The 57671-nt window shown below is 62.3% G+C and carries 40 protein-coding genes and 2 tRNA genes (2 of these 42 cut by a window edge); 21 read left to right on the top strand and 21 right to left on the bottom strand.

The window, feature by feature from the left end; all coding sequences use genetic code 11:
• From HAHE_RS14040 to HAHE_RS14000, 9 genes are all read right to left on the bottom strand, one after another.
• Positions 1–203, bottom strand: the 5' portion of a protein-coding gene (locus HAHE_RS14040) for a DUF971 domain-containing protein (protein ID WP_338685292.1). It extends 109 nt beyond the left edge of the window; the window shows 203 of its 312 coding nt (coding positions 1–203); it begins with the start codon at positions 201–203; its stop codon lies beyond the left edge, outside the window.
• Positions 200–895 (bottom strand): YggS family pyridoxal phosphate-dependent enzyme, encoded by a 696-nt coding sequence (locus tag HAHE_RS14035; protein ID WP_338685290.1) that lies wholly within the window; start codon positions 893–895, stop codon positions 200–202. Before HAHE_RS14035 ends, HAHE_RS14040 begins: the two co-directional genes overlap by 4 nt.
• A complete protein-coding gene (locus tag HAHE_RS14030; RefSeq protein WP_338685289.1) occupies positions 892–3045 on the bottom strand; it encodes a carboxy terminal-processing peptidase in 2154 nt (717 codons plus the stop codon). Before HAHE_RS14030 ends, HAHE_RS14035 begins: the two co-directional genes overlap by 4 nt.
• A 230-nt stretch (positions 3046–3275) precedes the next feature.
• On the bottom strand, positions 3276–4007 hold the full coding sequence (locus tag HAHE_RS14025) for a S1C family serine protease (protein ID WP_338685287.1): 732 nt from the start codon (positions 4005–4007) through the stop codon (positions 3276–3278).
• Between the two features lie 18 nt (positions 4008–4025).
• Positions 4026–4589, bottom strand: coding sequence for a polysaccharide biosynthesis/export family protein (locus HAHE_RS14020; RefSeq protein WP_338685285.1), 564 nt, complete (start codon positions 4587–4589; stop codon positions 4026–4028).
• Positions 4590–4621: 32 nt separating this feature from the next.
• Positions 4622–6781, bottom strand: a complete 2160-nt coding sequence (locus HAHE_RS14015) for a GumC family protein (protein WP_338685283.1) — start codon at positions 6779–6781, stop codon at positions 4622–4624.
• A gap of 155 nt (positions 6782–6936) precedes the next feature.
• Positions 6937–8199, bottom strand: coding sequence for an outer membrane beta-barrel protein (locus tag HAHE_RS14010; RefSeq protein ID WP_338685282.1), 1263 nt, complete (start codon positions 8197–8199; stop codon positions 6937–6939).
• A 71-nt stretch (positions 8200–8270) separates the two neighbouring features.
• On the bottom strand, positions 8271–8885 hold the full coding sequence (locus tag HAHE_RS14005) for a hypothetical protein (RefSeq protein ID WP_338685280.1): 615 nt from the start codon (positions 8883–8885) through the stop codon (positions 8271–8273).
• Positions 8886–8919: 34 nt separating this feature from the next.
• A tRNA-Gly gene (locus HAHE_RS14000) sits at positions 8920–8993 on the bottom strand.
• A 139-nt stretch (positions 8994–9132) separates the two neighbouring features.
• On the opposite strand from HAHE_RS14000, the gene HAHE_RS13995 reads away from it, so the two are divergent.
• Positions 9133–9206: transfer RNA gene (locus HAHE_RS13995), tRNA-Gly, on the top strand.
• A 19-nt stretch (positions 9207–9225) separates the two neighbouring features.
• On the opposite strand, the gene HAHE_RS21685 is transcribed toward HAHE_RS13995, so the two are convergent.
• The 3 genes from HAHE_RS21685 to HAHE_RS13985 are packed head-to-tail and all read right to left on the bottom strand — an operon-like array spanning position 9226 to position 11318.
• On the bottom strand, positions 9226–9795 hold the full coding sequence (locus HAHE_RS21685; protein ID WP_343218187.1) for a DNA-3-methyladenine glycosylase: 570 nt from the start codon (positions 9793–9795) through the stop codon (positions 9226–9228).
• Between the two features lie 4 nt (positions 9796–9799).
• Positions 9800–10555: a Nif3-like dinuclear metal center hexameric protein gene (locus HAHE_RS13990; protein ID WP_338685277.1), complete on the bottom strand. Its 756-nt coding sequence runs from the start codon at positions 10553–10555 to the stop codon at positions 9800–9802.
• Positions 10533–11318, bottom strand: coding sequence for an RNA pseudouridine synthase (locus HAHE_RS13985; RefSeq protein WP_338685276.1), 786 nt, complete (start codon positions 11316–11318; stop codon positions 10533–10535). Before HAHE_RS13985 ends, HAHE_RS13990 begins: the two co-directional genes overlap by 23 nt.
• A 110-nt stretch (positions 11319–11428) precedes the next feature.
• Here HAHE_RS13985 and HAHE_RS13980 point away from each other — a divergent pair, with 110 nt between their 5' ends.
• From HAHE_RS13980 to HAHE_RS13950, 7 genes are all read left to right on the top strand, one after another.
• Positions 11429–12742 (top strand): bifunctional UDP-3-O-[3-hydroxymyristoyl] N-acetylglucosamine deacetylase/3-hydroxyacyl-ACP dehydratase, encoded by a 1314-nt coding sequence (locus HAHE_RS13980; RefSeq protein WP_338685274.1) that lies wholly within the window; start codon positions 11429–11431, stop codon positions 12740–12742.
• Between the two features lie 163 nt (positions 12743–12905).
• Positions 12906–13664 carry an NYN domain-containing protein gene (locus tag HAHE_RS13975; RefSeq protein ID WP_338685272.1) on the top strand — a complete coding sequence of 253 codons (759 nt, stop codon included), beginning with the start codon at positions 12906–12908 and terminating at the stop codon, positions 13662–13664.
• 621 nt (positions 13665–14285) lie between these two features.
• A complete protein-coding gene (locus HAHE_RS13970) occupies positions 14286–15482 on the top strand; it encodes a glycosyltransferase family 4 protein (protein WP_338685271.1) in 1197 nt (398 codons plus the stop codon).
• The gene (locus tag HAHE_RS13965; protein WP_338685269.1) at positions 15482–16648 is read left to right on the top strand and encodes a glycosyltransferase; all 1167 of its coding nucleotides are present in this window, start codon (positions 15482–15484) and stop codon (positions 16646–16648) included. Before HAHE_RS13970 ends, HAHE_RS13965 begins: the two co-directional genes overlap by 1 nt.
• On the top strand, positions 16645–18018 hold the full coding sequence (locus tag HAHE_RS13960; RefSeq protein WP_338685267.1) for a hypothetical protein: 1374 nt from the start codon (positions 16645–16647) through the stop codon (positions 18016–18018). Before HAHE_RS13965 ends, HAHE_RS13960 begins: the two co-directional genes overlap by 4 nt.
• A complete protein-coding gene (locus HAHE_RS13955; protein WP_338685265.1) occupies positions 18011–19264 on the top strand; it encodes a glycosyltransferase in 1254 nt (417 codons plus the stop codon). Before HAHE_RS13960 ends, HAHE_RS13955 begins: the two co-directional genes overlap by 8 nt.
• Before the next feature lie 21 nt (positions 19265–19285).
• Positions 19286–23194 (top strand): amino acid adenylation domain-containing protein, encoded by a 3909-nt coding sequence (locus tag HAHE_RS13950; RefSeq protein WP_338685263.1) that lies wholly within the window; start codon positions 19286–19288, stop codon positions 23192–23194.
• A 27-nt stretch (positions 23195–23221) separates the two neighbouring features.
• On the opposite strand, the gene HAHE_RS13945 is transcribed toward HAHE_RS13950, so the two are convergent.
• Positions 23222–23785, bottom strand: a complete 564-nt coding sequence (locus tag HAHE_RS13945) for an aminodeoxychorismate/anthranilate synthase component II (protein ID WP_338685261.1) — start codon at positions 23783–23785, stop codon at positions 23222–23224.
• 5 nt (positions 23786–23790) lie between these two features.
• On the bottom strand, positions 23791–25290 hold the full coding sequence (trpE, locus tag HAHE_RS13940) for an anthranilate synthase component I (protein ID WP_338685259.1): 1500 nt from the start codon (positions 25288–25290) through the stop codon (positions 23791–23793).
• Between the two features lie 113 nt (positions 25291–25403).
• Here trpE and fabV point away from each other — a divergent pair, with 113 nt between their 5' ends.
• The 3 genes from fabV (at position 25404) to HAHE_RS13925 (ending at position 30695) form a co-directional block, all read left to right on the top strand.
• Positions 25404–26606, top strand: a complete 1203-nt coding sequence (gene fabV, locus HAHE_RS13935; protein ID WP_338685257.1) for an enoyl-ACP reductase FabV — start codon at positions 25404–25406, stop codon at positions 26604–26606.
• 68 nt (positions 26607–26674) lie between these two features.
• Positions 26675–27196, top strand: a complete 522-nt coding sequence (locus HAHE_RS13930; protein ID WP_338685255.1) for a hypothetical protein — start codon at positions 26675–26677, stop codon at positions 27194–27196.
• 376 nt (positions 27197–27572) lie between these two features.
• Positions 27573–30695 (top strand): PVC-type heme-binding CxxCH protein, encoded by a 3123-nt coding sequence (locus HAHE_RS13925; RefSeq protein ID WP_425511002.1) that lies wholly within the window; start codon positions 27573–27575, stop codon positions 30693–30695.
• A 60-nt stretch (positions 30696–30755) separates the two neighbouring features.
• Here the strand turns inward: HAHE_RS13925 and HAHE_RS13920 are convergent, their stop codons facing one another.
• From HAHE_RS13920 to HAHE_RS13910, 3 genes are read right to left on the bottom strand one after another with little or no spacing between them, the layout of a single operon-like run.
• Positions 30756–31496 (bottom strand): DUF2459 domain-containing protein, encoded by a 741-nt coding sequence (locus HAHE_RS13920; RefSeq protein WP_338685253.1) that lies wholly within the window; start codon positions 31494–31496, stop codon positions 30756–30758.
• A gap of 25 nt (positions 31497–31521) precedes the next feature.
• The gene (locus HAHE_RS13915) at positions 31522–32742 is read right to left on the bottom strand and encodes an FKBP-type peptidyl-prolyl cis-trans isomerase (RefSeq protein ID WP_338685252.1); all 1221 of its coding nucleotides are present in this window, start codon (positions 32740–32742) and stop codon (positions 31522–31524) included.
• Positions 32743–32776: 34 nt separating this feature from the next.
• Positions 32777–33088 carry a DUF3817 domain-containing protein gene (locus HAHE_RS13910; protein WP_338685251.1) on the bottom strand — a complete coding sequence of 104 codons (312 nt, stop codon included), beginning with the start codon at positions 33086–33088 and terminating at the stop codon, positions 32777–32779.
• 142 nt (positions 33089–33230) lie between these two features.
• Between HAHE_RS13910 and HAHE_RS13905 the strand changes: the two genes are divergently transcribed.
• The 5 genes from HAHE_RS13905 to HAHE_RS13885 all read left to right on the top strand — a co-directional run bounded on the left by HAHE_RS13905 (position 33231) and on the right by HAHE_RS13885 (position 38380).
• The gene (locus tag HAHE_RS13905; protein WP_338685249.1) at positions 33231–34436 is read left to right on the top strand and encodes an OmpP1/FadL family transporter; all 1206 of its coding nucleotides are present in this window, start codon (positions 33231–33233) and stop codon (positions 34434–34436) included.
• A gap of 107 nt (positions 34437–34543) precedes the next feature.
• A complete protein-coding gene (gene hprK / locus HAHE_RS13900) occupies positions 34544–35479 on the top strand; it encodes an HPr(Ser) kinase/phosphatase (RefSeq protein WP_338685247.1) in 936 nt (311 codons plus the stop codon).
• Between the two features lie 88 nt (positions 35480–35567).
• The gene (locus HAHE_RS13895; protein ID WP_338685245.1) at positions 35568–35834 is read left to right on the top strand and encodes an HPr family phosphocarrier protein; all 267 of its coding nucleotides are present in this window, start codon (positions 35568–35570) and stop codon (positions 35832–35834) included.
• A gap of 107 nt (positions 35835–35941) precedes the next feature.
• A complete protein-coding gene (gene ptsP, locus HAHE_RS13890) occupies positions 35942–37705 on the top strand; it encodes a phosphoenolpyruvate--protein phosphotransferase (RefSeq protein ID WP_338685243.1) in 1764 nt (587 codons plus the stop codon).
• 111 nt (positions 37706–37816) lie between these two features.
• The gene (locus HAHE_RS13885) at positions 37817–38380 is read left to right on the top strand and encodes a hypothetical protein (RefSeq protein ID WP_338685242.1); all 564 of its coding nucleotides are present in this window, start codon (positions 37817–37819) and stop codon (positions 38378–38380) included.
• Between the two features lie 489 nt (positions 38381–38869).
• Here HAHE_RS13885 and HAHE_RS13880 read toward each other — a convergent pair whose 3' ends face one another.
• Both HAHE_RS13880 and HAHE_RS13875 read right to left on the bottom strand, forming a co-directional pair.
• Positions 38870–42463 carry a hypothetical protein gene (locus tag HAHE_RS13880; RefSeq protein ID WP_338685240.1) on the bottom strand — a complete coding sequence of 1198 codons (3594 nt, stop codon included), beginning with the start codon at positions 42461–42463 and terminating at the stop codon, positions 38870–38872.
• Between the two features lie 62 nt (positions 42464–42525).
• On the bottom strand, positions 42526–43407 hold the full coding sequence (locus HAHE_RS13875) for a LysR family transcriptional regulator (protein WP_338685238.1): 882 nt from the start codon (positions 43405–43407) through the stop codon (positions 42526–42528).
• Positions 43408–43527: 120 nt separating this feature from the next.
• Between HAHE_RS13875 and HAHE_RS13870 the strand changes: the two genes are divergently transcribed.
• From HAHE_RS13870 to HAHE_RS13855, 4 genes are all read left to right on the top strand, one after another.
• Positions 43528–44244, top strand: a complete 717-nt coding sequence (locus tag HAHE_RS13870) for a pirin family protein (RefSeq protein WP_338685236.1) — start codon at positions 43528–43530, stop codon at positions 44242–44244.
• A gap of 46 nt (positions 44245–44290) precedes the next feature.
• On the top strand, positions 44291–44908 hold the full coding sequence (locus tag HAHE_RS13865) for a YceI family protein (RefSeq protein WP_338685234.1): 618 nt from the start codon (positions 44291–44293) through the stop codon (positions 44906–44908).
• A gap of 46 nt (positions 44909–44954) precedes the next feature.
• Positions 44955–46034, top strand: coding sequence for an alkene reductase (locus tag HAHE_RS13860; protein WP_338685232.1), 1080 nt, complete (start codon positions 44955–44957; stop codon positions 46032–46034).
• Between the two features lie 72 nt (positions 46035–46106).
• On the top strand, positions 46107–48149 hold the full coding sequence (locus tag HAHE_RS13855) for an alpha-galactosidase (RefSeq protein WP_338685231.1): 2043 nt from the start codon (positions 46107–46109) through the stop codon (positions 48147–48149).
• A 6-nt stretch (positions 48150–48155) separates the two neighbouring features.
• Here HAHE_RS13855 and HAHE_RS13850 read toward each other — a convergent pair whose 3' ends face one another.
• Positions 48156–51764, bottom strand: coding sequence for a DUF6288 domain-containing protein (locus HAHE_RS13850; RefSeq protein ID WP_338685230.1), 3609 nt, complete (start codon positions 51762–51764; stop codon positions 48156–48158).
• Positions 51765–51975: 211 nt separating this feature from the next.
• Positions 51976–53349, bottom strand: a complete 1374-nt coding sequence (locus HAHE_RS13845; protein WP_338685228.1) for a basic secretory protein-like protein — start codon at positions 53347–53349, stop codon at positions 51976–51978.
• A gap of 309 nt (positions 53350–53658) precedes the next feature.
• Between HAHE_RS13845 and HAHE_RS13840 the strand changes: the two genes are divergently transcribed.
• On the top strand, positions 53659–57671 hold the 5' portion of the coding sequence (locus HAHE_RS13840; RefSeq protein WP_338685227.1) for a LamG-like jellyroll fold domain-containing protein. It continues 1561 nt past the right edge of the window; 4013 of the gene's 5574 nt are visible here — the first part of the coding sequence; its start codon is at positions 53659–53661; its stop codon lies off the right edge, out of view.

The raw sequence follows: 57671 nt of genomic DNA, 5'->3' as shown, positions 1-57671 counted from the left end.
TAGCGCAGCAAACGAAAGCCTCCACTGCCGATCTGGACCTCCGGGCGCAAAACGCGCCCGAGCGCATCGGGTTCGCCCTGACACGCCGCGCAGGGACAGGCACGTCGCAACAAGGTCAGGGAAAGGTAGCACTCCGTGCCGTCGCTGAACGCGAGAGCCAGTTCGTCCCCGACGATCGCACTCTGTAACAGTTGGATGCTCATGCCGACACCTCCCGATCTCCGAAAATCGATGAGCCAACCCTCACGATGGTCGCTCCTTCCTCGATCGCGACTTCGAAATCTCCGCTCATGCCCATGCTGAGACCCGGCAGACTCACCCCTTGCCCGTCCTCGAGGCGGTCTCGAAGCTCGCGAGCAAGACGGAACCAAGGTCTCGCATCCTCAGCTTGGCCGACTGCCGGGGGAATGGCCATCAACCCGTTGACACTGAGGTTCTCCATCTCAACGAGCTGCTGGAGGACGCCGGACAATTCTTCCGGCCCAAATCCTCCCTTGCTCGCCTCTCCCGCAAGATTCACTTCCAGATACACCTCCGGCTTCAGCTGAAGTTCTCCAGCGATCCGGTCAATGTGAGAAGCGAGCTTCAATGAGTCGACACTGTGAAGGACATCAAAGTCCTGCAGCACCTTCCTGACTTTATTGCGCTGGAGCCCCCCGATGAAGTGCCACCGGATCCCCTCGGGAAGCTCCGCGACTTTGGCGGAGCCTTCCTGTTGGCGACTTTCTCCGAAATCGACTTGGCCGGCCTGCCAAGCCTCAAGGACCGCATCAGCCGGAAAGGTCTTCGACACTGCAAGCAGCCTCACTTCATCCGGGCTTCTCGAAGCTGTCGTGCACGCCTCATCCATTCGCGATCGAATGGACACGAGGCGCTCGGCAATCGTGGAACTCAACGGATATCGGTGGATTTCAACATGCCGGCCATCCGGGCGTCTCGCGTCACGTCAACGAGGTCACCAAGGATCCCGAGAGCTTCGCGCTTGAAGGGATCAAGACGGCTCGGCCACTCGGGAGTGGTATCAAGCTCTTCGGTCTTATTCTTGGCCCTGCGCATGTAGTCATCCGCATCCTGCGTCGGATCGACGGCCTTCAGCTCGACGTCGTCATCCACATCATCGAGCGAAAGTCGGTAGAACTTCGTGCTCTCCTTGTCCTGCTTCGCAACCTCGGCGAAGCGCTTCCTACGTTCGGCATTCCGCTCATGCTGGAGTTTGTCGGCTTGCCTGAGCTCCTCACGACGCTCTTCGATGTTCAGGGAGACGGCATTCTCGCGGCGCCGATTGCGCTCCTTGGCCACGTCTTCAATGATGTAGGAGAAGTCCTTCGAGGAACTCACTCTCTCGCTGCTGAGCTCCTTAAGACGGGCAAGAAACAGATTCTTGCGCTGCAGCGGATCGAAGCCAGGAGCAGGTCGGATGATATCATGGTCGAGCGCATGATCGAGGTAGCTCTCCCCGATCTCGAGAGCGTCGGTAAGGCTCGGCAAAATGATGTCAGGAACGACTCCCAAATTCTGCGTCGAGGATCCCGACGGTCGGTAGAATTTCTGAATCGTAACTTTGAGCGTTCCGGCACGGTTGCGTGCCGCAAAGAATGGCATCTGACGGCCGATATCCATTGGCTGCTGGACCGTGCCCTTTCCAAAGCTTGAGGACTCTCCCACGATCACCGCACGATTCCCATCTTGGAGAGCACCTGCGAGAATCTCGCTCGCCGAGGCGCTGCTCTTGTCGGTCAGCACCACCATCGGTCCGTCATAAATCGGTCGCTTGTATTCCGACTCTTTCACTTGAACCTGACCCAAGGTATTCTTCACCTGCACCACCGGCTGTCGCTTGGTGAAGAAGCCGGTCATTCGCCGAACCTCTTCGAGTGCCCCTCCACCGTTGTTGCGGAGGTCAAGAATCAGACCGTCGATCTTGTCCCGCATGAGGCGTTCCAGCAGCTTCTCGACGTCCACCGAGCAACGGGTCTCGCCTCCTTCGAAATCGGCATAGAACGAAGGCAACGTGATCACCCCCAGGCGTTGGACCTCTCCGTCGGATCCCTTGCGCTCGATGATCTCCGCAGCAGCCTGTTCATCCTTGAGTTCCACCTTGGCCCTCTTGATCACGATCATCTTCGTTTCTCCGGGAAGTCCGCCCGCCGGTTCCACCTTGAGCCGGACTTCGTCGCCCTCCTTGCCCCGGATCAGATCCACGACCTTGTCGATCTTCATGAACATGATGTCGACCATGTCCTCCGGGCGCCCGGAATTCAACGGGTCGACCGCGACAATGCGATCGTTCAGCTGAAGCTCTCCGGCTTTGTCCGCGGGACCGTTGAGCACGATCCCCATGATCTTCGTCGCTCCGTCCTCCTCTGCCTGGAGCAGTGCGCCGATGCCGACAAGCTGGTTACGCATTCCGTCCCGGAAGCGCTCCATCTGCTTGAAGCTCAGGTAGTCGGTGTGGGGGTCAAAAGTCTTGGCGACGGCACTGAGGAAGTAGGACGCGATATCCTCCTCATCCACATCCTTCACGCTCCGGAGGAAGCGCTCGTACCGAAGCTTGATCTTTTCCTTCGGATCCCTCTCGTCGGCAAAAAGCTCCTCCTTGTGCTGCTCTTTCGCGAGTTTCGCGACCATCTCCCGCCGCAGAGTTTCTGACAGCAGAACCTCCTTGATCTGCTTTCTCCAGATCGACATTGCCTCCGCCTCATCCTTCGGCCATGCGGCCTCCTTACGAGTCCTCATCACGGTCTCGTCCTTCGAAAAATCGAACTCACCACTGTCAAGAACCCGATTCGCCTCGGCAACCCTGGCTTCGACCCGTTCGACAAATGTTTGGTAGATGTCGGTCGCTGCCCGCATGCAGTCCTTCTTCAGGAGCATATCCGACAGTTTGTCACCGTACAACTCCTCGAAACGATCAACATCCTGGCGCGTGAAGTAGACGCGGCCGTAGTCGAGATCCCTGAGATAGCTGGCAAGGAACTCGTCGCTCAGATCCCGAAATGGCTGCTTCGAACGATCAAAGTGACTGTTTTGCAGCATGATCGCCATCTGGCACCCAACTTGGTTGAAATCTGCCTGCTGGGCACAAGCAACCTGACTACCCGCGAGAAGGGCGACTCCGGCAACGGTCGAACGAAAACGGATGCGTCTCATACACATATTATCGACTTTCAAGGACGAGAGCGTCGCACACCGGTCACGAAAGTCGAACGCTAATCTCTTCGGCGGTACGAGCAGAATTCTCCAAAGAATCCGCCGATTTTTCAACACCAACTCGCCTAGCGCCCCAAGCGCTCATCCAGCCATTCCCGGAATACCCGTTCCCTCGCCTGGCGCTCGGTGGGCATCAGGCCCCCGGGGGCAAACGGATCGAAATTTCGTCTCTGAAGGTCGCCATACTCACCCGCGGACCACGGTCGGGCCGCTAGCGTGAGGTCGATATCCAACCTCTCGCCACCGCGCAAAATACCGAGATTCACCTCGGTGCCGGGTTTCAAAGCACCAACCCGCCCTGCGAACTCATCCTGTGCATTCTCGGTCTTCCACGTCTTGCCTTCCAAGCTTACGACCACATCACCGGCTTTGAGCCCAGCCTTATCGGCAGGGGAATTCTTGCTGACCGCCAAAACCTGCACTCCGATCCCATCGTCGGCCTCACCACCGACTTTGACGGAAGACATCGTGATTCCGACAAATCCCGGTCTCGACTGCTCGAGTTCGCCCAGAACAAGAGCTTTCAGCACCACCAGCACCCTGTCTCTGACCTCCGGGTTATCGCCCTCAGTGGCCACTCGGGTGAGCCAATCCCAGCTCTCTTTCCCGTTCTCCTTCGACCACTCCGCCAACTTGCCCTGTGCGGCAACCCGGTCCGGATAACGCTCCGATGCGAGCTGCTGGACGAGGTTCTCGGGAGGCTCTTCCCCACCTCTTGCGGTCAACGGGAGCCATAAGACCCCCGCACCCAAAAGACCGACCCAGAAGAGAAGCCGGACTTGATATCGCGATCGCATTGCTCCCGGAGTGCGAACTCAGCGCCCGAAGAGATTCTTCTGAGGCACTTCGATCGTGTCATTGGGTTTGACTTCGACGGTCTTCGACTTGGTCTCGGTCAGGTCATACTGAACCAACTTTCCATTCCGAATCAGCTTCACTCGATACATGCTACCGAACTCGGTCGCGCCGCCTGCCGCTTGGACTGCATCGTAAAGCTTGAGACCCCGAGTATAGTTCACGGGGCCCGGTCGGCGCACCTGCCCACCGACGGTAACGATGTATTGTGCCATCGTTTCGTCACTCGAGGCGAAGACCTGAACCGTGGGATTCGTATAGATTTGTGCTGACTTGTAGCGTGACTCGATGCTTGTCGCCAGAGTGTTCGGGCTCATTCCCGCGGCCCGGACGTTCCCAATGAAAGGCATTCGGATGTAGCCACCCTCCGACACGGGATAGGTGTTGTTGACCCGCTGCATCTCCTCGCTGGGCACACCTTGGATCCGGATCTCGATCGCGCGGCCGGCCTCAATGGTCGATTGTGCGCGGAGCACCGGCAGCACCGAAGCCACCAGCATCGCAAGAACAATGATCGTCTTCATAAAATTCAAATTCGTCCTGTAAGTCCTGTATGTCAATAGAGGTCCTCTCCTGACGGTGACGATGGTGCAGACTCCGGAGCTCTTGCAGCATCCTGCTTCTTCGGAGCCGAAGCTGCCGGCGCATGGCTGTCGGTCGGCGCGTAGTAGGTGTAGTAGCTCGTGTAATACTGGTACTGGCTGTCACTCCGGACATCCACATTATTGAGGACCACCCCGATGACGTGCCCTCCGACGTTCTCCACAGCCGCTTTCACCCGCATCAACATGTTTCGCGGAAGCTTGCGGTGCTGCACAACAACCATGGTCAGGTCAACTTCACTAGCGAGAACCGAAGCATCACTCACGCCGAGAATCGGCGGGGAGTCGATCAGCACCAGGTCAAAGCGCTGCTTCACATCCTGGATCAACTCGGACATCCGCCGAGAGTTGAGGATGCCCGCCGCATCGGCCGGAAGAATGCCCGAAGGCATGAAATAGAGGTTGTCCACAGGAGTCTGAAGAATCACGTCCTCCAGCATCAGGTCGGTTGTCAGGTAGTTGGTAAGCCCGACCGAGTTGTTGATGTCGAAGAATGTATGGAGTCTTGGCCGACGAAGGTCGGCGTCGATCATCAGAGTCGTGTAGCCACCCTGCGCACAAATGTAGGCAAGATTGACCAAAGTCGTCGACTTGCCCTCACCTGCCCCACCCGAAACAACCGTGATCGCGTTGTCCTCCGGATTCTTCCGGTTGAACTCGATGTTCGTCCGTAGGATCCGGTAGGCTTCAGCGTCGGGACTCATGCCACTCTGCTTGTAGAGAATCCCGACGTCTTTCGGAATCACCGCCAGCACCGGCACTTGGAGGTAGCGCTCAACATCCTCAAGGGTCTTCACGGAGGTGTCGAGATACTCGAGGAAGAAGGCGATCCCCACCCCGAAGACCAAACCGACCACCGCGCCGAGGGCGAGATTGAGTTTCACGTTCGGGCTCACGGGAGCCTGGGATTCAACTGGATCTGCGTGAACGATCACCGGATCCTCGGAGATGCGGCGCTGCATTTCTTCGCTGATCAACTTCACCTTCAGCTTCTCAAGCAAATCTTGGGCGGTCTCAAAGTCGGCCTTCGCATCATCGAAGCTGTGCCTCGCAATACCGTCAGTAATAGCCTCCTCTTCCTCCTCATCCTTCTTCACTTTCAGCCGCTCCGCCTGTTCCTTGGTGAGCTCAAGCTGTGCCCGAAGGGTTTCACGCAGCGCAACGACTCCTTTGTCGAGATCGCTGTCGAGACCTTCGATCATCTTCTTCTGCTGAAGAACCGTCGGATGGCGTTCACCAAGACCGCTCGACTGAAGTGCTGCCAGTTGCCGCTTCGCATCAAGCCATTGCGGGTGGAGCGTACGGATGATGTTCTCGGGAAGCTGAAGCCCTGCGGCGTAAGTGATCAGCTGGTCTCCGTCATAGCGGAGCAGCGTATCAATCTGACTCTCAAGCTTGATCCGCTCAGACTCCAGCTTGGCATATTGCATCGCTGCATCCCTCGCCTCATCCGTCTCGGTGTAGCCCTCGTTCCCATTGCCGCCACGCGTGTAAATCACCTTCTCATTTCGAATCAGCTGGGTGAGCACCTTTCGCTTCTCTTCCACAAGATCCTCTTGGGAGCGCACCGCCTCCCGGAGCTCCGACATCGCTTGATCGGAGCGGGCATTTTCCAGTTCGGTCCGACGTTCCCGGTAGGCGTCGGAGACGGCATCCGCAATCATCCGCGCGTCCGCCGAATTCGAAGTTCTCACACGGATCTCAATCAGATCGGTGCCCCGAATATTCTGCGCCCCGATAATTCCCTGGAGCGTTCCTCGGACGCTCTCCCGATCCCTGCCCCAGTGATTGATGAGATCGAGTTTATCAATGACGATATCCAAGGTCTTCTGCGACTTGATGACCTCAAACTCCGTGGGAAAGAACGTCGCGCTGCCTGCGGTCGGATCCCGTGAGACCATTCCAGGAATCACTTGGACTGAAGCGATGTTCGGCCGCACCTGAATTGTGGCGGAAGACTCATACTTCTTCGGCATCACGTAGGTGATCACCAGAGCCGTCATGAAGACCAACAGGAAGGTGAGGAGAATGATGCCGTAGCGGTTCTTGACCACCTGCCAGTAGTCGACGGCATGAAGGCTGACTTCAGAAGCGTTGGAATTCTCGGAGTTCATCGAACGGAAACGTAGGGGTTATCGGCTGGAGTTGGTGGGTATTCAAACGAAAACCTCCCGCAATGGAGAGCCACTGCGGGAGGTCTTTAGGAAAGCTTAGGTAAGCTTGAGTCTTTGGAGCGATATTAGACCACTGCGGGGATCCAGACCTGAGATCAGAACTCGGCGTGGAGGCCGAAGTTAATCCTGTTGCGATCGTAGGAGTAACCAGCGAAGTCGGAACTGTTGTCCGTGTAGTTGTAGGACAACGAACCGTAAAGCCGCTCGGTGAAGCGGACCGTGAGCCCAATGTATAGATTCAGGAGGTCTTCATCGATTCCGGAAGCGACTGGGGCAGGGGCACCGAAGTTCACGAAGGTCAATCGCCCGTCATCAAAGGCAGACGGGATGTAGTCGACTCCGCCAAAAATGCTCACCTTGGGGGAAAGGTCGTAAGAAGCCTTGATTCCAACCCGAAGAGTCTGGCGGTCGTCGAAATCATAGAGACCGCTCGCGCCTGGAACTGTCACCACCCGGACTGTATCATAAACCTCAGAACTGTAGCGGACAAAGGCTCGGATCGAGAACTGCTCGTTGACTTGGGAGCGCATTGCAAGTTCAACAAATGGGCTGGTTCCATCCGACCCGCCGATTGCATCGGACCGCTTGATCTGCGCCCCGGCCTTGGCCACCAAAATCGTGTTCGGGCTGAATCGGTGCTCTAGACCAAGCAACAAGTAGTGCGAACTTGAGTCACTCGCAAGGCCGCCTGCACTCGTATCCGCGTAGCGATAATCGAAGGTCAGGACAGACTGCGGGGTAAGTTGGTAGCGGAACTGATGGTAGAGCTCCCAAGTAAACCGGTCCGCACTCGTGACATTGCTGTCGTAGTCGACACCTTCCAGAGCGAAGCCAGTGTAGGTGGCCAAGCGCTCCGTCCACCGATAACCAATCGCATTATCGGTGCCCCAGAAGATGTAGGCATCTACCTGACGGGAAGTTGCGAAACCATAAGCGTAGTCGGGCTCAAGCTCGTATGCCACGAAATTACGGCTGCTAAAACGCAAACGCTCCGTGAAGCGACGGGTCCAGTTCACTCCGGCACGGATCTGAGGATACAAATCGTCGGTTCCCGGGGCAGAAGGACCATCAATGTAGTAGATGGCACCGAGGCGGGCATACACATCGAGCGTCGACTGCGGGGTCATGTTGACGAACGAGAGGCCGACGTAGGGATTGAGACTGAAGGCGGACTCGTTTGCGCCGATACCAACGGCGGTCGGGCTGACATTGTCGTCGTAGGTGGCATTGACGCCAACCATCCACTTCAGCGGGAGACTCTCTTGAGCTTCGGAGCCCAAATAGTACAGACCCTCCTGCGCGTGAAGCGCGGAGGTTGTCGCTGCGGCAGCAAGGAGGGTGAGGAGCTTGCGTTTCATAGGTGATCTTGGGAGGAGAAGGATCGAAAAAGGTCGGGGCAGAACCAATCTGGGTTTCCGGCGCGCCAAACTCAGCGCAGCACGCTGTTATTCATGAAGATGGGAGGCGGATTGAAGTCGGTCGGCGTAGCCGGCCCCGGACCCGCATCCGGGTCGAACGGTCTCACGGGCGGAACCCACGGGAATTCAGGGAAGCCGCCAGGACCGCCTGGATTGGGACCGATTCCCTCACCTGGGAAGTCGAGAGGATTCCAAGCTGGCTTCACATCGATCGGAGCCTTCGGATTCTTAGCGCTCTTCGCGTCGGTGTAAGTCACTTCTCCCTTGCCGGGGTCGAGACGGATAAGGACCGCTTGAACTTCGGAGAGAGAGTCTGGAGCGACCGCCACCGCACACTGGGAAATGAGCCTCATGTGCTCGGGCGCGACGGACACCGCCGTTTCGACGATCGATGCGACAAGCGATGCATCAGCCTTGGTTCCCTCAATGGCGGCTTTCACGACCTCACAAGCGCAGCCCTCATGAGCGGCAACCTGCTTCTCTACAATCTCAAGCACCATATCCTGCTTGGCCTCTACGGCGTGGCGGACGGATACGGCGAGCTTCGAGCAATCCTCGGCGAACGCACTGGATCCACCGAAGGATGCAGCGGTCGCCACGATGGCGATAAAGGGGACTTTCTTCATGACACTCTGAAAAACTGGGGATCGCGAGGGGCTTTGGAGCGGGTAGCGGGAATCGAACCCGCATAGCTAGCTTGGAAGGCTAGAGCTTTACCACTAAGCTATACCCGCGCGTTCGTTGACGATTACTAACAACCCGGTGACAGCCCCGGCAAGGCTTTTTTCCCTAATTCACAAGCGATTGAGAGCGGCTTTTGCGCGAGAATTTCGGTTGCCTTGTGAGCGCAGGCCAACTAGCCAGCGGGCGGCTGCGGGTGTAGTTCAATGGTAGAACGCGAGCTTCCCAAGCTCGATACGGGGGTTCGATTCCCCTCACCCGCTCCAATTTGTCGCTTTTCCGCCGTTATTGACCGAATTTTCGGCTGAGGCAGGGATGTCCTCGCTCCCCGAAGCGCCACTGGAGCTCCAGACCCCGTGAAATCCCGATTCTGGAACCCGTGACAACAGTTTTTGCGGGAGCGAGAGAGATTAGGCGTCGCTCCGAGCCCAAGAAGTTTGCGCCGTGAGCGCCGCCATCGATTCCGAGTGCGCGCGTGAGGCACCCAGGCCCAGCGCACAACTGTGTCCTGGGCATCTGCCCCCTGCGTTGCTCCATGTGATCCACTCCGCGAAGGGGCTCAAGCGCCCGAAACAGCACGAATCCGGCCCCATCCGGCCCTTTCACCAGCACGTTGAACAACCAATGAACCCCGTAGTTTAGATACACGTAGGCGGTTCCCGGTGCCTTTTCCTCAACAAACCGACGAGCGCTTGGGCGGAAAAACGTGTGACAGGCAGGGTCATCCTCGGAGAAGTATGCCTCTGTTTCGACGATCCTTCCTGAGCTCTCGTCCCATTGGAAAGTGGCGCCGATCAGTTCCCGGGCACACGTCGCCGGGTCCCTTTCGAAAAACGAGCAGTCGATCCTCGACACCGTCCTACAACCCGGTCGGGTGATCAATGAACTCGGCAGCGACCCCAAATCTGCTCCGGAGCACTTCCGAGAGAGCCCTTACTCCGAAGGTCTCCGTCGCGTAATGCCCGCCGTAGAACAGATTGATCCCCAACTCTTCGGCGAGGGGGTAGCTCCAGTGCGGGCCTTCGCCCGTGATGAACGTATCCACTCCGCACTTTGCGGCCTCCCCGACTTCGGAACCCGCACCACCGGAGCAAATACCGATACGACGGACGGCTTCGCTGCCACCCGGACAAACGTGCACCGCACCCCCCACGACCGCTTCCAACTTTCGGGCCAGAGCTTCCCGGGTCGTGTCCACCGTCCCGACAATTCCGATGTCCACTCCCTTCGAGCCCAAGAATGTGCCGGTCGGCTCAATCCCCAGATCGCGGACCAGGCAGGCGTTGTTTCCCCACTCGGGATGGACATCCAGGGGGAGGTGAGCCGAGTAGATCGCCATTCCAGCATCCATCGCACACTTGATTTTGCGGAAGAACGGTCCGACCAGCGGCTGCGTGCCCTGCCAGAACATCCCATGATGGACGATCAAAAGGTCACCGCCCGCCGCCACGGCCTTCTCGACGACCGGTAGCGAAGCATCGACCGCGGCGATGACCTTGCGAACGTCCCCCGCACCATCAAGTTGCAGGCCATTGACCGCCCCGGAGTAATCCGGGATCTCAGCGATCCTCAGTTGCTCGTTCAGAAACGCCTCAATTTCCCGCAGATTCGCCATGCCCTTGGATTAGCGATCCGGTATCGATGAACCGAGCCAAATCGGGCGGAAGTGGCGAGTCCCAGACGAGATCATCGCCGTTCCACTCGACACTCAAACGCGACGCATGGAGGGCGTGGCGGGGAAGCATGAGCAACTCGACCGATTCCTTAGAAAGACCGGGGCCAATCTGCTCAAGGTAGGGCCTGCCGTCCGTGCCGTATATCTTGTCGCCGACGATCGGGTGCCCTGCAGCCTCCAGATGCACACGGATCTGATGCGTTCTCCCGGTTTTCGGGAAGCACCGGACCATCGCAAAGTGGCGGCCGTCGATCGCCACACGTCCCTCAACCTCAAACACCGTAGAGCACGGCCGCCCCGAAGGATCGACCTTTTGGCGGAGCCAAACCGCACTTTCCTCGACCTCGCCGGCCCTCAGAATCGGCCCTTCTTCCCGCCACCGGTCCAGATCCGGCCATCCGTGGACCAAGGCCAAATACTGCTTAAGCACCCTCCGTGCCTCAAACTGCCGACTGAAGTGCCTTGCGGCGTCCCGGTTCTTCGCCACCAGAACCAACCCGCTCGTTTCCCGGTCGAGCCTCGTCAGAATCGAGAGTTTGGAGCCGTCCGCGAGATCGCAGGCCAGCAGCGCCTGCAGCCCCCCGAGGAGCGTCGGCTCGTCCGTCCGGCCATTCGCCGGATGAACCGCCAAAGGGGCAGGCTTGTCGACCACGATCCAGTCGTCGCACTCGTCCAGCACCCCGAAGCTGCACTCGGCTCTCACGGCGATGACTCTCCGCCTCCGGATGGCGGGCCTCCAAGTTCGAATTTCCCTTCGATCCATTCCGCACTTGGAACTTCTCAGCCCGAACATCGTGACCCTAGGCTCCGCGCATGCCTGCCGACGCGCAACAGACCCTTGCCGGACCCGCCAGCCTTGAAGGCACCTCCCTCCACACCGGGGAAAAGGTCACACTTACCCTGAAACCCGCTCCCGAGGACCATGGATTCAAGTTCCGGCGGGTCGACATCCCCGATCAGCCGTTCATCGACGCCGACGTCGACAAGGTCCAAACCGTAGAGCGGGCGACAACTCTCGCGGAGGGTTCGGTGAAGGTCCACACGGTCGAGCACGTGATTTCGGCACTCACCGGCTTGGGGGTCGACAACGCCATCATTGAGATGGACGCCAACGAGCCTCCGATCGGCGACGGGTCCTCACAGCCTTTTGTCGAACTGATCAAGAAAGCGGGCATCGCTCCTCAGGAAGCGCCACGCAAGACCTGGGAGATCCGCGAGCCGATCCATATGGAAACGGGCGACGGATCGCTGATCACGATCGTTCCGAGCAAGACCTTCCGGGTATCGGTGACGAACGTCGGACCCGGTGGGCGCTTCGCCCAGTATTTCTCCACCGAGGTCACACCGGAGATCTATGAGGCCGAAATCGCGCGGGCCCGGACCTTTGTTTACTACGAAGACGTCAAGCCGCTGCTCGACAAGGGCCTGATCAAGGGCGGCTCTCTGGAGAACGCGGTGGTCGTCCGTGGAGATCAGGTGATGTCGAAGGAAGCGGTTCGCTTCGACAACGAATTCGCCCGGCACAAGGCTCTCGACCTGATCGGCGACCTGATGCTTTGCGGAAAGCGGATTCTCGGGCACGTCATCGCCGTGAAACCGGGCCACGGACCGAACACCAAGATGGCCGCCAAGCTCAAGGACGAGTACTCCCGCATGCGGGCGCTGGCAGCCCCCTTCGAGATTCCACGGGGCGAGGCCGTTCTCGACATCAACGACGTCCTCAAGATCCTCCCGCACCGCTATCCCTTCCTGCTGGTCGACCGAATCGTCGATTTCGAAGGCGACAACAAGTGCACCGGCGTCAAGAACGTCACCGTCAACGAACCCTTCTTCCCCGGCCACTTCCCGGGTCATCCGATCATGCCCGGAGTGCTTCAGCTCGAGGCGATGGCCCAGGTTTCGTCCATCCTCATGCTGCGGAAGCCGGAGAATGCCGGCAAAATCGGCTACTTCATGAGCGCCGACAGCGTCAAATGGCGCCGTCCCGTGCTGCCGGGCGACACGCTCTACATCCAAGCCGAAATGACCAAGGCTCGTGGCTCGATCGGCCAGACGACCTGCCGCTGCCTCGTCAATGGCGAGGTCGCTTCGGAAGCCAACCTGAAATTCGCACTCGTCGACAGCTGACCCAAGGTTCGGGCGCCGTTTCCCACCCCGTGAGCCCATCTGACTAAACCCCCTGCTTCCGCTGCGGCAAACTGACCGGCATCTGGTTTGGTGACCGGCCGGTCTGCGAAGCGTGCTACACTGCCCTTGCCTCCTGCTGCTCGGGTGAGTTCGAATCCCTGCCATGCCCGACTCCACCGCCAACCTCGCCGTCCTGATTGATGCCGACAATTCGCGTCCGGCAGCGATTGACGCGCTCCTCGACGAAGCCGCGAAGTACGGGACTGCCAGCGTCAAGCGCGTCTATGGCGACTGGACCACCGACCAGCTCAAGGGCTGGAAGAAGGTGCTTCCCGAGCATGCCATCCAGCCGATCCAGCAATTCGCCAATACCAAGGGCAAGAACGCCACGGACAGCGCGATGATCATCGACGCCATGGACCTGCTCTACACCGGACGATTCGATGGCTTCTGTCTGGTCACCAGCGACAGCGACTTCACGCGTCTTGCCTCGCGGATCCGCGAAAACGGCGTAATGGTCTACGGTTTCGGCGAGCGCAAGACCCCCTCGCCATTCGTCAAAAGCTGCGACCGCTTTGTTTACGTCGATGCACTGATCGCCAACGTGCCGTCTGGCAAGGCGGCAAAGTCGAAGGCCCCCACCGCTGCAAAGCCCAGCCCCGAAGGAGATGAAGGCATCAAGCGCTTCAAGGGCAACTCCGGGCTCATCAAGGCGCTCCGAAAAGCGATCGCAGACCTTTCCGATGAGGACGGCTGGGCGAGCCTCGGTCCCGTCGGCTCGCAGGTCCAAGCCGCGCACTCCGACTTCGATCCCCGCAACTACGGCTTCGCGAAGCTGAGCGACCTGCTTCACGCCGTCGATCTGTTCGAAGTGAAGAAGCGGGACAAGTCGGTCCAGATCCGGGATTCGAAGGCCAAATAAGCCGCGCAGCCTTCACCATGTTCCGCCCGTGGTACCGCAGCCGGCTCTTCTGGTTGGGGCTCCTTCCGGTGGCTTTGCTCTTCTGGGGGTGGCTGGACTCGTTTCGAGTGCGAAGGGAACTTGGAATCCCGGTGAGCCCCGCCACAATTAACGGGTTTCCTGTAGGATTTGAGTATGTCGGCATCCGACAGGTCCGGGGCGTCTTTTCGTTCGTGAGTCACTCGAGGGACAGCGCAGGAGAATGGCTAGTCGTGAACACCCCCGTTACTGACTGGGACTTCAATCCCCGGAGCGGCCCAATCACTACCGTGGGAATCCGGCGTGAGACCGATCTATTCTGGGAAACTCGGGAAATCTACTTCTCACACTGGTTTCTCACCCTCGTTTACCTGACCGTCTGGCTCACTTCGCTGGTCTTTTGGCAGCAGCGGAAACATCGAGCGGCCCGCGGGCTTCAGTTCACCCCCTAAGATACCCTTGTAGCAGTGTGGACTCGCCGATTCCACACTACCGCCTACGCGATCACGTGCCGTCGTGCCGTTGACCGGATCGATCCGGATTCCTAAGATATTCGGCAAGCGGAATGCTTTTCCGCCGTCCGTTCACCCCCACCCCCCAGCCATGAAAATCGTCGTCCACGATTACGCGGGCCATGCGTTCCCCACGTCGTTGAGCCGCGCTCTTGCAGCCCGCGGACACCAGGTGGTTCACGCCTTTGCCAGCACCTTGCAGACGCCCCGAGGCGATCTCCGCCACCGCGATGGGGACCCCGCCACGCTCGAGTTCCGTGAGATCCCGATGGATCCGAACTATCCTCGCTACAAATACTCCTTCGTGCGCCGCCGCAACATGGAGGTCCGCTACGGCAAGGCGGCCGCCGATTTCATCCGCGAGTGGCAACCGGACGCGGTCCTATCCGGCAACACGCCGACCGAAACCCAGGACCCGATCGCCCGGGCCACCAACGAGGCCGGTGGCCGATTCTACTACTGGGTTCAGGACTTCTACAGTCTCGCCGTCGACCGCCTTTTGAAGAGGAAAATCCCGGTCGCGGGCTCGCTCGTCGGAAAGTGGTACCGTCATCTCGATGCCCGCCAGTTCCGCAACAGCGAGCGGATCATCACCATCACCGAGGACTTCACACCGATCCTCTCGGAGGAATTCGATGTCGACCCGCAGCGTGTCGAGGTCGTGCCCAATTGGGCGGTGATCGAGGAGCTTCCTGCCCGCGAGAAGTCGAACGAGTGGGCACTCCGACACGGCCTCCACAACCGCTTTGTCTTCCTCTACTCAGGCACGATCGGCATGAAGCACAACCCCGCCATGCTGCTGGAGCTGGCCCGCCGCCACCGCGACGATCCGGAGACCCGGGTGGTGGTGGTTTCCGAAGGCATCGGTGCCGAGTGGCTGAAGGCGGAGTCGGCCAAGGCCGGCCTCGATAATCTCATGGTGCTTCCTTACCAGCCGTTCGCCGAACTGCCATCCGTCCTGGCGACGGGCGATGTGCTGGTGGGACTGCTCGAGGAGGAAGCCGGAACCTTCTCCGTGCCGTCCAAGACCCTGAGCTACCTGTGTGCGGAGCGGCCGCTGCTGCTGGCGGTGCCCCCCGCCAACCTCGCAGCGAGGATCACTCTCGACAACGGAGCCGGACTGACGGTGGCACCGGGCGATCTCGACGGATTTCTGGCCGCCGCGGGCAACCTCCGTGGTTCGTCGGCCCTGCGTGAAAGCCTGGCCGCCAACGCCCGGCGCTACGCGGAGCAAACCTTCCCGATCGAAGACAAGGCGGACGTTTTCGAGCGTATCCTCGCGGGCTGATGCGAACCCTGTGGATCACCCGTCAGGATCCGCGTCCGGCCGACAGCGGTGACCTGATCTACTCCCTTGGCCTGCTCCGCGCTCTGGCGGACACCGGCACGACAGAGATCACCGTGCTTGCTCACCAGGGAGGGGCGGCCAACGAGGCTTTGCCCGGCGTCGAGTGGGTGTTCCCCGGTCCCGTCCCGCCAAAGTCACCGCTGAGTCTTCTCTCCAGTTTTCCAAGCGACGCCTACCGACTCGGCAACCGGTCGATGAGGGATGCACTCCAAAAGCTGCCCTCAGACCGTCAATTCGACAGAGTTGTCATCGATCAGGCCGCAAACGCCTGGGCACTCGACGAATTGCCGGACGGCATTCCGCTGCTCTACGTTTCGCACAATCACGAGGCCATCGTCCGGACCGAAGTGGCAGCCTCCAATGAAGGCTCGCTACCGTTCCGGCTGGCGCTCCGTCGGGATGCTTCAAACTACGCCCGGCTCGAGTGCCGCCTCTGCAACGCCGCCGCCGGCATCTCGGCCATCACACCCCGTGACGCCGACGCTTATCGGAAAGAGTTCCCACAAAAGCACTACCAAGTACTTTCACCCGGCTACGACCACCCTGCCCCGGATGCCCCCCCGGAGCTCACCGCCGAAACGCCCCGCCGGGTCGTTCTTGCAGGGACCTTCGAGTGGCTCGCCAAGCGCCGGAACCTCGAGGCGTTCCTACGTGCCGCCAGCGAGCCCTTCCAAACCGCCAAAATCGAGTTTCACGTCGTTGGCAAGGCCGACCCGGACTACTTTGCCAGCCTCTCCGCACGCTTTCCGTGGGCGACATTCGAAGCCAATGTGCCATCGATGGAGCCCTACCTGAAGAACGTCCGGATCGGCCTGATCCCCGAAGCCCTCGGAGGCGGGTTCAAACTGAAGGCGCTCGACTACATTTTCCGCGGGCTGCCGTTGGCATCGATTGAAGCGGCTCTCAGCGGATTGCCCCTCACGGCCGAATCCGACTGCCTCGCCGCCGATTCGGTCGACAGCCTGGCCCGTCGGGTCACCGAGAAAATCGACGATCTAGGATTCCTCAACCGGGCCGCGAAGGAAGCTCTCGACGAATGCCGCGATGCGTTTCGCTGGCCCGACCGCGGCCGCGAACTCGCTGACCTCCTCCACAAGCTGGCATGATCCTCGACGACGCACACGATCCGGTGTCCGTGCCCACCGCGCAGCATGCGCGATGGGTCGAGCGCCTGTTGTGGGCGTTCCTGCTTTCCTTCTCCCTGGACTACCGTGCCGACTTCGCCCGCGCCGGCGGCGCCGGAACCGGCATCGACCAGCTGCTTTTCGTCGCGGGCTGCCTTGCTTCGACCGCGGCCATCTTCTTTCTCGGCTGGCGTTACCTCTTCGTCCGGCCGGGCTCGTGGCTACTCGTCTTCTGGGGTGGTTTCCTCGCCTACATGCTGGTCAATGCCTTCCTGCAGGGAGTCCCCGCCGGCCGGTCACTGCGGATCATCCTTCCCCTGTGCCTTTGTTTCGCCGGAATGATGAACGCGCACATCGCCGGCTGCATGGGCATCCGTCCGTCGCGCATCGTCGCCCCGGTGCTCGTCGCGGCCTGCATCAATGTCGTTTGGCGGATCACCCAGGGATTCCTGTTCAAGGACATCACGCTCGATACGGCCCGGGTCGAGATCCAGAGCTCGGCCAATAACTGGATCGCGGCCTTCATCGGTTGCTCGCTGCTGCTCCGCCGCCGGCTCCACTGGACCCTGTTCCTCGCGGCCGGAGTGATGTTCGGCGGAATTCTCGTCACGGTCACCCGCTCGCTGCTCTTCCCGATCATGGCATCCGCGGTGGCGACCTTCGGCTGCTACTTCCTCGGAGCAAAGTGGGGCATCTACCGCATGTCGGAGCTCCCGCGCCGGATCGCACCCGCCGCGGCGGTCACCGGGCTTGCGCTACTGGCGATCGGGATCGCGGCGCTCGCTCACCCGCGATTGCTCGAGCGCTGGGAAGAACGGCTCTTCCACCATGCCGCCGACCGCAACCTGCCGACCGACATCTCATGGCTCACCCGTGAGGCGGAGGCTTCGTCGATCTTCAAGATCCTCAACGAGGACCCGATCCACTACGCCTACGGCCACGGCATCGGTGCCTCCTACTATTGGGATCCGACCTATTACCAGGAGGTCTCGCTGGTCTACCCGAAGGAAGAACTGATCGCCCAGACCGAGGTCTGGTTCGCCGGCCATTCGGTGTGGACCTACTCGCTCTTTTCCGGAGGAATTCCCGCCCTGCTCGCCCATATCGGCATCATCGTGGCGGTCATGTTTGCAAGCGTCCGCGCCGCGCGCGCCAATGCGACCGATCCGGGGCCCGACCAATGGCTTTCGTTCCTTCCCTGTGTCGCGGCATTCTGCCTGCTGAGCGAAACCCTGACTTCCAATCCATTCGACGAGCGCCTGGCCGGCCTGATCTTCGGAGTCATGGCCGGACTCAGCCAGTCGTTCTTCGTCCGCGCCTCCTGGATCCACTCCCGTGATCTCCATGCCTGATCCCGTCAAAACCGTCGCGCTCGTCGATCCACTCTGGGTCGGCCACCACCCGATGTACTTCGGGCAGTTCGCGGCGTCGTTCCTGCGGGCCGGCGCACGGGTCATCGGACTGTGTCCGGAGCCGGATGCCGCACTGCGCGAAATCGGCGAGGCGTCCGAAGGAATCGAAGACTGGCAGTCGCATGTCCATCTCCGCTACATGCCCGCCGGCGCCCGAAGTTTCCTGTGGGGCCGCTTCGAAGGCGACCCGCTGCGTACCTTCCAGCGCTGGCTCCGCGCGGGCGACGGGATCGACGCCGCCGAGCACGAAACCGGTTGGCACACCGACCTCGTCTACTTCCCCTACCTCGATTCCTACCTGCGATTCCTGCCGGTTCCCGGAATTCCGGACATCGCTCTCGGGCGCCCGTGGAGCGGCCTCTACCTGCGCAACCACCATCACCAGCCAAATGGATCGTCACTCCATGCTTCGGCCCGGATGTTCGCCAAGGGAGACGCGATCTTCCGGTCCCCGCTCTGCTGCGGCATCGGAGTGCTCGACGAGCGCTTCAACGAAGCGATCGAAGACTTCACCGGCAAGGAGGTGACCCCCTACCCCGACGTCACCCAGACACTCTTGCCCGAAACCGAACCGGAGTTGGTCCGGAGCAGCCGGGCGAAGGCCGACGGACGAAGCGTCATCGGCTTGATCGGACTGGAAAAACGGAAAGGCACGCTCACCATGATGCGGGTCGCCCTCACGGCCCACGAACTACGGCTACCGTGGTACTTCGTCTTCGCCGGCGTTTTCCGGAAGGCCGAGTATTTCGGAAACGACCGGTCGTTCGTCGAATCCTTCGCGAAAAGAGTCCGCTCGGGAAAACTCGACAACGTCCACTTCGACCCCGACGCGCCCCGCATTCCGACCGAACCCGAGTTCAACGCCCTGTTCGCCAGCTTCGACCTCGCGTGGGCCGCTTACGAAGGATTCCAAGGCAGCAGCGGCACGCTGAGCAAGGCCGCGGCCTTCGAGATCCCCTCGGTCGCCAGCGACGGCGAGTGCATCGGTCATCGTGTCAGGAAGTATCGGACCGGCCTGACGATCGAGGAAGGCAACCCCGAACAGGCCCTCGAGGCCATCGAGCGAATGCTCGTTGGCAAAGATTGGGAAGGCGCGGCTCTCGAGCCGGATTACGCCGGCTTCCGGGAAGCCCACAGCATCGAACGCCTCGATTCCATCCTCGCCAGACTGGTTGCCTCCGCATGACCCGTTCCACCCCCCGGAACCATGAAAACCCGTGTCCCGAATCCCGAAGCCGCCGCCGAAACCGCGGCGCCCGGAGCCGTGGACCGATACCCATTGGCGCCCGGGCAGCGCGAGATCCTGCTGCTCGGCGAGTTCGGTGACGGCGCGGATACCGCCTTTAACGAAGCGCTTCGAATCGAACTGCCGGAGCCCGTCGACGTCGTGCTACTCACCGCGGCCTTTGACGAGTTCTCCAGACGTCACCCGATCCTGCGCAGCACGCTGGACATCCACTCGGGCGAGCAGCAAGTCCACCCGGACCCCACCATCCGGATCGAGGAGATCCGACTCAGTCCGGGAGATGATCTTGAAACAACAGTCGACCGCCTTGCCGACCAACCGATCGACCTCGCCAATGGTCCTCCGGCCCGCATCCACCTGATCCATACCGGACCTTCTTCGGCGACGCTCCTAACCGTCACCCACCACGCGGTTTGCGACGGTTGGTCGTCTGGCATCCTGATCCGGGAGCTCGGTCGAATCTACCGGGCGTTGTCCGAAGGCCGGCACCCGAAGCTCCCGCCAGCCGCGCCCTACCGCGAGTTCGTCGAATACGAGAAACAGGTCCGGCAGGGTAAACGCGCCGATGAAGTCCGAGCATTCTGGCAATCCCGGCTCAGCAATCCGCCGGCGCCACTCGATCTCCCGCCGTCACTCCCCGGCTTCCCGACCGCCAGCTTCTCAGCCGAGTCGCTCCGTCGCCCCCTCGACGCCGGTCTGGTGCGAAAGCTACGACAGGTCTCCAAGTCCGAGAGTCGGTCGTTGTTCGGCGACCAGCTCGGCGTGTGGGCCATCCTGCTTTCCCGAATCACCGGACAGACCGACTTCCTGACCGCGATTCCCCAAGCCGGTCATCTCGCGATGGGTGCCACCTCCTTGGTCGGACAGTGTGTCCGAACGCTCCCCATCAGGCTCAAGGTCAACCCGGACGTGTCGACCGGCGAGTTCCTCGAGTCGGTCACCGCCGAAATCGATGCGGTCATGGCCCACGCCGACACCAGCCTTTCGGAACTCGCGAGCCAGTTCGATCTGCCACGCTGCAGGGACTTCCCGGCCTTCGTCACGACCACCTTCAGCCTGTTACCCCGAACGCCCGACCTCAGCCTCGGCGGCTCTTCGCCTGCAGAGGTGCGCGTCCATCCCCGTCGCTACTGGGCCAACGAACTCGGTGCCTGGGTCATCCGGGACGGCTCACAGTTTCACCTCGAATGGCTTTTCAACCGCCAGCGCCACGACAGGAAGATCATCGAAGGTTGGATGGATGCCTACATTCGGCTGCTGGAAGCCATCACGGAGAATCCGGGAACGGCCATCAGCCAGCTGCCACTTCTCTCGGACGATCGGCGGGCGATACAGAAGGACTTTTCCGAGTCTCCTCACCCCTATCGCCGTGATGCGACCATCGACGGTTTGTTCACCGAGGTCGCGAAGACCCATGCGGACAAAGTCGCATTACGAGGAGAGGCAGCGGACAGCACCTACGCCGACCTCGACCGCAGGGCGACGTCGATCGCCGCGCACCTCCAGCGGCGCGGCATCAGCCCCGGAAAAACGGTGGCCGTTCACCTCCCTCGAAGTCCGGAACGCATTACTACCTACCTCGCCATCCTCCGGTGCGGGGCAACCGTCATGCCGCTGGATCAGGCCAGCCCGGGAGAGCGACTGAAGGCCCTCATTGAAGACGCCAATGCGTTTGCGGTGGTGTCAGGCGAAGCCGCATTGGAACAAGCACTCGGTATCCCGGTCATTCCACCGGCACCCGCGGGATCCGATTTCAAGGCGCCCGGACACCTCGCCACCGACCCCGCCTTTCTGCTCTACACCTCGGGATCGACCGGCACTCCGAAAGGTGTCGTCATTCCGCATCGGGCCATCGTCCGGCTGGCGCTTGCCTCCGGTGATCTCGCGACGGAAATCGATGACGTCTTTCTCAACTTCGCGCCGGCCTCATTCGACGCGTCGCTGTTCGAGATCTGGAGCCCCTTGCTGAACGGAGCGACCGTGGTGATACCCGCTCCGGGGACCGGACTGCAGGGTATCGCCGATGCGATTCGCGACCGGGGCGTGAACACCCTGTGGCTGACCGCCGGTCTGTTCCAGACGATGGTCGATGAGCATCTCGGAGATCTCGCCCCGTTGCGCCGGTTGCTGACCGGAGGCGATGTGGTATCGCCGACCCACGCCGCACGCGTGCTGGAAGCACACCCTTCGCTGCGTCTCGTCAATGGCTACGGACCGACCGAGTGCACGACCTTTGCGACCACCCACCCGATCACTGAAGACGACTGCCGGAATGGGGCCATTCCGATTGGCGTTCCGGTTGCGAATACGACGGTCGAAATTGCCGACGCAAACGGACAACCCCTGCCCCTTGGCTCCCGTGGCGAAATCGTCATCGGCGGTGATGCGGTCTCGCTCGGCTACCACGGCAGGGACGACGGCGCACCTTTCTTCATCGAAGACGGCAAGCGTTGCTACCGAACAGGCGATATCGGCAGAAAAGATGGGTCAGGCATCCTTCACTTCGAGGGTCGTGACGACCGTCAGATCAAGGTTCGGGGTTACCGGATCGAACCTGCCGAAGTGGAAGCGGTCATCGCAAGATTCGCGGGGGTGAAGCAGGTGCGGGTCGCCTCCCGCGAAGGATCTCTTGCAGCGTGGATCGCTACTGAGAACCCGGAGTCCTTCGACGCCCGAGCGTTGAGAGACTCGCTCTCCAAGACCCTTCCAGACTGGATGTGTCCCCCGATCATCTCCGCCCTCAGCGCCCTGCCGTTGGATCGCAATGGCAAGATCACCACCGACGGGCTTCGGGTTTCATCGCCGTCAACCTCGGGCAGTCCGCCTGAAGGCCCCGACGAATCCAAGCTGGCCACGATCTGGATGGAGTTGCTTGAGATGCCCTCGATCGGCCGGGATGCCAACTTCTTCGAGCTCGGAGGCGACTCGCTCACAGGTTTGCGGCTTTTCTCGCGCATCGACCGCGACTTCGGCGTGACCCTGCCACTCGCGACATTGGTCCAGCACCCGACGGTCCGCTCGCTGGCACGCGCCATCGACTGCGCCCGCACCGACCCCGACCCCCAAGCGACACCGGGAGTCTTCGTCGAACTGCGAAAAGGATCGCCCACCTTGTTCTGCATCCATGGTGGAGACGGTGCGGTGATGTTCTACCGCCCCCTGCTCGGCAACTTGCCGGAAGAGGTCGGCATCACCGCAATCGAGTCGCGCGAACTCGGACGCAACGAGGCCGTTGCCGTCGGAACGATTGAGGAAACGGCGGACGCCTACCTTCGCAAGATCCGCATCGCGCAGCCTCATGGACCCTATGCCCTCGCCGGCTATTCGTTCGGCGGAGTCGTCGCTTGGGAAATGGCCTGCCGCTTGATCGAGGAAGGCGAGGAGGTTGAACTTCTCGGACTTTTCGACACCCACAACCCGGCGTTCCCGCTTCGTGCGATGCCACTGAGGAGGCGGATCCACACGTTCTGGGACCAGCGCGAAGACGAACCTCTGCCGAAGCGCCTGTTCGCCCTCGGTCAGCGGACCGTCGACGGACTCCGCACCCACTTCAGGGTGAAGCGGGAGCTGGCCGCTGCCGCGGTCGGCCCTGCCCCTGCCCACTCCGACCTCCGCCGGGTTCAGGTGCGCGAGGCCCACTATCAGGCGATGATCGCCTACCGGCCGAGGCCGTTCCCGGGCAAAGTCACCTTGTTCAAAGCGATGGAAGGCAGCGACAAATACGAACTGCCCGCCGACTACCACTGGGCTGACCTCGCACTTGGCGGCTTCGAAATCGTTCCGGTCCCGGGACGCCACGACACCTTGTTCGAAGCCAAGCACATTCCCGCCATCAGCCGCGCGATCGCCGAGCACTTTCCCGTGCGATGAGGAAACGGCAGCCCTCAGCCGCGCCCCTCAGAACGACAGGAAGTTCTCGAGCAGCTTCTTGCCCATCTCGGTAAGGATCGACTCCGGGTGGAACTGCACTCCGTGGACGGGGTGCTCCTTGTGGCGAAGCCCCATGATCTCGTCCTCGGCAGTCCACGCGGTGATCTCGAGACAATCCGGAAGCGTTTCCCGTTTCACGATCAGCGAATGGTAACGCGTCGCCTCGAAAGGACTCGGGAGCCCGGCAAACACACTTCCCCCATCGTGGAAGATCGGTGAGGTCTTACCGTGCATCAGCCGGTCGGCCCGCACCACATCACCGCCGTAGACCTGGCCAATCGACTGGTGGCCGAGACAGACGCCGAGGATCGGAGTGCTGGCACCGAACTCCCGGATCAGGTCGCAGGAAATCCCGGCCTCGTTCGGCGTGCAGGGTCCCGGGGAGATGCAAATGCGCGACGGACCGAGCTCGCGAATGCCGTTCAGATCGATGGCGTCATTCCTCACGACCTTCATCTCCGCACCCAACTCGCCGAAGTACTGGACGAGGTTGTAGGTGAACGAATCGTAGTTATCGATGATCAGAAGCATGGCGGTCAGTCTTCCAGCGTCTTGGCCAAAGCGATCGCGCGCAGCATGCCCTTCGCCTTGTTGACGGTCTCGTTGTATTCGTAGGTGGGGTCGGAGTCGGCCACCACCCCGGCACCCGCCTGGACATAGGCATTGCCGTCCTTCAGCAAGCACGTCCGCAGCGTGATGCAGGAGTCGTGCGACCCGTCGAAACCGAAGTAGCCGACCGCACCCGCGTAGGCGCAGCGCTTGCTCTTCTCCAGCTCGTTGATGATCTGCATCGCCCGGATCTTGGGCGCACCCGAAACGGTGCCCGCCGGGAAAGTCGCCCGCAGCACATCGTAGGCGCTGTGTCCGTCATCGAGCGTCCCCGTGACGTTCGACACGATGTGCATCACATGGCTGTAACGCTCGACGATCATGAAGTCGTCGACTTTCACACTGCCGTGCTTGGCAATGCGCCCGACGTCGTTCCGCGCGAGATCGACCAGCATCAGGTGTTCGGCCCGTTCCTTGGGGTCGTCCAGAAGGTCTGCCGCCAAGGCGTCGTCCTCCTCGGGAGTCTTGCCCCGCCAGCGGGTGCCCGCGATCGGACGGATGTCGATTCTTCCGTCGATCGATCGCACGTGGACCTCGGGCGAGCTGCCGACCAACGCAAAGTCACCCATCTCCAGGATGAACATGTAGGGCGATGGATTCACATGGCGGAGTGCCCGGTAGAGATCGACCGCCGAACGGCCGAAAGGCGTCTCGAACCGCTGGCTCGGGACGAACTGGAACACGTCGCCGGCGGCAATGTACTCCTTGCCCCGCAACACCATGTCCTCGAACTCCGCCTGAGTTGTGTTGCTCTTGGCATCGCCGGGTTCGACTTCGACGAGACCATTGAGCGCCGGCACGTGAAGTGGCCGGTTGAGCATCTCGACCGTGGCAGCGACCTTCTCCCGGGCGGCGACATAGGCGTGCTCGGGCGACTCGAATTCACCGGGAAACGCGTTGGCGATGACCTGAACGCGATGAAGTTTCTGATCGAATACAATCAGCGTGTCGGCCAAGACGAACATCGCGTCCGGCACACCGAGCTCATCGTTCGGCGGTTCCGGAATGCTGGTTTCGAACTGACGCACCGCATCGTAGGCCAGATAGCCGACCAGCCCGCCGCAGAAAGGCGGCAGGTTGCCGTGCAGCACGGGCTTGTACGGAGCCATGTGGCGCTCGAGGGCAGCCAGCACGTCATCTTCCACCACATCGGTCGAAACGTCGGCGCCCTCGCGGATCGTGATCTCCCGGCCCCGGGCCTCGATGATTCGCCGCGGCCCGCTGCCGAGAATTGACCATCGCCCGCTGCTGTCGGTGCTCTCGGCACTTTCAAGCAGGAACGAATGCCGCCCGTCCCGCACCTTGAGGAAGGCGGACAGGGGCGTCTCGAAATCCGCGGCGAGCTGGGTGTAGACCGGGACGACATTGCCCTGCTTGGCCAGCTCCGCGAATTCCTCGAACGACGGTTCGATCGGAATGGGATTCACGCGGGCGGGAGTGTGGCCGAGAGTCGGGTGGGTGCAAGCCTCGGAACACGGGCATTCTAGGCATCGCCGCGCGCTTGCTTGCGGCGGATCGGCTCCCTACGCTTCCCGCCACCATGATCGTTGAGCCCAAGATCCGAGGATTCATCTGCACCACCGCGCACCCCGACGGCTGCGCCAAGCACGTCGCCGACCAGATCGCGGTCGTCAAATCCCGGGGCCCGATCGAGGGTGGCCCGAAGCGGGTGCTGGTGATCGGCTCATCGACCGGCTACGGCCTTTCCTCGCGGATCGCCGCCGCCTTCGGATGCGGTGCCTCGACCATCGGGGTGTTTTTCGAAAAGCCAGGCTCGGAGAAACGGACCGGCACCGCCGGCTGGTACAACTCGGCGGCGTTCGAGAAGGAAGCCGCCGCCGCCGGACTCTACGCAAGGTCGTTCAATGGCGACGCCTTCTCGGATGCGATGAAGGAGACGGTGATCGAAGCAATCAAGTCGGACCTCGGACAGGTCGACTGCGTGATCTACTCGCTGGCTTCGCCGCGTCGCGAGCACCCGAAGAGCGGTGAGGTTTTCAAGTCGGTGCTGAAACCGATCGGCCAGACCTATACGAACAAGAATCTCAACACCTCGACCAAGGTCGTCGACGAAGTGACCATCGAGCCGGCCACCCAGGACGAGATCGATCAGACGATCGCGGTGATGGGCGGTGAGGACTGGGAGATGTGGATCGATGCACTCCAGCAGGCCGGAGTCCTCGCCGAGGGCGTCAAGACGGTCGCCTACTCATACATCGGCCCGGAAGTCACGTGGCCGATCTACACCAACGGAACCATCGGAGCCGCCAAGGAGGACCTTGAGAAGTCCCAGCGCAAGCTCGACGAGAAGCTCGCCGGCCTCGGTGGCAAGGCGTGGGTTTCGGTCAACAAGGCTCTCGTCACGCAAGCCTCCTCCGCCATCCCGGTAGTGCCACTCTACATTTCGCTCCTCTACAAGGTCATGAAGGCGAAGGGCACGCACGAGGACACGATCGAGCAGATGGACCGCCTGTTCCGCGACCGGCTTTACGGAGCTGCCGACCCTCAGCCGGACGAGGCCGGACGGATTCGCATCGATGACTGGGAAATGACCGACGACGTCCAAGCTGCGGTCGACAAGGTCTGGAACGAGGTGAACACGGACAACCTGCTCGAGCTCGCCGATGTCGATGGCTACGAATCGAGCTTCCTGCGGCTGTTCGGCTTCGGTTTGGAAGGCGTCGACTACGCCGCGGAAACCGACCCTGCCACCGGAGTTCCTTCGGTCCCGGCCGAGGCCTGAGAATCTACGTATTTGATACGTGATCCCGTAATATTCGGGTAGCCAAACCTCAGGCATGGTGGTCAGCGATGAAGCACATCCTGATTCCCGTTTTCGCCGCCTTGGCGATTCAGACCGGCCTGGCGGGCACGGCCCAGAAGCCTCAGGCATCCCAACCTCTGCGCCCTTCCGAGGAAGCCGCCGTGATGGAGAAGGCCAAGGAACTCCTTGAGCGCTCCATCCGGATCGACCGCGACGGCAAGGCCGTCAGCCACTTCGTCCGCAAAAATCGCGAGTTCAAGGTCGAGTGGCGCAATCTGGTCTTCCGCCAGCTCATCATGGGCTCGGTATCAACCAAGGACCTCGAGCGCGGAGTCCGGCGCCGCATCTACGCCCAAATCTCCAGCGACGCCTACCAGCTCAGTAGCCCCGAAGGCGTCGAGCCGTGGCGCAGCGGGCACTGCCCGGGCTTCCCCGGCTTCGTGCTGATCGAGGAAATCCACGGGGAGTTTCAACTGAGTTCCCCAGCGCTCGCCCGTTTCACTCCGGAGCCTCCGCTCCAAAGACCCCTGCTTGCCTCGCGAGAACCCGCTGTTGCCAACAAACTCTGAGCCTCGACCGGTTTCAGCGGCCGTTCTTGAACGCCCTTTCCCTCAGCGGGAAGGGCGTTCGGCTTTTTCGGGTACACCGAATCTACACCCATTGAGTCAAATTTAGTCAGGTTTCTCCCAGAAGCACCGGCCAGCCGGTGGCTGATGACGGCAGGAGACGGATGCGTCTAAGAATCGATTCCCCATCATCAACGAACGTCAGAACTTCCCAATAAGGCGTTACGCAAAGGCGCATTGAGCGCGAAACTCCAGTGCGACCCCCGTGCATTGATGCCGCAGGAAAGCAGGGCAATTCCGGGGACTTCGGATGTCGCCATGCGGAGAACAGAATTTGACAGATCCCTCTCGTCGTGGCGGTATTCGCCCACCCATGAGAATGATCCTCTCCACGATGATGATGCTGGCTGCTCCACTGGCAGCCGCGACCGCCCCGGCCCAGGGTGAAAAGATCGCATTGATCGGCAATGGCCTCGGAGAGCGGATGCTCGACCATCCGTGGTTCGAGACCGAACTTCACCTGCGCTACCCGGACAAGAACCTGACCCTGCGCAATCTCTGCCGACCGGGCGACACCCCGGGCTTCCGCCCCCACCCTTCCCGCAATTCGCAGTGGGCGTTCCCGGGTGCTGAACAGTTCCGCCCGCAGAACAAGATCCACGCCGGACGTGGGCATCACCCGACACCTGACCAGTGGCTTGAGACGGTGAAGGCGGACACGATTATCGCGTTCTTCGGTTACAACGAGTCCTTCGACGGAGAGGCGGGCCTCGATGCCTACAAGGGCGAACTCGCCGCCTTTGTCGACCACACGCTGGCCCAGAAGTACAACGGCAAGGCTGCACCCCGCCTCGTGCTGGTCTCGCCCATCGCCTACGAAGACCTCTCCGACGAGCGGGACCTGCCCGACGGCGTTGCGGAGAACCAGAACCTCGCTCTTTACACGAAGGCCATGGCGGAGGTCGCGGCGGCCAAGAAGGTCGAGTTCGTCGATCTGTTCGACCAAACGAGCAAGCTCTACCCGACCCTTGAGGACAATTTCACCCGGAATGGCTTCCTGCCGGACGACTCGGGCTACCGGCTGCTTGGCCCCGCTCTGGCCGATCTGGTCTACGGGAAGACCGAGCGCGTGTCGAAAGTCCCCGCGGACAGCCTGGCCAAGGCGATCCAGGACAAGAACTGGTTTTGGTTCAACGACTACCGGATGCTCAACGGCGTCCATGTCGACGGCCGTCGCTACAACCCTTTCGGGCCGGGCAACTACCCCGACGAGACCAAGAAGATGCGCGCCATGACCGAAGTCCGCGATCGCCGGATCTGGGCGGGCGTGAATGGCAAGGCCTTCGATGTCGCCGCCGCCGACAAGCAGACTCCCGCTCTTCCCGAGGTCAAAACCAACTACAAGCCGAGCAACAAGAACGGGGATCCCGAATACCGCGAGCCGGACAAGGCCGTCGATGCCCTCAAGGTTCCCGAAGGCTACAAGATCGAGCTCTTCGCCTCCGAAGAGGACTTCCCGAATCTCGCCAATCCGGTCCAGCTTTCCTTCGACAACAAAGGCCGCCTGTGGGTCGCCACGATGCCGAGTTACCCGCACTACCGCCCGGGTGACACCCGCCCGGACGACAAGATTCTCATTTACGAGGACACCAACGGTGACGGTAAGGCGGACCGGGAGACGGTCTTCGCCGATGGCCTCCATGTGCCGACCGGCTTCGAATTCGCTCCCGAGGGCGTCTACGTGTCGCAAGAGCCCGCCCTGATGTTGCTTCGGGATCTCGACGGGGATGACCAGGCCGATACCCGCGAGGTGGTGCTGATCGGTTTCGACACCCACGACACGCACCACGCCGCCGGCGCTTTCTGTGCGGATCCGTCAGGTGCCGTGATGATGGCGGAGGGCGTTTTCCTCCACTCGAATGTCGAAACCCCATACGGCCCCGTGCGTGGCGTCGATGGCGGCTTCTACCGCTTCAGCCCGCAGCGGACGAAGCTTGAGCGCACGGCCCAGCTTTCCATCCCGAACCCCTGGGGCATCGCCTTCGACCAATGGGGCCAGGACTTCTTCCTCCACACCTCCGGGCCCAGCATCAACTGGATGCTGCCGGTTTCGATCAAGCCGACCTATGGGTCGAAGACTCCCTCGACACCGAACCTCGCGCCGCAGGGCAACGCCGTGCGCCCGACCTCGGGACTGGAGTTCGTCTCCTCCTCCCATTTCCCCGATGAAGTTCAGGGCGACATGCTGGTGTGCAACAACATCGGCTTTCTCGGAATCAAGCAGCACAAGATCGTCGACGACGGAACCGGCTACAAAACCGAGCACCGTCAGGACCTGCTGGTATCCTCGGACGGCAACTTCCGCCCGGTGGATCTCGAGTTCGCTCCGGACGGCTCACTTTACGTCGTCGACTGGCACAACGTCCTGATCGGCCACATGCAACACAGCGCGCGCGATCCGCTCCGCGACCATGTCCACGGGCGCATCTACCGGATCACCTATCCCGAGCGCCCCTTGGTCAAGGCACCGCAGGTCGAAGGCGCCCCGTTGGCAGCCCTGCTGGAAAACCTGAAGCATCCGGACTACCGCGTCCGCTACCGCGCCCGCCGCGAGATCCGCGAGCATCCCGCCAAGGAAGTCAGCGCGGCACTCAAGACATGGGTGTCCAAGCTTGATCCGAAGGACGAAGCCTACGAGCACCAACGGCTTGAGGCCCTCTGGACGAGCTGGGGCATCAACGAGGTCGACACCGAGCTGCTCCGCCAGCTTCTGCATTCGCCCGACTTCCACGCGCGGGCCGCTGCCGTGCGGGTGCTCCGCTACAATTTCCGCGACTTCGAAGACGTCTCGGCACTCCTGACAGCCGCGGCCTCCGATCCCCACGGCCGGGTGCGGCTCGAAGCGATTGCCGCCGCCTCGTGGCTCGACAATGCAGCCGCCAAGAAGGTCGTCGAAGTGGCTGCCTCGAAACCTCTCGACGATTGGACCAAGAACGCCGCGAAGACCGCCGCCGATCGCCTTGCCGGACGCGAAGAGGAACAAGTCGAAGAGAACCCGGCACCGAAGGCGCCCTCCCACCTGACCGAAGCCGAGCAGAAGCGCTTCATCAAGGGCCACGAAATCTACAACCGCGAAGGGCACTGCGGCACCTGTCACCAACCTGATGGCAACGGACTGCCGCCCGCCGGCTTCCCGCCGATCGCAGGAACGAAATGGGCCCAAGGCAGTGAGGACCGCCTGATCAAGCTCGCCCTCCACGGTCTGATCGGACCGATCGAGGTGAAGGGCCAGAAGTATCCCGGACAGGTTCCCATGACCCAGTTCGCCGGACTGCTGAACGACGAGGATCTCGCCTCGGTGCTCACCTACGTTCGGAACCACTTCGGAAACAAGGCCTCGGCCATCACGCCGGAGAAGGTCGCAGAAGTCCGCAAAGCCACCGGCAACCGTTCGTTCTACACCTCGGAGGAACTGCTCAAGCAGCATCCTCTGGAGAACTGATCGGCTTCCGCCAACCTTCCCGAGCCCGGCCATCTCCGCGATGCGCCGGGCTTTTCGTTTTCACTCACCCGGCTCGTCACCTCCCTCGGCCGTCTGCCAAGCGGGATCCCAGATCTTGGCGAAGCCGTTCTTCGGCTTCGTCGCCTGCCGGATCACGCCATCGGCCGACAATCCGGTGACACCTGCCATCTCAAAGCCGGTCGAGTTCAAGGCCTCGACGGTCCACACGTTGCAAATGCGGGGAAAGTAGTAGCTGTGGGGCGATTCGATCAGCCGTCCGCTGCCCCAGCTCGACGGCGCGATGGTATTCGGAATCCCTTCCCCGTCCCTCACGGCACAGCTGTTCAGGAATGCCGCCAAACCCACCCCGGCTGAGTCCGGCACATAGGTCTGGTAAAGCCTCTGATGGTGGCAGACCTCCGGAATGTTCCAATCGAAGGTGATGATCTCCATCACCGAAGGCGACGGCATGAACAAGGCATGGATCACCTGCCCGGGACTCAGCCACCGCTCCTGCACGTAGGCGGTCTGGTCGCCCCAGCTGAACGCGGCCCACTGGCGGACTACCGACTCGCGGGGAACCTTGTAGCCGTGCCGCTGCAGCCACTGCAGATCGAGGATGAGACCGGTGTGGAGTTCGTCGGAAAACAACACCACCGGCACCGTCGCGGGCTCCGGGGTTGCCGCACGCGTGACCTCGACCCGGCGGACCTCCACTTCATCCTGCGGGAATTTCAGCGCGCAGGACGCGAAAAAAAGCGGACAGGCAGGCAACCAATACCTGACCCATCCGCTTTTCATCGAATCGGGATGATGGAGCTGGAAACTAGCGGACGATCTCAAGCAGCTCGACGTCGAACACGAGCATGCCACCCGGTCGTCCACCGCCGGGATTCTCGCCGTAGGCAAGGTCAGCCGGGATCCAGAAGCGGCGCTTCTCGCCGACCTTCATCAGCTGCAGGCCCTCGGTCCACCCCTTGATCACACCGTTGAGCGGGAACTGGGTGGGCTCGCCACGGGTCACGGAGCTGTCGAACAGCTTTCCGTCGGTCGTCCAACCGGTGTAGTGAACCTTCACGGTGTCGGTCGCCTTCGGCATGTCCTCGCCTTCACCTGCCTTGAGCACCTTGGAAGCGAGACCGCTCTCGGTCTTGGCGGCGTCGTCAGGCACGGCGGCGACGTCGTCAGGCACCGGAGGCGCCGGAGGAGCGGCCTTGAAGGAGACCAGCTCGAACTCGGCGACCACATGGCCACCCGGGAGCCTCGCCTCGGGGAGCCAGGCAGAGCGCTTCTCGCCCTTGGTCATTCCTGTGATCATTTCCTTCATCTCCGCCGGCAGCTTGTCGACCGGCACGCTCGGAGGAGCGGGCTGCGAACGGGTGTCCTGCATGACCTGGCCTTCCATGCTCTTGGCGGTAAAGTGGAAGGTCACGACATCGCCGTCACCGGGAGTCTCGCCTCCGTCGCCTTCGGAGATCACCTTGTAGGCGACGCCGCCGGCCGACTTCAGGGCGTCTTCCGGGACTTTCGGCACTTCCTTGATCTCGATCAGCTCGACATCGAAAACCAGCATTCCACCCGGACGACCTCCACCGGGATTCTCGCCGTAGGCAAGATCGGCCGGGATCCAGAAGCGGCGCTTCTCGCCGACGGTCATCAGCTGCAGGCCCTCGGTCCACCCCTTGATCACGCCGTTGAGCGGGAAACTCGTGGGCTGACCGCGCTTCACCGAACTGTCGAAGAGTTCGCCATCGGTCGTCCAACCGCTGTAATGAACGGTCACCGTATCGGCAGCTGTCGGCTTGGCATCGCCGGTTCCCTTCGTGAGGACTTTCGAGGCCAGACCGCTTTCGGTCTTTTCGGCATCGGCGGGAGGGGCGGCAACATCAGCAGGCGCTTCGAGCATCGGTTCTTCAGGTTGGGCAGCTTCGGTTTCTCCAGCTGCGGGAGGAGTCTCCGCGGGCGCCTTCTCCTCAGCGCGCACGAGGGCGGGAGCCACGGCAAGCAGGGCCGCGACGGTCATTCGGTTCAGGCTACGGGCTTTCATCGGTGGCGGCAGCATCCATGGCTCAGCCCGCCTGTCAATCGCCCGACTCGTCGGCCGCCAGCTTCCGATCGATGAAAAAAGGCCCGAACGGCAGCAGGGAAGCGATGACCATCAGCGCCGAGTGGCCGAAGGACAGCTTCTTCCCAATCCAGGCGATGAGGATCAGGAGCATCAGGACGACAAACAGGACTCCATGCGCCCAACCGACGATTTTCACGGCCATCGGAAGGTCCGCCAAGTATTTGAGCGGCATCGCCACGCCCAGCAGCAGCAGGTAGGAAATGCCCTCGATCCAGCCGACAATCCGGACCCGGCCGACGGGATGAGCAAAGGAAGCCTTGTTCACGCGGCGTGTGATCGACTCTCGACGCGGCGCTGTCAACCCGGCTCGCCGGTGACGGAAACGTTTCCCTCTTGCCCGGCGTCAGGTGATCCGCTTTATCCCTGAAAACCCGCGAACTCGCGGTCTGGGCGCCCCCTGTTCCCCGATGAGAATTCTCCTCACCGCCTCCCTGCTGCTTCCGTCTACTATCTTGGGCGCCGGTTTCCAGTTGCAGGAGCGCTCGGCACGTGGCCTCGGCCGAGCCTTTTCGGGTGAGGCGGCGATCGCCGACGACGCCTCGGTCCTGGCCTCCAATCCGGCGGCAATCCTCCTTGTCCCGGGGGATACCGCCATTTCGGTCGGCGTCAGCCTCGTGTCGGCCAAGATCGATGTTTCCGGCACCTACACTCCGCCGGCCAGCCCTGCGGTGCCTGCCATCGGACGCGATGTCGGGAACGACAGCGCCGTGCCCTACCTATATCTGACCCGCCGGCTTAACGAGAACCTCAGCGTGGGATTCGGGTCCTTCACCACCTTCGGTCTGATCACCAACTACCCGACCGGATTCTCCGCCCGCACGCTGGCCGACCACAGCGAGCTGAAAACCGTCAATCTCAACCCGAGCATCGCCTGGCGGTTCCATCCCCAGTGGTCGGTCGGCGCCGGTTTCAACGCGCTCCACGCGGAGGGAAAACTGACTGCCACCCTGCCCAGCACCCTCCCCACCCTCGACCTCGCCGGAGATGACTGGGGCTACGGTTTCAACGTCGGACTGCTGTTCGAGTTGAACGACACCACCCGCTTCGGCCTGCACTACCGGTCGGAAGTCGATCTCACACTCAGCGGACGGGCCGTCTCGGTCGTCCCGTTTTTCAACGGCCCGGGAACCGTCGACCTCACCCTGCCGGACTCGTTCGAACTCAGCGCCTACCACGAATTCAACGATCGCTGGGCGATCCACGGCGATGTCGTCTGGACCGGATGGAGTGACTTCGACCAACTCAGGCCCGTCGTGACCGGATCTCCGGTCCAACCTCCGGTGACGCAGGAAAACTGGACGGACGCGTGGAGACTCTCGCTCGGCACCACGTGGAAAGCGACCGAGCGGCTCACGATCCGCGGCGGGATCGCCTACGACGAATCACCGGTGGAAGACCACTACCGCACGCTGCGGATTCCCGATTCGGACCGGATCTGGCTCAGCCTCGGCATCAGCTACCGCTTCCATCCGTGCTGGACCCTCGACGTGGCTTACACCCACCTCTTCATCGACTCCATCCGGATCAACGAGACCACGGCATCGGGGACGTTCTCGGGAGTTGCAGGTGGAGATGCTGACCTCTTCGCGCTCGGACTGTCGGGAAGCTTCTGAATTCGGGGATCCGATTGGACCGCCCCCCGCGACGGTGCGTCTTTTCCATCGCCACCGGCCCGCCCCTTTTTACACTGCCCACCATGCAGCAACGGGTGAAGCAGACCATGTCCGTTCCGATCGGTGAGTTCTACGATCGGCACCACGAGGCACTCTCGATGACCCTTCTGAGCGAACGGCACGGCTTCGAGCGCACCATCAGTGAACCCGCGCCGAACCGCCCCGGACTCGCGCTCGCCGGCTTCTTTTCCTACTTCGCCAAAAAACGCATCCAGGTCCTCGGAAACTCCGAGATGTCCTACCTCAAGAAGCTCACTCCCCAGATGCGTTCCGAACGTTTCGGCAGGATGTGCGAACGCGACATTCCGGCGATCGTGGTTTCCCGTGGCGGCCAGCTCACGGACGACCTGCTGGCGATCGCCACCGACAAGGGCATTCCGGTCTTCAACACCAAGCTGGTGACGATGAAGTTCCTGAATGCCGCGACCATCAAGCTGGAGCAGGAGTTCGCACCATCGACGACACTCCACGGTTGCATGGTCGACATGCGCGGCATCGGCGTCCTGATCATGGGCCGCAGCGGTAGCGGCAAAAGCGAGACCGCCATCGGCCTCCTCGAGCGGGGAGGCGCCCTCGTGGCCGACGACATGGTGCGGGTCAAGTTCGCGGGCGGAGAACTGACCGCCACCGCGCCGGACCTGTCGCGCGGCTACATCGAGATCCGGGGTATCGGCATCGTCAACGTCGCCAACCTCTTCGGCCTGACCTCGATCCGCCCCGAGAAACGGCTCGACCTGATCGTCACCCTGATTCCCCACGCCGACCTGAACGAGGTCGACCGCGTCGGCCTGCAGCCGAAAACCTTCGAAGTCCTCGGCCAGGCGGTTCCGCTGGTCGAAATCCCAGTCGCGCCGGGCCGCGACACGGCACGGATGGTCGCCATAGCGGCTCTCGACCAGCAACTGCGGAAACTCGGCTACAACATGGCCGACGAATTCAACGAGCGCTTGCTGAAGCACATGGCCAACAACCCCGCAACCTAGGGAATTCCCCCGCCAAGGCGCCGGAAAAATGCCTTGGACCACCCCCGGCACCCTCCCTAGACTCCGCCCGCCCACAGGCCCCATCTCAATGGCTCAACGCGAATTCACCATCCAGAACAAGCTCGGCATCCACGCCCGGCCCGCCGCGCAATTCGTCAAGACGGCGAGCAAGTTCACCTCGGAGATCCGGGTCGAGAAGGATGGCGAGGAAGTGGACGGAAAAAGCATCATGGGACTGATGATGCTCGCCGCCGGCCACGGCTCGGTGATCAACGTCGCTGTCGAAGGCGATGATGAGGAGGCCGCGATGGCCGCGATTTCCGATCTGATCGATCGGAAGTTCGAGGAGGACTGATCCGGCGGAGTCGACCGCTAGTGGAACGGCCCCGCCTCCAACACTGAGGATCAGGGCGGGATTTGTGCTTTGACCGCGGCTGCCCAGCGGACAGCATCATTCCAAGCATGGAGCAGGGTGTCGGCGCATCAAAACGGGAGAAGGTCCTCCAGGGCATCCCCGTGTCGCGTGGCATCGGCATCGCGCCCGTCCATGTGGTCGCCCGCGGATTCTCGGCGCCCGAGGTCTATCCGATCGACGACATCAAGGCCGAGCAGGCGCGCTTCAGCGCCGCCTTGGAAAAGACCAAGAAGCAGCTCATTGAGCTCCAAGAGCGGATCAAGGCGATCGCCGGTGAGGACGACGGACGGATCTTCGAAGCCCACCAGATGATGCTGGAAGACCGGGCGATCGTCGATGCGGTCAATCACGCCATCGAAAAGCGCCGTCAGAACGCCGAGTTTGCCCTCTACGCGGTTGCCCAGCACTACCTCGAGGCGATGCGGCGGGTCCCCGACCCGTACCTTCGCGAACGCACCGCAGATATCGAGGACGTCTGCCAGCGCGTCCTGAGGAACTTCAGTCACGGCGAACACCGGACGGGCGCACCCGAGGACCAGCACATCCTCGTGGCCTACGACCTCAGCCCCTCGGACACGGCCGCGATGAACCGGCGTCACATCGTCGGTTTCGCCACCGAGATCGGCAGCGTGAACTCCCACACCGCCATTCTCGCGCGCTCGCTCGGCATTCCCGCCATCGTCGGCCTCGAGGGCGCGGTTCTCGACCTGCGCACGCTCACTCCGGCGATCATCGACGGATACAGCGGCAAGCTGATCCTCAATCCGACCGACGAAACCCTTGCCCGCTACCGGGACCTTCGAACCGAGAAGGAACGGGTCCGACACGAGCTTGAAGCCCAGCGGGACGACGAAGCGGTCACCACCGACGGTCGCAAGATCACGCTGTCCGCGAATATCGAGCTCGTCGACGAGCTTCCGTATGTGAAAAACAGCGGAGCCCGCGGTGTCGGCCTCTACCGGACCGAGTTTCTCCTCCTCAAGGGAGAGCAGATGCCCGGGGAGGAGCAGCAGGCCGAAATCTACGCGAACCTCGCCAAGGCCCTGGCTCCTGAGCCGCTCATCATCCGCACCCTCGACTCAGGCGGCGACAAGCTGCCAGTCGAGCCACCTTCGGAACCCGAACCGAACCCTTTCCTCGGCTGGCGGGGGATCCGGGTCTCGCTCGACCGGCCCGCGATGTTCAAGGAGCAACTGCGGGCCATCCTGCGGGCCAGCGCCCACGGCAAGGTTGCGGTGATGTTCCCCTTGGTGTCGGGCATCCGGGAAGTCCGCCAAGCCCGCGCGCTCCTGCGCGAGTGCATGGAAGAACTTGCGGTGGAGGGAGTTCCCTTCGACGACCAACTCGAGACCGGCGTCATGATCGAAGTGCCGTCCGCCGCGGTCATCGCCGACCTGATCGCTCCGGAAGTCGATTTCTTCTCCATCGGAACCAACGACCTGATCCAGTACACGGTCGCGGTGGACCGGGTGAACCATCACGTCGCCTCGCTCTATCGGCCGACCCACCCCGCCGTCATCCGGCTGATCAAGCAAACAATCGACGCCGGCAGTGCCCATGGCGTCTGGACCGGGGTCTGCGGCGAAATGGCCGGCGATATCCGGCTCACCCCGCTCCTGCTAGGCCTCGGTGTGGAGGAGCTGTCGGTCGGTCCTCATCAGGTCCCGCGGGTCCGCAGGGCCATTCGGGCGCTCAGCTACGCGGAATGCGCCGCGATGGCCGACGAGGCGGTGAAAAACCCCGTAAGTCTGGACATTCTTGAGCTCTCGACTGATCTCGCCCGGAAATACTACCCCGAACTCCTCGATTGAAGCAGGTGTTTGGGAATTTTTTGGACATTCCCGGGAACAAAACTAGTGGTAGGGGGTTCCTAACTCCGGGAATCGCCCAAGATAAGACTCCAACCCAACCAATAGATAGACATGAAACTGATGATCAAGATGGTGCTCGCCACCTGTTGCTGCCTGCCGCTGGCCTTCGCTGAAGCCAAGCCGGTCCAGACGACCGAGAAAGCCCCTGCGGCCGCCACGGTCACCGATAACGCTGAGGATGGCGACGCCGTTGCCCACTGCGGAAAGTGCGGTAAAGGCAAGTGCAAGGAAGGTTGCGACTGCGAGAAGTGCAAGAAGAAGGAAGACGCCGTTGCCCACTGCGGAAAGTGTGAGAAGGGCAAGTGCAAGGAAGGTTGCGACTGCGAGAAGTGCAAGAAGAAGGACACCCTGATCGCCGGCAAGTGCAAGAAGTGCGACAAGGACGGTGACGAAGATCCCGCCCTCGCCGGCAAGTGCAAGAAGTGCGACGACGAGAAGGAAGATCCCGCCCTCGCTGGCAAGTGCAAGAAGTGCGACAAGGACGGTGAAGAAGACCCCGCCCTCGCCGGCAAGTGCAAGAAGTGCGACAAGGACGGTGAAGAAGATCCCGCCCTCGCTGGCAAGTGCAAGAAGTGCGACAAGGACGGTGAGGAAGATCCCGCTCTGCTCGCCTGATCTCAGCTGAGAATAACGAGTTTACCAAGAAGGCCGCCTGGTTCAGACAGGCGGCCTTTTTTGTGCCCTGGTCCCCCGACTGGATTAGCTGGCGACCCGTGATCCCATGGTCTGACTCCGTTTGGAATCATCCCAAGTCGCCATGGACGCGGGGCCAGCGTGTCCGCCTTGGAGCTGGCTGCTTGTCAGAGCCGGAAAAACCACGGAACACACGGAGTACACTGATGAATCAGGATCCCCATTTGTATGTGATCCGTGTCTTCGGTGGCTCCGTTCATTGCCATTCTGCTGGGCGGGCTACTGAAATCCCTTCCTTTGCGACCTTGGCGTCGTTGAGATTTCATCAAACGCCACCGGAAAAGGTCGCTCACTCTGCAAAGTGCCTCCGACCCGCAAAACTCGGAGACCGTACGCTTTCTCGGGCAACAGACGGGATGGCAAAGGAACCGTCTACCGTCCGTCGCAAAGGCCCGCCGACCGTGGGGACCTTCAGACTTCCTCCGGCTTCAGCCAACGGAAGGACACGATCTCGAACCGCCGGCCGAAATCGTTGTCGGAAGGTTCTGGATTGATCTCATCGACGGAGGGATCGATCGGAACCGGAGTCCGCTGGACTTCAGCCTCACACCACGCTCTTGCCACAATCTTGCCGTCGCGGTCCCTGCAGTCGCCATAGGCCCGGACCAGGAAGGTATCGGACCGTGCACTGAGCGACGCCCCGAGAACCTGCAGCACGTCACCCTGGGTGAGGAAGCCCGGAGCGCCCCATCCCAAGGTGGCCGGCTTGAGCTGCTGCTCGATCCGGATCGGGTCGGAAATGTTGTCGGGGTGCCGGTAGCTGTTCAGTGACTGCTCGTTGTCGAGCGGCAGCCCTTCCTCGAAGGTCAGGTTCAGCTCGGCCTCGTCGATCGCTGCCTGAAGTGCGCCACTCCGTCCGGTTTGATCGTTGCGCAGGCGACGGTTCACGAAGTCCGACAGCGAAAGGAACGGTCCCCTGAGCCGGACCTGACCGACAATTTCTTCCGCGAGCCGCCGGATCTCATCATCGGTGAGGACCCGGAAGCCGGCCCACGCACTGTCGTCGTAGGCCCTGCTGTCCTCGGCAAAACTGCCGTCGGTGGCATTCAGGATCCGGGCAAAAGGAGTCGCCGAGCCAGGACCGACGTCCCTCGTCGCCGCGAGCATCGCCACCCAAGCGTCGACCCGGGTGGAGTTCACGTTGAAGACGCCATCGAGCATCATGTGGTAGCCCGCCAGAGCCTCGTCATTCAGGCGCGAAGCGGTGAGCTCGGACCGGGTCGCGTTCGACAGCGAGATCCTTCCGTTCGGAAGCGGATAGTTGGCGGAGTCCGAGACGAAGGCCGACTTGTCATTGATGTCTCCGCTCGACACGAAGTAGCGGTCCCAAATGGACACGTTCGACTCGAAGGAAAGGTCATACACGAGCAGTTCGTCATCGGGAAGATCCTGCAGCATCACCCGGCCGTGAAGGGCCCAATCACCCCTGCCTTCAGACCGCTGGGAATCCGATGACCAGCCGATCGCATTCGGATGGAAACCACCCACCTCTTCCTCAGCCTCCGAGCCGTTGGGTGGCACGGTCCGGTCCAAGCCATCCAGCCCGAGGCGTGGATCGGCGAGGGAATTGCCGATCGCGAAGGACGGATGCCAGACCAATTCGCTCAGCTTGGCATTTTGCAACTGGCCCAATGAGACGACTCCGGTCTCGTTCCGGGGAAGTTCGAACAGGACGTGGCGGTCGCGGCCTTCCTGGGGAGGTCCGAACGGATTGCCGTGGTAGCGCCCACCCTTGAAGCGCGGAGTCTGTTCCGCCCAACCGACGGCCTCGTCGTACAGATCCCTGGTGTAGGCACCGAAGAACCAAGGCCCGCCACCCGACCCCTGGGCGCCGTCGCTCGGCATGGTGCCGGCGATATTTTCCCAAGGGCTGCGGACCGCGTAGGCGGCACGCGGGTTCCAGTTGGCGAACAGCGCCTCTTGGAAGAACGCCTCATTGCCGGACATCGGGCCGGCATTCTGGAGATTCGACTGGTGTTCCTCAAACCACCGGAGCCGGATCCCGTCACGCGTCCGGACATCCGGAGGGAGCGTTGGCCGGGGATCATCCTTGTCGAGCAACTGGATGTCCATCGGGCTCTGGTCATTCCATGCGATGCGCGGTTCGCGGCCGGCTCCGTACTGGAGCGAGGCGGACAGGTAGCTGAGCTGCGGAAGCTTGTCGAAACGCTCGTAGGTGACCGGGCCACGTCCGACCAAGCGTTTCATCACCACGCGGGTGTCGTCGCTTTGGTTGATCACGCCCCGGCCGTCATTTGACCAGTAGGGGGTCGGGGCATACCAAAACCTCACGGGACGGTAGCGGATCCCACCGCCAATATCGCTGCCGGAAACGTAGAAACTCCGGGAGGGATCCGGCGCGACCTCACAACTGAGCATGTTTGAGGCGAGATCATAGGGACCTTCTTTGTACGGGGTTTTCCCGTCGTACTCGGCCGATTCCGCGGGCGAGAACACCAAGCACTCACCCGGGCCGAAGGTGGTTTGGGGAACGGTGAAGTAGTAGGACCCGATGTACGGGTCGTTGTAACCGTCGGAGCCCATGATCGCGTTTTTCCCGCCGAGCACGAAGTCGGTGCTGCGGCCGCCCTCGAAGGAAAGCCACTGGCCCTTGCTGGTGAAGATCAGCTTCCCGGTACTCGTGCTGTAGTACTCGTTCTCGGTCCACATTTCCTGGCGACCGTTACCTTGGATCATCACCACCGCGGGCTCGAACTTGAGCTCGACGTTGTAGGGATTCCACAGGACGACCCGCGGATAGAGGTGATGCCGGAGCTGGTATCCCTCCTTGGGCGGCTCGACGATGCGGAAGGTGCTGATTTGCAGGAAGTTCGTGGCTTCCACCAGGATCGGCTGAAGATTGGAGGCGGTGACGCCATCGACCATCGCAGGCTTCTCGTTGCACAACGCATAGGCCGCACTGTCGGGATCGCCGTTGGGATTGAGTTGCGGATCCACCGCTTGGACTCCATCCCCGTCAAAAGGCGCCGGTGTGCGGGCCCACGTCCGCAGGACTCCCATCGAAGGACCCGCCAGTTTCCGCCGATTCGGTCCTTCGGCATCCACAAGCAGCGGGTCCTCGTCGCGAATCCTTCCGACTTCCTGGGAACCGTCCGCCTTGCGGTTGAAGTAGGCGGACAGGTCCAGCTTCAGTCCACCTTCGCGGGTGTTGGAGAACACGCCGCGCGAAGCGACGGTGTAGTCATGGAAATGCTGCCGGGCCCAGTCGCTGCCCGCGGCCAACTCCACGGATTCGTGACTCGCCATCTTGTGGCGGGACGCTTCGTCCATCTCAAAGCCGACTCCCATGAGGCCCTCTTCAGCATGCTGGCCAAGCATGCGGCGGTAAGTCCCGCGCCCGACCACATCGGGATCGAACTCCGCGTGGCGGTCAGGAACGGCAAGATTCGCCCGCAAGCCGAGGTCGCCGGTCCACCAGGCCAAGGCACCCGTATGGCCGTCGTCACCATCGACCTGCACCAAGGGCGCGGAAACCCGTCCGTCTTCATCGGAGCCGACGCTGGCCGACCCGACCAATTCGATCCGCTCGCGATTCTCGAGGCCCGGCTCGCCGTCGCCACTCACGAGCCAACGCTGAACACTGCCCCGCGCACTCCAGCCATCCGAATCCCGGAGGTCGATCCAGGTTCCTGTTGCCGGATCCCGCTGGAGGTACGGCCGACCGTCGTCCATCGTGCTCGACCAGACACCTGTCCAATGCCGGTCGGACGAAACTCCGACCAAATCTGCCGACGCCGAGACCCGTTGGTCCGGCCCCATTTCGCGCTGCAATTGTCCAACAGCTTGGAGCAACGCAAGACGTGCGTTAGAGCGCGCCATCGCCCGCTGTTCACCCGCCGCACTGCCGCGAAGCTCGATCGCGGATAGGCTGAGGATTCCCACCGCGAGAATCGTCAGCAGTGAGAGCAAAAGCACACAGGCTACCAGTGCGAAACCGCGATTCTTGGGGGGAATCGTCCGGATCTGGTGTCCAGAAAGACGCATTACGCTGTAAATACACCCTCTTTCCATAGGACGCGACGATTTTTATCGTGCTTAAGAGGCCCTTACGAAAGTTCCCGAGCGGCCCCTTTCAGCTCGTTGGCAAGCACCCGGCATGCCATGTCGGGCTCGGTGCCGACTGCCGTCCCGACCGCCACGCAAATAGGCTCGGGCGGTGGCTCCAGTTCCCGGAGAACCAGCCGCCCGCCGCCGGCGTCCTGCTCCGCCACCAAGGCAACTCCCAAACCTCCCTCGACCGCCATCCGGAGGCTCGACCAACCGTCGAACTCCCCCACCACCACGGGCGCGACCCCCTGAGCTTGGAAATACGCCCTCACGCGCTGCCAATAGTCCGGGTAGTCGTCGCGCTGGTAGACCAGCAAACGGGCACCCTTCAGCGACTCGACCGCAACCGGACCGGCCTCTCCGCCGGGAGATTCCGGCATCGCCAAGCGCCACGGACGACGGAGCACCGGCTCCCAATCGATCCGTCCCGCCTCCCGCTCGCCAGGCACCGCGACGATCAGATCGTACCGGCCTTCCTGCAGACCGGCCTTCATTTCTGCGGTGGTGCAATCGAAGAGCTGCACCCTGACTTTCGGGTGGCGCTGGGCAAACCGTTCCAGCGCGAGTCCCAGCAGGGATCCCGCGAGCGAGGGCGCGTAGGCGACCCGCAAGACCCCGCCCGCCGCCACTTCGCGAACCCGCTGGGCCATCCGCTCGGCCATCTCGACCCAGCGGGTGCCGTCCTTGGCCAGCACCTCACCCGCAGGCGTCAGCGAAACGGAATGGGCGGATCTCGACAGGAGCTCGACCCCCAACTCGTCCTCCAGCGCCTTGATCTGACGGCTCACCGCCGGCTGGGTCAGGTGCAACCGGCGCGCGGCGGCGGTCATCGACCCCTCCTCCGCCACCGCGAGGAACGCGCGCACCTGCCGGAACTCCATGCCGTGATCCTCTCCGCCCGGCCCCGCGGCTCAATCCCGAATCTGCGCCATTCCATCCGCGCATGCTCAGACTCAGAAGGCGGCATGAGCGTTTTGGAAAAGTCATGGCAGGATAGGCGCATGAAAACAAACACCTCTCTCACGATCCGCCGCTCATCGGAACGGGGACGCGCCAACCACGGCTGGCTCGACAGCCACCACACCTTCTCCTTCGCCGACTATTACGATCCCGCTCACATGGGCTTCCGCTCGCTGCGGGTGATCAACGAAGACCGCGTCGCACCACTCGGCGGGTTCCCGACCCATCCTCACCGCGACATGGAAATCTTCTCCTACGTCGTCGACGGGCAACTTGCCCACCGCGACAGCATGGGCAACCAGCGGACCCTCTCGCCCGGCGAAATCCAGCTGATGTCGGCCGGATCGGGAGTGACCCACTCCGAATACAATCCGTCGTCCGACCAACCCGCCCACTTTCTCCAAATCTGGATCACTCCGCGTGAGCGGGGCCTCGAGCCGAGCTACACCGAGTGGACCCCGGGCGCGGCAACCGAACGCGATGGACTCGTCCTGCTGATCTCACCCGACGGACGCGAAGGCTCGGCGGTCATCCACCAGGATGCCGACGTGCACCGTCTCGTGCTTGCGCCGGAGACGACCGCGGATTTCGAGCTTCGTCCGGGACGTGGCCTGTGGATCCAGGTCGTCAAGGGCCAGCTCAAGGTCGCGGACACCACACTTTCGCCCGGCGACGCAGCCTCGACCGAAGACGCGGGCCGGATCGAATTCACGGCCGATGACGAAACTGTCGAAGCACTTCTCTTTGACCTCGGCTGAATCCGCGCTTCTTCCCTCTCAACCTCCAACCAACGAATCGAATCCAATGAAAGCAACCACCATCATCGCTCCGTCCCTCATCGCCGCCGCCCTCGTTTCCTGCGAGAACCCGGCCGACAAGACCGCCGACGCCACCACCACCGATGCCGTCGAGGCACCCTCGGAATCCGCCACGGGCGCCAAATACGTGATCGCCGACGGATCCACGATCTCGTTCGTCGGGTCCAAGGTCACCGGCAGCCACGACGGCGGCTTCAAGAGTTTCACCGGCAGTTTCTCGGTCGACGAAAGCGGCGAGGTCACCGGCGGCACGATCTCGATCGACATGGACTCGACCTGGTCCGACGCCGAAAAGCTCACCGGGCACCTGAAGTCCGAGGACTTCTTCCATGTCGAAGAGCATCCCGAGTCGACTTTCACCGTCACTCAGGTCGAAAAGTCTGACAGCGGCTACAGCATTTCGGGCAACCTCAAGCTGCGCGGAGTCGAAAAGAACATCACCTTCCCGGCCACCGCCTCGAAGGATGGCGACACCGTGAAGGTTCAGGCCGAATTCGACATCAACCGCAAGGACTGGGGCATCGTCTACGCCGGCAAGGCCGACGACCTCATCCGCGACGAGGTCGTGATCAAGTTCGACCTGACCGCCTCGCCCGAAGCCTGATCCATCCGGCGGCGGCCGACCGGCCGCCGCCAACATCTTCTATCCCATGTCCCTCTTCGACCCGCTCGAACTCGGCTCGCTCACGGTTCCCAACCGTGTCTTCATGGCGCCCCTGACCCGCTGCCGTGCGGGTGAAGGCCGCGTGCCGACCGATCTGATGGCCGACTACTACCGTCAACGTAGTTCCGCCGGCCTCATTTTTTCCGAAGCCACGTCGGTGTCACCGATGGGGGTCGGCTACCCGAATACTCCGGGCATCTGGTCGGCCGAGCAGACCGAGGGCTGGAAGAAGGTCACCGAGGCGGTCCACGGGGCAGGAGGCCGGATCCAACTCCAACTCTGGCATGTCGGCCGCATATCCGATCCGATCTATCTCGACGGAAAGCTCCCGGTCGCCCCGAGCGCGGTCGCCGCGGCCGGGCATGTCAGCCTGGTCCGTCCGGAGAAGGCGTTCGTCACTCCCCATCCGCTATCGGTCGGAGAGATCCGCCAAGTGGTCGAGGACTTCCGCAAGGGCGCGGAGAATGCCAAGGCGGCCGGCTTCGACGGAGTGCTGGTCCACTCGGCCAACGGTTACCTCATCGACCAGTTCCTGCAGGACTCGACCAACCGCCGTGACGACCTCTACGGCGGATCGATCGAGAACCGCGCACGACTGCTGATGGAGATCGTGGATGCCGTCACCAGCGTCTGGGATCCGGGCCGCGTCGGCGTGCACCTCGCTCCCCGCGGCGACGCCCACGACATGGGCGACTCGGATCCGGAAGCGCTCTTCACCTACGTCGCACGCGAGCTGGCGAAGCGCTCCGTCGGATACATTTCCGCCCGCGAGCATCATCAGGAACCGGCGCTTGGCCCGGCCATCAAGGCCGCCTTCGGCGGACCTTTCGTGGCCAACGAGAGCTTCGACAAGGCCGGCGCGGAGAAGGTGATCGATGCGGGAGACGCGGACGCGGTGGCTTTCGGCAAGGACTACATCGCCAACCCCGACCTGCCCGAACGCTTCCGCCAGGACGCCCCGCTGAACGAGCCTGACCCGTCGACGTTCTACTTCAGCGGCGAAGGCGACATCCGCCACGGCTACACCGACTATCCTTTCCTCGAGCCGGAGACTTCCGGCGCCTGAAGCGTTCCGGGGGGCAGGACTTTTCCGTTGGAGGGGCGCGAACGATCGAACAGGATGGCAACCCATCCGTTCATGAAAGCGCCCTTCCTCCTGCCCCTCGCCACGCTCCTTTTACTTCCCGCCGCATCGGCGGAGCGGGTCGAGTTCGCCGACTGCTACGCGGATTGGTCGGAGAAAGAAATCACACTCGGCAACGACCTGGTCGAGCGGCGCTGGACGATCCGCAACGGCCTGCTGACCGCGGTTTCCATGGTCGACAAGGCGACCGGCACCGAGTGGCTTCGACAACCGGGCCGACAGGCCGCACCCCACCCGGGCGGCGACCCCGTCGACGAGAACCGCACGCTGAAGTTCACCAGCCGGACCGGTCAGCGGCATCCGGTCGAAGCGGAGTCGCTGATCATCGACCTCGAAGCGAAGGGTGAACAGGAGACCTATGGCTACACCTTCCAGATCTTTCCCCGATCCTCCGGTGTCACGATGCGATTCAACACGTCCGACGCATCGGCTGAAACCGAGGAGACCAACGACGACGTCACGCCGGACGGGCTCGAGCAGCCGAAGCCGGAGAAGCCGAAGCGCGGCAAGGCTATCCAGGCGCTTGAGGAATTGATGCTTTCGCCGCTCCACCTCCGCTACACGCAGGTGGAGCTCAAGGACCAGACCGACCACAACGACGAGCTCGTGTTCGAACGCGAGTGGCTGCCGTTGCAGGACAATTTCGAAGTCCCTTGCAACGTGTTCTACGTCGAGGACCCGCTGACCGGAAGCGGTCTCATTTTCCTGAAGATCGCTCCTCTGCCGCATGCCCGGCCGCTGCCCTCGCCATGGGACATCAAGGTCTTCGGAGCGGGCCGTCGCATCATTTTCTCCGGCCCCGGCTATCCCTGGACGGTGCTCACCTACAGCGGACGCCGCCCCGGGCGCATCGCCGCGATGCAGGACTACCAACGCTGCCTGCGCGGCTACGTGCCGACCCGCGACGGCATGTTTCTCAGTAACACCTGGGGCGACCGCTCACGCGACTCGAGGATCAGTGCCGAGTTCCTGATGAAGGAGGTCGAGGCGGGCGCCCGTCTTGGCGTCGATGTCGTTCAGGTCGACGACGGATGGCAGAAGGGACAAACCGGCAACTCCGCCTTCGGCAAAGGCGCGTGGGGCAACTTCCGCTCGGCCGACCCGAGATTCTGGGAACCTCATCCCGAACGGTTTCCCGACGGTCTCAAGCCGCTCGTCGAGGCCGCGAAGGAGAAAGGAATGAAGTTCGGCCTGTGGTTCGGACCGGATGCCGAAAACGACATGGAGAACTGGAAGAAGGATGCGGAAGTCCTTCTTCAGGCGTTCGAGAAGCAGGGCGTGGAATACGTCAAAATCGATGCGGTCGAGATGAAGAGTCCTGCCGCGGAAGCGAATCTTGCGAAGTTCTACGACACCGTGCTGCGCGAAACCGAAGGCCGGGTTGTGTTCGACGCGGACGCCACCGCAGGACTCCGCCCCGGATACTTCGGCACCGTCAACGTCGGCCCGGTCTTCCTCGAGAACCGCTATACCGACTGGCAACGCTACTGGCCTCACCACACTCTGCGCAACCTGTGGACCCTTGCCTCCCACGTCGATCCTGTCCGCCTGCGCATGGAGTTTCTCAACACCAGCCGCAATACCGACAAATACAAGGCCGACCCGCTGGCACCGGCGAACTACTCACCCGACACGCTCTTCGCCCAAGTCATGTTCTCCAGCCCGCTCGGCTGGTTCGAGGTTTCGAATCTTCCCGAGAGCTACTTCGAGTCGGTTCCACCTCTCGCGGCGGCGTGGAAGAAGGAGCGCGAAGCGATCTTCTCCGGTCACATTGTTCCGATCGGCCGGGCCCCCGACGGCTACGTGTGGACCGGCTTTTCATCGACGGCCCGCGACCGGAAGAGTGCACGCCTCGTGGTCTTCCGCGAACTCAACGACGAGGAGAGCTGGTCGACGGAGGTCCCGCTCTTCGATGCCCCCGAAGCGACAGTCAGCGTGCTCGGCGGAAGAGGTTCGGCGAACTACGGGGACGGGCGTTTGACCGTGACCATCCCCAAGAAGCTCGACTACCTGTTCCTCTACCTTGAGACCGAGTGACCCCGCCTACCTTGCCAGCACATACCAGCCCGACTTCCACTCCGGTTTGTTGCGGGTGCTGAAGCCGCCGCTTTCGACGAACAAATACTCGGTGCCCCCGATCGACTCGACCCGCATCCGGAGCGCCTGGTAACGGGTCAGGTCCATCAGCATGTCTCCGGACCAAAGCCATGCGGGATCATCGGTCAGACCACCCTCCGACAGCTTGATCGAGCTGAATGGAGCGCGACGCGCATTGCGTTTCTTCTCAGGATCGAACTCGGGGATCTCGCTGACTTCCGCGATCACCTTCCACTCTCCCTCGACCGCCGGGTTGGCGACGAACTTGCCATCCCATCGGAACAGGTTGTCGTCGGGATCCTGCTCGTCGCTCTCCGGATCGAGCTTGGACTGCCATTCGGATGACATCATGGCGACCACCGTGGCCGACTTGCGCAGCAGGTCTTCGCCCATCGGCGGCAACTTCATTTGCTCAAGGTGCAGGCTGATCCGCCCCTGCGGGATCTTCTCGGTCGGCTTGACCTTGTACTTGTCGTTGTAGCGGAGGAAACTCTTGGCGGCGATGGTCACCTTGCCGCCCTTGAAGTCATCGAGAAACTCTTGGGTGATGTAGCCGCCCTTCGGTTTTTCGCCACCACCGCGGCCGGTGCAACTGTCCTGCTCGATCAGCAGTTTGCCGTTAATATAGATCGCATAGCCACCGCCCATGCCGACGTGGTCGCCGCCGTTCACCTGGACCCGGTAGCGATGCCCTTCCTTAACGGGCGGGATGTCGAAGGTCCCGCGCATCAGCAGCACCTCCTTGTCCCACAGCGTGTTCACCGGGGTTGCCCCGAAGCAGATCGGACCGACGCAATTCTCGCTGCACTTCGAGACCGGAGGATCGGGAAGCTTGCCGTTGTACTGGCCGAAGGGCGACTTGCCGGTCTTCCATCCCGGGGCATCGAACTCCGGCTTGAACCAATCGGCGGTCCCGTCGGGGAGCGTCACCTCCCGGTAGCGTGTGATCAGTTGGTCGAACGGCACCTGCTCGGAGGGGATCGGGTCGAAGGTCAGATAGGACCATTCGGCCTCGCGCAGGTTGACCCACATCTCCCAGTTGTACTCATCGTGGCCGGCCCGGTCGTAGAGGCCCGACAGGCCGTCGATCGCGTCATCCGGTCCGCCCGGGAAGGGTGACTGGACCTTCGAAGCCGCGAGTTCCTCCAGCTTCTTGCGGTTCTTCCCGACGTAGGCCGGGATCAGCTCGTCCATGATGATCGGCGTGATCGCCGCCTTCAGCTTCGGCCCGAACTCCTTCGGATCCGCATTCAGGAAGTAGTCCTTGTACGGCAGGATCTCGTTCGGATACCGCTCGCGGGCGATCTCGTAGAGCACATCCAGCCCCCCCGGCACCTCGGCCAGCGAACCGGCGATGTACTCGAGGTGGGCATCGAGGGTCGAAGAAATGTCCTGCCCGCCCGGCGCGGTCGTGACGCCCTCGTAACCGGTGTACGTCTCCTTCAGTACTTCCTTTGCGAGCATCTGCGGTTCGGGACCGGCCTCGTTGATCTTGGCGCGCATCGCGCCCATCATTCCGAGGGTCACCGACGCCCGCTGGTTGGTGCGGATGAGCTCTCCAACCGCCGGAATGACCTTCTCATAGCATCGCGGATCCGCGACCACCGGCGTCAACGCGTGCAGCGCGCCATTCCGCAGCCACGCCTCCTCGTGCTTGAGGAATGGCAGCAGCAGATCAACCTGAGGCGCCACCCAGTCGGCCGGAGCGTAGCCGACCACCTGCAAGGCCGAGTCCTTGATGAACCATGACTCGTCGGAGTTCTTCAGCGCGTCGATCGCAAGGCCGAAGATGTCCTCGGTCAGCAAATCCTCCGGATGCTCCCTGCGCATCGTCTCGGCGATCGCCGCAAGCATCGCGCGACGCACCCGTACCGACTTCGAAGCAAGAAACTCCTTCATCAGTTCCTTCCGCATTTCGCCTCCCGGCGCCCGCCAGCCGATGTAGCCGCTGTTCACCCCAAGCACCTTGTTGGCCGCGACAAAGCGGATGTTGTGATCGGGGTGGTGCATGTAGCGACGGAGCATGTCGTCACTTACTTCCCCCTCGCCGTGCAGCTTGCGGAGCAGGGGCATGCTCGAATCCTCAGCGATTGTTTCACCCGAAAAATCCGGCACCGTGCCGTCGGCGAACGCAACCGGGTCGAGCGAGAGGAACTCCTCATCCGCCGCGGTTCCCCACGGACGCTCCGGCAAGCGGTAAGGCTTGGAGTATTGGGTCGGAGGCGCACCGAAAATCCGCAGCTTCTTGCGCGGAACGGTGTAGGCGAATCCATAGCCACCACCCCAGTCGACCTTATCGTAGCCGGCACCGCCAAGGATACCGAACGAGCCGTCGAAGCGACGCGACAGCTCGTAGTGCCAGCGCCGGCTGTCCATGAAGTCCCGATACTGCTTCGGCCGCCTGTCGTGCATCAGACCCATCGCCGCACTCCGCCAGATCTCACCGATCCCGCCACCCGTGTGTCCGTGCAGCATGAAAGTGGTGGTATAGAAGCTCTGCATCGCCGCGATGTCGCGGGCATCCGCATAGACCGACTCCTCGCCTTCCGGTGTCAGGGATACCGCCGCGGCCATCGCGAATGCCAGCAGGCCGTTCTTGCCGTTGTCGACAAAGCCGACCTCCGGGCGATCGTCGCCATACGGGTTCCCTCCGCGGCCGGCGTATCGGTAGAAGTGGCGAAGCGCACCGAGCAGCGCGTGATCCGGCACCTCAGCCCCACACTCCTTCGCGAGCAAAAGGAAGGTCACGACGCCCGTCGCCGCCGCATTCAGGTGGCCCATGCCGTAGGTCACCTTCGGCACCCCGCCGCGACCGGCCCACGAGTCGTTGTACTGACCCGCGACTGCCTCGTTTGCCCACGCCTGGATCGTCGGGAGCACGTCCTTGTCACCGGTGCGGAGGTAATACTCGCAGAGCCCGGGACCTCCGTAGCCCAGGAACCACGCGTAGTTCGGTGCCTTCGCCGGATCCAGTCCCCGCGCCCATTCGCGCACCACCGCGAGATCCTTCTCATCACCGGTCGACAGGAGGAACAGCATCCCGATGTCGGAGAACCCTTTGTCCGAGTCGGGCTTCGAAAGGTAGTCGGCGAAGTCGCGAACGACCTTGTCCGACTTCGGGCAGTCCAAGGGCCAGCCCTCGCTGTAAGCACCCAGCACCGGAACCTTCACGACGACCGGTTCGGACTCGCCACGGATTGCAAACTTCAGAAGCCCGTCGCTGGCCTCGGCCTTCCCGAGGATTCGGGCGAGTTGGATCCGCGGATCGATGTCAGCCAGCTTCTCGCCATTGATCGACTCGATCACCTGCCCTTTCGCCAACTTGCCCGTCGCGGCGGCCGGTGATCCTTCCTCGATGCCCGCGACCTTCATCGTAAACGCCGGTTGGACCAGCTCGATGCTCATGCCGACCGGCCCGAAGCGACCTAGGACGTAGGACGACTTCTCCGGACTCGGCGCGGTCGAGAAGAGCTGTGGCTCCTTGTAATAGCTCTCGGCGGCATGGAGGACCGAAGTAGCGCAAGCGAAGATCCCGATCAGGAAAATTCGGGACATGGGGATGGATGGGTTCATGGGATCGTGGAGCGTTCCGCAGACCTGCCCTCGCAGATCGGCTCTGCCATCCATGCCCCATTTCACCGCTCCACCTCAAGGCACGAAGCCTCGATCGGCCCGCGCATTCGCGGCGATTCATCTCCCATTTGACTCACCGACCTCCGGGTCGCCGATGCGACTCTCTCCCACCCGGGGATTTACTGCCGAAGCCTCACAAGCCGAGCTTCTTCTTGTGGTAGGCCTTCCAGCCGTCGTTGAGCTCCTGGACCGTCTTCCCGGTCCACTCCTTCCACAAGTCATCGGAGTAGCCGTCATGGGTCGCGACGTTGAGCTTCCGCATCAGGTCCTTCTCGTGGTTGCGGATCACCCAATCGAAGAAGTTCGCCGTGATCCGGTAACTTCCATCGTAGTTGGCGCGATCGAAGTTCCGACGCGTGATTTCCGCACCCTTGCTCTGCGGTTCGTAGAGGAACCAGCGGATGTAGTCGGCGACGCCTTCGGTCACCCAGCTCGGAGGCCGGTTCGCCCTTCCACGCTGACGGGCGCTCTTCTCCCGCGTTCCGCCGAACTGGACCACATGCACGACCTCGTGGACCCCGGCCCCGATGGCCTCGCCGGTTTGCTGACGGCGCATGAAGTCGGCATTGAACACCACCGAGTTGCCGCTGGCGTAAGCCGGGACTCCGCGCAGATTCTGCGGAAGGTCCGCAGGGTTCCGGAGGGTGAAAGTGATGCTCTCGGCGGCGGTGATCCCTTCGACCGGGAGCATTTCGATGATCTTCGGATACCACTCGTCCATCACCGGAATCAGATGCTCCGCGCACCACTCCTCCAGATCAGGCGCCGCGGAAACATCGAGGGTGTAACGGAAGTTCCCATGCTTCGAGCCGAACTGGCGAATCACCTTCTTCGGCCGCTCGATGCGCACCAACTCAGGACCCGCAGCGTCGATGATGTCGATCTCGCTGAAAAAGGTGTCGTTGAACGGACCGGCGTTCGGGTTCTTCCGCACCTCGAAGAGAACCCATCGGCACTTGCCGAGTGACTTGCCCTTGGCAGGCGACAACCGGGCGGCGTGCTGCCCGGGTTGTTCGCCCGAGGTATCGACCTCCCCGAGCTTTTCCCAACCTGCTTTCGTCGGATCGGCGTCCTCCTTGAGCTCCGCGGAGAATCCTTCGGCCGAACCGTCCGCCACGTAGACCTGATACTTTTGCGCAGCCCTCGATCCCGGATGCCACGAGTAGGTGGCGATGGAGGAGACATCGATCACCTTGCCGAGGTCGACAAGGATCCGGCCTCCATTGCTGCCACCCGCGAAGAAGAAGTTGCTCCGGGGATCGTCCTCACTCCGGGGAATCCGGCCATCGTGGAGCACGTCGAGCGATGCTCCGTTCGGATCCGCCATCCCTGACAGCAGTTTGAAGTTGGCCGAAGTCGCCGCGTCGTTGGTCGCGGGAGAAGGGATGCCTTTCGATTGGAAAATGCCGTCTTCACCACTGCGTCCGACCTCCGATTTGACTTCCAAAGCGGACATCGATGCGGAACCGGCGAGAAGCCCGGCGAGAACGGAGTGGATGGCATACATGTTTTGGGGCAGTTGGGTTGACGATCGAGGCGTCGGTGTTTTCGAATGGATTTGCCGTCTGATTTCCGATGCGGGATTCGGCCAAGCGATTTCGTCACGAGCCGTCTCGAACAATGGCGCGATACAGCCCGCACAAGCGCCGAGGCAACCAGAAACGTCGTCCCGATTCAAAGTCGTGAAAAATGACGCAACGAACCCTCCGAAGCGTCCGAATCGGCTAAACCATCGGGCCCGGAACGACGTTGAATGGATTGCGACGAGCTTGGCCACGGAGTGCCGACGCTCGTCGCACGAAAACCCGCCTGCTCCATGCCGCTTTCCCGCCTCGCCCACCGCAACCTGATCGTACTCCTCTCGCTTTTGCCCGCCGTCGGAGCGGTTCATGCGCAAAGTTACGGACTGACCGCCCGGCCTGACGTCGAGGCCTACTTCGACGGGATCTTCCCGCCCGAAGCACCCGTCATCGACTCGGAATGGTCGACCGTCCTCGCCTTCCCCAATCTGGTCTTCGACAACCCGGTCGGCCTGACGCATGTCCCGGGAACCAACAAACTGATCGTGTGGGAACGCGAAGGCCGGATCTGGGTGTTCGACAACGACCCGGCCACGACCACCAAAACGCTGGTTCTCGATCTGTCGTCGCAATGCCAGGGGTGGGACGACTCCGGCCTGCTCGGCCTCGCCTTGCATCCTGACTTCGAAACCAACCGCCAGATGTGGATCTACTACAACTGGCGTGGCGGCACGTCGGGGGCGTCAGGCGATCTCGGACCGATCATCGGCAACTCGACCACCCGTCCTCCCACCGGGACACCGACGCGCGACCGGCTCTCGCGCTTCGTGCTCGACGCCAGCTACCAGACCACGCTTGGCGGCGAGTACGTGGTGATCGATCAGAAGGACCAGTCGGTTTGGCACAATGGAGGAGGCATGTTCTTCCACCCCGACAACGGCTTCCTCTACCTGACCAACGGGGACGACGCGAATCCGGGACTCAACACGCAGCGCATCGACCGCGCGCTTTTCTCGTGCGTGATCCGGATCGACGTCGACCAACAGGGCGGCGCGATCAGCCACGCTCCGACCAAGCGTCCGCTCAACGAGGTCAGCCCGAGTTGGCCACGCTACTACGTCCCCAACGACAACCCTTTCGTCGGACAGCCGGATGCGCTGGAAGAGATCTATGCCATCGGACTGCGCAGCCCGCACCGGATGACGGTCGATGCGGTGACCGGGCGGATCTTCATCGGCGATGTGGGCGCGGAGTCCCGCGAGGAAATCAGCGTGATCGAACCGGAAGACCCCGCGGGCCTGAACTTCCAATGGAGCCGCATCGAAGGCGATTCGGGTGACCTCACCGCACCGTACATCGGCACCAACAAGCGCCCGGTCATCGATTACTCGCACTCCGCCGGCGAAGGCAGCTGCGTGGTGGGCGGTTACGTCTACCGCGGCTCGGCGTTCCCCGAACTCTACGGGAAATACATTTTCGGCGACAACATGAGCGGCCGGATCTGGTACCTCGACGAATCCACGACACCCGCCACCAAGGTCCTGCTGGCGACCCTTCCCGACGGCCCGGGTCCGAACTCGGGGAACGACTACCGCGGTCTCGGGTCATTCGGCCTCGATGCCGATCAGGAGCTCTACATCTGCCGGCTGAGTTCGACCGAAGGACGGATCTACAAGCTGGAGCGAGGCGGCCCCGACCCCGGCACGCCGCTTCCGGCGACCCTCAGCAGCACCGGAATCTTCGATGATCTCGCCACGCTGACCCCCAGCGACCGGCTTGTCCCCTACGACCTCAACACCGCGTTCTGGTCGGACCATGCGGTCAAGACCCGCTTCGCCGCCGTCCCCAACGGGACCACGGTCGGCTTCACCGAAAGCGGCGAATGGGATTTCCCGGTAGGCAGCGTGCTGGTGAAGCATTTCGAGCTGCCGGTGGACGACACCGACCCGTCGGTCACCCGTCGGCTTGAGACCCGCTTTCTCGTCCAGAAACCGGACGGTGCCGTTTACGGAGGGACCTACAAATGGCGCGCCGACCAAAGTGACGCCGACCTTCTCTACGGCTCGCTTACAGAGAGCGTGGCCATCGCGACCGAACCGATCGGGCCGCTCACCGGAGTTGATGTCGGCGGCCCTGCCCTGCCGGGCTCGACGACCCGCGACGGTGACCTGATCACCATCGAGGCGGGGGGCACGGACATCTGGGGCACGACTGACGAGTTCCACTTCGCCCACCAGCAGCGGACTGGCGACTTCGACATCGCGGTGCGCATCGAGTCGGTCATCCAGGCCGATCTATACACCAAGACCGGACTGATGGTTCGCGAATCCCTGAATGCGGATGCGAAACACGTGATGGCACTCGTATTCCCGAGCAACGCGGCGCGTAACAACAACACGGGTGGCTACGAGTTCCAGTACCGCGCGACGGCGGGCGGCAATGCGACCGCGCTCTATCCCCCGCAGCCCCAGCCTCTCGTCGCGTTCCCGAACACGTGGCTGAGGCTCAAACGCGAGGGCGACGTTTTCACTTCCTTCTCCAGCTCGGACGGTCACACGTGGTCGGAATACGCGAGCACCACCCTGTCGTTTCCGCCTCAGGTTTACTTCGGACTGGCGGTCACCGCGCATACCGGCGCCGCATCGACGACCGCCAAGTTCCACGTCGATAGCCGTCGTCAACCTTGGTACTACCCGAGTCGTCAGGATTGCACCACCTGTCACAATCCTCAGGCCGGCGGGGTGCTCGGACCCGATACCCGCCAGTTCAACCGCGACCTGCTGTACCCTGGCGGAACCACCGACAACCAGATCCGCGCATGGGCTCACGTCGGGCTGTTTCACGATGCCCCAGCGGAAGCATCGATCCCGACTCTCGACAAGTTGGCCGATCACGACGACGGCTCGGCGAGTCTCGACCATCGCGCCCGGTCTTACTTCGACGCCAACTGCTCGTACTGCCACCGCCCGGGAGGCGTTCAGGCGCTTTGGGACGCACGCTTCGAAACCCCCTTCCCCTCGCAAGGGATCTACTACGGACAGGTCGTGAACGATTTGGGAAATCCGGACGGACGGGTGGTTGTGCCCGAGAACCTCGAGGACTCGCTCCTTTTCCACCGTGTCAGCATCACCGGCCCGACCCAGATGCCGCCGCTGGCGCGGAACCAGATCGACACCGAAGGCGTCGAGATGCTCGAAGCGTGGATCCTGTCGCTACCGACCGAAACCGTGCTGCCCCCGTCCGGACTTGTCGCCACGGCGCTGTCGAACACCGAGGTCGCCCTGTCGTGGAGCGACGGCTCCGACAACGAAACCGGTTTCGTGATCGAGCATTCCATCGACGGCTCGAACTTCGCGACGGTCGGCACGACCGGCGAGGGCGTGACATCGTTCACCCACACCGGTGCGGAACCCTTCCTCACCCAGTACTACCGGGTGCGGGCCGTCGGGGTTTATGTCAGCTCGGAGGACTCGAATACCGCCTCGGTCACGCCGGACGTCGGCCCGCCCGCTCCCGAGATCCACATCACCGGAAACGGGGTGCTCATCCAAAGTGGTATCTTCGTTACGGATCCGGCCAATGGCACCGACTTCGGCTCGGTCAACGTACCGCTGGGCGAAGTCACCCACTCCTTCGTCATCGAGAACATCGGCAACTCCCCGCTCGCATTGACCGGTTCGCCCACGGTCGAGATCCAGGGCGACGATGCCGCGGCTTTCACGGTGATGAACCCACCCACCATCGGCCTGAACGGTGGCGAGTCGCACGTCTTCGACATCCGCTTCTCACCCGATACCGGCGGAACCAAATTCGCCACCGTCCTGATCGGATCGGACGACCCGGACGAACCGCTGACGGTCTTCGGGATCTCCGGAACCGGCATCTATCCGGCGCTGGTCGCATGGTGGCGATTCGATGAAACCAGCGGGACAATCGCGACCGACAGCACCGGAAACGGCCACGACGGAGTGCTGACCGAGCCGCTGCCGTCATGGGATCCGAGCGGCTTCGACGGTGGCGCCCTGCGATTTACCGGAGTGCTGAACCAGAGTGTCACCGTGGCAGCCGACCCGGCCCTGAATCCGACCGCGGGCATCACGATCAGCTCGTGGGTGCGGGTCCTCGATTGGAACGGCAACCGCCGGGTGCTGCAGAAGGGCAATGGCGACAACCAATACCGCCTCCTTGCGGAAGGCGGCAATCTGGTTTGGGACATCGCGGGCGCAGGCCGGATCGAAGTGCCTTTGCCCGCCGTGAACGAGTGGTTCCACGTGGCGGCGACGTACGACCTCGACCACATGAGGATCTA

The sequence above is a fragment of the Haloferula helveola genome (assembly GCF_037076345.1).
GTDB classification, from domain to species: domain Bacteria; phylum Verrucomicrobiota; class Verrucomicrobiia; order Verrucomicrobiales; family Akkermansiaceae; genus Haloferula; species Haloferula helveola.
The sequence above is the reverse complement of the archived record's forward strand: the minus strand, read 5'-3'. Positions and strand labels throughout refer to the sequence as shown.

Bases quoted from the DNA above. Each gene is read 5' to 3' on its own strand.
- HAHE_RS14030 (WP_338685289.1), bottom strand. From the start codon at position 3,045: ATGGCGATCATGCTGCAAAACAGTCACTTTGATCGTTCGAAGCAGCCA.
- HAHE_RS14025 (WP_338685287.1), bottom strand. From the start codon at position 4,007: ATGCGATCGCGATATCAAGTCCGGCTTCTCTTCTGGGTCGGTCTTTTG.
- HAHE_RS14020 (WP_338685285.1), bottom strand. From the start codon at position 4,589: ATGAAGACGATCATTGTTCTTGCGATGCTGGTGGCTTCGGTGCTGCCG.
- HAHE_RS14015 (WP_338685283.1), bottom strand. From the start codon at position 6,781: ATGAACTCCGAGAATTCCAACGCTTCTGAAGTCAGCCTTCATGCCGTC.
- HAHE_RS14010 (WP_338685282.1), bottom strand. From the start codon at position 8,199: ATGAAACGCAAGCTCCTCACCCTCCTTGCTGCCGCAGCGACAACCTCC.
- HAHE_RS14005 (WP_338685280.1), bottom strand. From the start codon at position 8,885: ATGAAGAAAGTCCCCTTTATCGCCATCGTGGCGACCGCTGCATCCTTC.
- HAHE_RS13990 (WP_338685277.1), bottom strand. From the start codon at position 10,555: ATGGCGAATCTGCGGGAAATTGAGGCGTTTCTGAACGAGCAACTGAGG.
- HAHE_RS13980 (WP_338685274.1), top strand. From the start codon at position 11,429: ATGCCTGCCGACGCGCAACAGACCCTTGCCGGACCCGCCAGCCTTGAA.
- HAHE_RS13975 (WP_338685272.1), top strand. From the start codon at position 12,906: ATGCCCGACTCCACCGCCAACCTCGCCGTCCTGATTGATGCCGACAAT.
- HAHE_RS13970 (WP_338685271.1), top strand. From the start codon at position 14,286: ATGAAAATCGTCGTCCACGATTACGCGGGCCATGCGTTCCCCACGTCG.
- HAHE_RS13965 (WP_338685269.1), top strand. From the start codon at position 15,482: ATGCGAACCCTGTGGATCACCCGTCAGGATCCGCGTCCGGCCGACAGC.
- HAHE_RS13960 (WP_338685267.1), top strand. From the start codon at position 16,645: ATGATCCTCGACGACGCACACGATCCGGTGTCCGTGCCCACCGCGCAG.
- HAHE_RS13955 (WP_338685265.1), top strand. From the start codon at position 18,011: ATGCCTGATCCCGTCAAAACCGTCGCGCTCGTCGATCCACTCTGGGTC.
- HAHE_RS13950 (WP_338685263.1), top strand. From the start codon at position 19,286: ATGAAAACCCGTGTCCCGAATCCCGAAGCCGCCGCCGAAACCGCGGCG.
- HAHE_RS13945 (WP_338685261.1), bottom strand. From the start codon at position 23,785: ATGCTTCTGATCATCGATAACTACGATTCGTTCACCTACAACCTCGTC.
- fabV (WP_338685257.1), top strand. From the start codon at position 25,404: ATGATCGTTGAGCCCAAGATCCGAGGATTCATCTGCACCACCGCGCAC.
- HAHE_RS13930 (WP_338685255.1), top strand. From the start codon at position 26,675: ATGAAGCACATCCTGATTCCCGTTTTCGCCGCCTTGGCGATTCAGACC.
- HAHE_RS13925 (WP_425511002.1), top strand. From the start codon at position 27,573: ATGATCCTCTCCACGATGATGATGCTGGCTGCTCCACTGGCAGCCGCG.
- HAHE_RS13920 (WP_338685253.1), bottom strand. From the start codon at position 31,496: ATGAAAAGCGGATGGGTCAGGTATTGGTTGCCTGCCTGTCCGCTTTTT.
- HAHE_RS13915 (WP_338685252.1), bottom strand. From the start codon at position 32,742: ATGAAAGCCCGTAGCCTGAACCGAATGACCGTCGCGGCCCTGCTTGCC.
- HAHE_RS13905 (WP_338685249.1), top strand. From the start codon at position 33,231: ATGAGAATTCTCCTCACCGCCTCCCTGCTGCTTCCGTCTACTATCTTG.
- hprK (WP_338685247.1), top strand. From the start codon at position 34,544: ATGTCCGTTCCGATCGGTGAGTTCTACGATCGGCACCACGAGGCACTC.
- HAHE_RS13895 (WP_338685245.1), top strand. From the start codon at position 35,568: ATGGCTCAACGCGAATTCACCATCCAGAACAAGCTCGGCATCCACGCC.
- ptsP (WP_338685243.1), top strand. From the start codon at position 35,942: ATGGAGCAGGGTGTCGGCGCATCAAAACGGGAGAAGGTCCTCCAGGGC.
- HAHE_RS13885 (WP_338685242.1), top strand. From the start codon at position 37,817: ATGAAACTGATGATCAAGATGGTGCTCGCCACCTGTTGCTGCCTGCCG.
- HAHE_RS13880 (WP_338685240.1), bottom strand. From the start codon at position 42,463: ATGCGTCTTTCTGGACACCAGATCCGGACGATTCCCCCCAAGAATCGC.
- HAHE_RS13875 (WP_338685238.1), bottom strand. From the start codon at position 43,407: ATGGAGTTCCGGCAGGTGCGCGCGTTCCTCGCGGTGGCGGAGGAGGGG.
- HAHE_RS13870 (WP_338685236.1), top strand. From the start codon at position 43,528: ATGAAAACAAACACCTCTCTCACGATCCGCCGCTCATCGGAACGGGGA.
- HAHE_RS13865 (WP_338685234.1), top strand. From the start codon at position 44,291: ATGAAAGCAACCACCATCATCGCTCCGTCCCTCATCGCCGCCGCCCTC.
- HAHE_RS13860 (WP_338685232.1), top strand. From the start codon at position 44,955: ATGTCCCTCTTCGACCCGCTCGAACTCGGCTCGCTCACGGTTCCCAAC.
- HAHE_RS13855 (WP_338685231.1), top strand. From the start codon at position 46,107: ATGAAAGCGCCCTTCCTCCTGCCCCTCGCCACGCTCCTTTTACTTCCC.
- HAHE_RS13850 (WP_338685230.1), bottom strand. From the start codon at position 51,764: ATGTCCCGAATTTTCCTGATCGGGATCTTCGCTTGCGCTACTTCGGTC.
- HAHE_RS13845 (WP_338685228.1), bottom strand. From the start codon at position 53,349: ATGTATGCCATCCACTCCGTTCTCGCCGGGCTTCTCGCCGGTTCCGCA.